Annotated in this window: 42 protein-coding genes, 3 pseudogenes and 2 riboswitches (2 of these 47 cut by a window edge); of the genes and pseudogenes, 28 read left to right on the forward strand and 17 right to left on the reverse strand. The window is 40.7% G+C overall.

What is annotated here, in order from left to right; translation table 11 throughout:
- The 7 genes from H6H03_RS02735 to H6H03_RS02765 all read left to right on the forward strand — a co-directional run.
- Positions 1 to 515 carry the 3' portion of an ABC transporter permease gene (locus tag H6H03_RS02735; RefSeq protein WP_190953613.1) on the forward strand. 412 nt of this gene lie to the left of the window's left edge, so 515 of the gene's 927 nt are visible here — the last part of the coding sequence; its start codon lies off the left edge, out of view; the stop codon is at positions 513 to 515.
- 92 nt (positions 516 to 607) lie between these two features.
- Positions 608 to 1,582: an XdhC family protein gene (locus H6H03_RS02740; RefSeq protein ID WP_190953614.1), complete on the forward strand. Its 975-nt coding sequence runs from the start codon at positions 608 to 610 to the stop codon at positions 1,580 to 1,582.
- A gap of 755 nt (positions 1,583 to 2,337) precedes the next feature.
- A complete protein-coding gene (locus tag H6H03_RS02745; protein ID WP_190953615.1) occupies positions 2,338 to 2,754 on the forward strand; it encodes a hypothetical protein in 417 nt (138 codons plus the stop codon).
- Between the two features lie 254 nt (positions 2,755 to 3,008).
- Entirely contained in the window at positions 3,009 to 3,536 is a 528-nt protein-coding gene (locus H6H03_RS02750) for a hypothetical protein (protein WP_190953616.1), read from the forward strand.
- Positions 3,526 to 5,820, forward strand: a complete 2,295-nt coding sequence (locus H6H03_RS02755; RefSeq protein WP_190953617.1) for a M48 family metalloprotease — start codon at positions 3,526 to 3,528, stop codon at positions 5,818 to 5,820. Before H6H03_RS02750 ends, H6H03_RS02755 begins: the two co-directional genes overlap by 11 nt.
- Before the next feature lie 107 nt (positions 5,821 to 5,927).
- Entirely contained in the window at positions 5,928 to 6,521 is a 594-nt protein-coding gene (locus tag H6H03_RS02760) for a nucleotidyltransferase family protein (protein WP_190953618.1), read from the forward strand.
- A gap of 179 nt (positions 6,522 to 6,700) precedes the next feature.
- A complete protein-coding gene (locus H6H03_RS02765) occupies positions 6,701 to 7,144 on the forward strand; it encodes a hypothetical protein (protein WP_190953619.1) in 444 nt (147 codons plus the stop codon).
- A 74-nt stretch (positions 7,145 to 7,218) separates the two neighbouring features.
- Here the strand turns inward: H6H03_RS02765 and H6H03_RS02770 are convergent, their stop codons facing one another.
- Entirely contained in the window at positions 7,219 to 9,165 is a 1,947-nt protein-coding gene (locus H6H03_RS02770; protein WP_190953620.1) for an APC family permease, read from the reverse strand.
- A 513-nt stretch (positions 9,166 to 9,678) separates the two neighbouring features.
- Here H6H03_RS02770 and H6H03_RS40065 point away from each other — a divergent pair.
- The 5 genes and pseudogenes from H6H03_RS40065 to H6H03_RS02790 form a co-directional block, all read left to right on the forward strand.
- Positions 9,679 to 9,774, forward strand: a pseudogene (locus H6H03_RS40065) (DUF433 domain-containing protein); the annotation flags it as partial.
- Positions 9,755 to 9,799, forward strand: coding sequence for an LEPR-XLL domain-containing protein (locus tag H6H03_RS41945; RefSeq protein WP_390841746.1), 45 nt, complete (start codon positions 9,755 to 9,757; stop codon positions 9,797 to 9,799). The pseudogene H6H03_RS40065 and the gene H6H03_RS41945, both read left to right, overlap by 20 nt.
- 531 nt (positions 9,800 to 10,330) lie before the next feature.
- Positions 10,331 to 11,344 carry an alpha/beta hydrolase gene (locus H6H03_RS02780; RefSeq protein ID WP_190953621.1) on the forward strand — a complete coding sequence of 338 codons (1,014 nt, stop codon included), beginning with the start codon at positions 10,331 to 10,333 and terminating at the stop codon, positions 11,342 to 11,344.
- Between the two features lie 179 nt (positions 11,345 to 11,523).
- Positions 11,524 to 11,620, forward strand: a riboswitch (TPP riboswitch).
- Positions 11,621 to 11,626: 6 nt separating this feature from the next.
- Positions 11,627 to 13,000, forward strand: coding sequence for a phosphomethylpyrimidine synthase (gene thiC / locus H6H03_RS02785; protein WP_190953622.1), 1,374 nt, complete (start codon positions 11,627 to 11,629; stop codon positions 12,998 to 13,000).
- Positions 13,001 to 13,307: 307 nt separating this feature from the next.
- The gene (locus tag H6H03_RS02790; RefSeq protein WP_199338698.1) at positions 13,308 to 13,937 is read left to right on the forward strand and encodes a chloramphenicol phosphotransferase CPT family protein; all 630 of its coding nucleotides are present in this window, start codon (positions 13,308 to 13,310) and stop codon (positions 13,935 to 13,937) included.
- Between the two features lie 80 nt (positions 13,938 to 14,017).
- Here H6H03_RS02790 and H6H03_RS02795 read toward each other — a convergent pair whose 3' ends face one another.
- The gene (locus H6H03_RS02795; RefSeq protein ID WP_190953624.1) at positions 14,018 to 16,006 is read right to left on the reverse strand and encodes a S8 family serine peptidase; all 1,989 of its coding nucleotides are present in this window, start codon (positions 16,004 to 16,006) and stop codon (positions 14,018 to 14,020) included.
- A 401-nt stretch (positions 16,007 to 16,407) separates the two neighbouring features.
- Between H6H03_RS02795 and H6H03_RS02800 the strand changes: the two genes are divergently transcribed.
- Positions 16,408 to 16,992, forward strand: a complete 585-nt coding sequence (locus H6H03_RS02800; protein WP_190953625.1) for a hypothetical protein — start codon at positions 16,408 to 16,410, stop codon at positions 16,990 to 16,992.
- 34 nt (positions 16,993 to 17,026) lie between these two features.
- A complete protein-coding gene (locus H6H03_RS02805; protein WP_190953626.1) occupies positions 17,027 to 17,188 on the forward strand; it encodes a hypothetical protein in 162 nt (53 codons plus the stop codon).
- A gap of 376 nt (positions 17,189 to 17,564) precedes the next feature.
- On the opposite strand, the gene H6H03_RS02810 is transcribed toward H6H03_RS02805, so the two are convergent.
- On the reverse strand, positions 17,565 to 17,951 hold the full coding sequence (locus tag H6H03_RS02810) for a hypothetical protein (protein WP_190953627.1): 387 nt from the start codon (positions 17,949 to 17,951) through the stop codon (positions 17,565 to 17,567).
- An 898-nt stretch (positions 17,952 to 18,849) separates the two neighbouring features.
- On the opposite strand from H6H03_RS02810, the gene H6H03_RS02815 reads away from it, so the two are divergent.
- A complete protein-coding gene (locus tag H6H03_RS02815; RefSeq protein ID WP_190953628.1) occupies positions 18,850 to 19,632 on the forward strand; it encodes a superoxide dismutase in 783 nt (260 codons plus the stop codon).
- Positions 19,633 to 19,830: 198 nt separating this feature from the next.
- Here H6H03_RS02815 and H6H03_RS02820 read toward each other — a convergent pair whose 3' ends face one another.
- Positions 19,831 to 20,625: an aspartyl/asparaginyl beta-hydroxylase domain-containing protein gene (locus H6H03_RS02820; protein ID WP_190953815.1), complete on the reverse strand. Its 795-nt coding sequence runs from the start codon at positions 20,623 to 20,625 to the stop codon at positions 19,831 to 19,833.
- A 117-nt stretch (positions 20,626 to 20,742) separates the two neighbouring features.
- On the opposite strand from H6H03_RS02820, the gene H6H03_RS02825 reads away from it, so the two are divergent.
- Positions 20,743 to 22,230 (forward strand): amidohydrolase family protein, encoded by a 1,488-nt coding sequence (locus H6H03_RS02825; RefSeq protein ID WP_190953629.1) that lies wholly within the window; start codon positions 20,743 to 20,745, stop codon positions 22,228 to 22,230.
- Positions 22,231 to 22,318: 88 nt separating this feature from the next.
- Here H6H03_RS02825 and H6H03_RS02830 read toward each other — a convergent pair.
- From H6H03_RS02830 to glsA, 4 genes and pseudogenes are all read right to left on the reverse strand, one after another.
- A pseudogene (locus H6H03_RS02830) lies at positions 22,319 to 23,067 on the reverse strand (DUF4437 domain-containing protein); the annotation flags it as partial.
- A 41-nt stretch (positions 23,068 to 23,108) separates the two neighbouring features.
- A complete protein-coding gene (locus tag H6H03_RS02835; protein ID WP_190953630.1) occupies positions 23,109 to 23,408 on the reverse strand; it encodes a protealysin inhibitor emfourin in 300 nt (99 codons plus the stop codon).
- 227 nt (positions 23,409 to 23,635) lie between these two features.
- Entirely contained in the window at positions 23,636 to 24,715 is a 1,080-nt protein-coding gene (locus tag H6H03_RS02840; protein ID WP_190953631.1) for a M4 family metallopeptidase, read from the reverse strand.
- An 844-nt stretch (positions 24,716 to 25,559) separates the two neighbouring features.
- On the reverse strand, positions 25,560 to 26,540 hold the full coding sequence (glsA, locus tag H6H03_RS02845; protein WP_190953816.1) for a glutaminase A: 981 nt from the start codon (positions 26,538 to 26,540) through the stop codon (positions 25,560 to 25,562).
- 920 nt (positions 26,541 to 27,460) lie between these two features.
- On the opposite strand from glsA, the gene H6H03_RS02850 reads away from it, so the two are divergent.
- The 8 genes and pseudogenes from H6H03_RS02850 to H6H03_RS02885 all read left to right on the forward strand — a co-directional run bounded on the left by H6H03_RS02850 (position 27,461) and on the right by H6H03_RS02885 (position 38,057).
- Positions 27,461 to 28,570, forward strand: coding sequence for a septal ring lytic transglycosylase RlpA family protein (locus H6H03_RS02850; RefSeq protein WP_190953632.1), 1,110 nt, complete (start codon positions 27,461 to 27,463; stop codon positions 28,568 to 28,570).
- 191 nt (positions 28,571 to 28,761) lie between these two features.
- The gene (locus H6H03_RS02855) at positions 28,762 to 30,366 is read left to right on the forward strand and encodes a bifunctional pantoate--beta-alanine ligase/(d)CMP kinase (RefSeq protein ID WP_190953633.1); all 1,605 of its coding nucleotides are present in this window, start codon (positions 28,762 to 28,764) and stop codon (positions 30,364 to 30,366) included.
- Between the two features lie 1,092 nt (positions 30,367 to 31,458).
- Positions 31,459 to 32,061: a superoxide dismutase [Fe] gene (locus H6H03_RS02860; protein ID WP_190953634.1), complete on the forward strand. Its 603-nt coding sequence runs from the start codon at positions 31,459 to 31,461 to the stop codon at positions 32,059 to 32,061.
- A 469-nt stretch (positions 32,062 to 32,530) separates the two neighbouring features.
- Positions 32,531 to 32,959 (forward strand): annotated as a pseudogene (locus tag H6H03_RS40070) (GNAT family N-acetyltransferase); the annotation flags it as partial.
- Between the two features lie 399 nt (positions 32,960 to 33,358).
- Positions 33,359 to 35,428 (forward strand): cytochrome-c peroxidase, encoded by a 2,070-nt coding sequence (locus H6H03_RS02870; RefSeq protein ID WP_190953635.1) that lies wholly within the window; start codon positions 33,359 to 33,361, stop codon positions 35,426 to 35,428.
- Positions 35,429 to 35,642: 214 nt separating this feature from the next.
- The gene (locus H6H03_RS02875) at positions 35,643 to 35,849 is read left to right on the forward strand and encodes a hypothetical protein (RefSeq protein ID WP_190953636.1); all 207 of its coding nucleotides are present in this window, start codon (positions 35,643 to 35,645) and stop codon (positions 35,847 to 35,849) included.
- A 156-nt stretch (positions 35,850 to 36,005) separates the two neighbouring features.
- Positions 36,006 to 37,034 (forward strand): phosphoribosylformylglycinamidine cyclo-ligase, encoded by a 1,029-nt coding sequence (gene purM, locus H6H03_RS02880; protein WP_190953637.1) that lies wholly within the window; start codon positions 36,006 to 36,008, stop codon positions 37,032 to 37,034.
- A 336-nt stretch (positions 37,035 to 37,370) separates the two neighbouring features.
- The gene (locus H6H03_RS02885) at positions 37,371 to 38,057 is read left to right on the forward strand and encodes a PHP domain-containing protein (protein ID WP_190953638.1); all 687 of its coding nucleotides are present in this window, start codon (positions 37,371 to 37,373) and stop codon (positions 38,055 to 38,057) included.
- A gap of 127 nt (positions 38,058 to 38,184) precedes the next feature.
- Here the strand turns inward: H6H03_RS02885 and H6H03_RS41700 are convergent, their stop codons facing one another.
- The 3 genes from H6H03_RS41700 to H6H03_RS40085 all read right to left on the reverse strand — a co-directional run bounded on the left by H6H03_RS41700 (position 38,185) and on the right by H6H03_RS40085 (position 43,777).
- Positions 38,185 to 39,873, reverse strand: a complete 1,689-nt coding sequence (locus tag H6H03_RS41700) for a B12-binding domain-containing radical SAM protein (protein WP_190953639.1) — start codon at positions 39,871 to 39,873, stop codon at positions 38,185 to 38,187.
- Between the two features lie 284 nt (positions 39,874 to 40,157).
- Positions 40,158 to 42,419, reverse strand: a complete 2,262-nt coding sequence (locus H6H03_RS40080; RefSeq protein WP_242057749.1) for a WD40 repeat domain-containing protein — start codon at positions 42,417 to 42,419, stop codon at positions 40,158 to 40,160.
- Positions 42,392 to 43,777 (reverse strand): NB-ARC domain-containing protein, encoded by a 1,386-nt coding sequence (locus tag H6H03_RS40085; protein WP_242057748.1) that lies wholly within the window; start codon positions 43,775 to 43,777, stop codon positions 42,392 to 42,394. The genes H6H03_RS40080 and H6H03_RS40085 overlap by 28 nt, the downstream gene beginning before the upstream one ends.
- A gap of 484 nt (positions 43,778 to 44,261) precedes the next feature.
- Here H6H03_RS40085 and H6H03_RS02900 point away from each other — a divergent pair, with 484 nt between their 5' ends.
- The 3 genes from H6H03_RS02900 to H6H03_RS02910 all read left to right on the forward strand — a co-directional run bounded on the left by H6H03_RS02900 (position 44,262) and on the right by H6H03_RS02910 (position 45,418).
- Positions 44,262 to 44,663: a hypothetical protein gene (locus H6H03_RS02900; protein WP_190953640.1), complete on the forward strand. Its 402-nt coding sequence runs from the start codon at positions 44,262 to 44,264 to the stop codon at positions 44,661 to 44,663.
- A 179-nt stretch (positions 44,664 to 44,842) separates the two neighbouring features.
- Positions 44,843 to 45,148, forward strand: a complete 306-nt coding sequence (locus tag H6H03_RS02905) for a hypothetical protein (protein WP_242057747.1) — start codon at positions 44,843 to 44,845, stop codon at positions 45,146 to 45,148.
- A gap of 84 nt (positions 45,149 to 45,232) precedes the next feature.
- Positions 45,233 to 45,418 (forward strand): hypothetical protein, encoded by a 186-nt coding sequence (locus H6H03_RS02910; protein WP_190953641.1) that lies wholly within the window; start codon positions 45,233 to 45,235, stop codon positions 45,416 to 45,418.
- Positions 45,419 to 45,555: 137 nt separating this feature from the next.
- Here the strand turns inward: H6H03_RS02910 and H6H03_RS02915 are convergent, their stop codons facing one another.
- From H6H03_RS02915 to cobG, 3 genes are all read right to left on the reverse strand, one after another.
- Positions 45,556 to 46,260 carry a precorrin-2 C(20)-methyltransferase gene (locus H6H03_RS02915; RefSeq protein ID WP_190953642.1) on the reverse strand — a complete coding sequence of 235 codons (705 nt, stop codon included), beginning with the start codon at positions 46,258 to 46,260 and terminating at the stop codon, positions 45,556 to 45,558.
- Positions 46,260 to 46,886 (reverse strand): precorrin-8X methylmutase, encoded by a 627-nt coding sequence (locus H6H03_RS02920; protein WP_190953643.1) that lies wholly within the window; start codon positions 46,884 to 46,886, stop codon positions 46,260 to 46,262. The genes H6H03_RS02915 and H6H03_RS02920 overlap by 1 nt, the downstream gene beginning before the upstream one ends.
- A gap of 194 nt (positions 46,887 to 47,080) precedes the next feature.
- A complete protein-coding gene (cobG, locus tag H6H03_RS02925) occupies positions 47,081 to 48,469 on the reverse strand; it encodes a precorrin-3B synthase (protein ID WP_242057746.1) in 1,389 nt (462 codons plus the stop codon).
- A 62-nt stretch (positions 48,470 to 48,531) separates the two neighbouring features.
- A riboswitch (adenosylcobalamin-variant (AdoCbl-variant) riboswitch) is annotated at positions 48,532 to 48,624 on the reverse strand.
- A gap of 538 nt (positions 48,625 to 49,162) precedes the next feature.
- Between cobG and H6H03_RS02930 the strand changes: the two genes are divergently transcribed.
- Entirely contained in the window at positions 49,163 to 49,414 is a 252-nt protein-coding gene (locus H6H03_RS02930; RefSeq protein ID WP_190953644.1) for a hypothetical protein, read from the forward strand.
- A 204-nt stretch (positions 49,415 to 49,618) separates the two neighbouring features.
- Here H6H03_RS02930 and H6H03_RS02935 read toward each other — a convergent pair whose 3' ends face one another.
- The 3 genes from H6H03_RS02935 to H6H03_RS02945 all read right to left on the reverse strand — a co-directional run.
- Positions 49,619 to 50,752: a trypsin-like peptidase domain-containing protein gene (locus H6H03_RS02935; RefSeq protein ID WP_190953645.1), complete on the reverse strand. Its 1,134-nt coding sequence runs from the start codon at positions 50,750 to 50,752 to the stop codon at positions 49,619 to 49,621.
- A 216-nt stretch (positions 50,753 to 50,968) separates the two neighbouring features.
- A complete protein-coding gene (locus H6H03_RS02940; protein ID WP_190953646.1) occupies positions 50,969 to 54,604 on the reverse strand; it encodes a serine protease in 3,636 nt (1,211 codons plus the stop codon).
- 55 nt (positions 54,605 to 54,659) lie between these two features.
- Positions 54,660 to 57,671: the 3' portion of a tetratricopeptide repeat-containing S1 family peptidase gene (locus tag H6H03_RS02945; RefSeq protein ID WP_190953647.1), read on the reverse strand. Its footprint extends 57 nt past the window's final position; 3,012 of the gene's 3,069 nt are visible here — the last part of the coding sequence; its start codon lies beyond the right edge, outside the window; it ends in the stop codon at positions 54,660 to 54,662.

A 57,671-nucleotide genomic window follows, 5' to 3' on the forward strand; every position in this document is an offset into this window, starting at 1 on the left:
TATTTCATCAAGATATTTTGGTGTATGCCTCACTTGTCTTAGCGATCCTGGTGTGGTGGTTTTTGCGAAGTACGCGGGCGGGTTTAGTGTTGCGAAGTATTGGCGAGTCACCTGATGCTGCTGATGCCTTGGGTTTACCTGTTAGCAGAGTTCGTTATTTAGCGGTAATGTTTGGTGGGGCGATGGCTGGGTTGGCGGGTGGTTATCTCTCCCTTGCATATACGCCGCTATGGGCGGAAAATATGACTGGTGGACGAGGATGGATTGCGATCGCATTAGTTGTGTTTGCTACATGGAAACCTGAAAGAATCCTTCTTGGTGCATACTTATTTGGCGGCGTTGGTGCCATACAATTGATATTTCAAGGATTGGGAGTTAATATTTCTCCTTATATTTTGTCTTCTTTACCTTACTTAGCTACTATCTTAGTATTAGTGTTTATCTCACGAGATAATACACGCATTAAACTTGAGACACCTGCATCATTAGGACAACCTTTTAGATCTAGTCATTAGTCATTTAGAGTTAGCTGAATTATCTTGACTTGCGGTAAATGATAACAGTGATTCAACCTTATTTAAATAGTTAATCAAAGATTGGCGATCGCGTGCTTGAGTTCTACCAACAACTAGCAAAAACTTTAAAAAATAGTGCCGCAGTTTTAGCCACCGTCACCAGCATCAAAGGTTCCACACCCAGAGAAGTCGGCGCGAAAATGTTTATTAGTGCCGATGGTAAAACAGTAGGAACAATTGGCGGCGGTGCTGGGGAAGCAAAAGTTTATCACCAAGCTTTGCAATTACTGAAAACAGGTAAAAAGCAATTTGTAGAAATCGATTTGTCTGGCGTACCTCAACGAGAAACTCAAGGTGTTTGTGGTGGTACAATGCAGGTATTATTAGAGCTATGGTCAGGCTCTGAAAGCTTAAATTTAGTCAATCAAATTATAGATGCCTTAACATCTGGACAGTCAGCAACAATTATCACCCCGTTTAACAGAGATGAAAAGCCTTACTTGAGCCAACAAACAGAAGTAATTGCATCCTTATACAGCACAGCATTAATTGAACCTTTACTACCACCGCCAAGACTTTTAATTATAGGTGGAGGACATATTGCAATTTCCCTAGTGCAGATAGCCAAAATAGCAGGTTTTCAAGTTATTGTACAAGACGATCGCCCTGATTACGCCACAAAAGAAAGATTTCCCGATGCATCGCTAGTGCTAGCAGAACCCATCACCTCAATTCAAGAAATATTAAATAAAAATAGTAATTTACACGTTGCTTTAGTTACTAGAGGTTATCTGCAAGATTTAGCGGCTTTAAGGCTATTATCTAATTATGAACTGCCATATATTGGTATGATTGGCAGTAATAAGCGAGTCAACACCGTATATAAAATACTGCAAGCTGAAGGTTGTCCAACTGAATTTTTAAATCAAATATATGCACCAATTGGTTTAGATATTGGTGCTTTGACACCAGAAGAAATTGCAGTTAGTATCTGTGCTGAATTAATTAAAGTTCGGCGTGGTGGAACCGGAAATTCTTTCTCTGATACCATTTCACGAAATACCTGATACAGATATATATGTAGGGGCGTACAGCTGTACGCCCCTAGAGTAGATTTATGTATTGCAAAGATTTTTAGAAATGGTATGAGAAATTATAAGTTGAGTATTGTTATAAGAGGGTCAAGCAGTTTGTATGATTTTTGACCGAAGCAAAAAATCATACATAGCTAATAAATTTATTGATGGAGATTATAATTTTTAGTTTTTAATTTTTAATTTTTAATTTTTAATTACCCAAAAGTGTTGACTTTTCTCCGACTAATTTTTATTAAAATATCGATGACTAATTTCTAGCAAAGGTTAAACTAATAGTGCGATCGTAAATGTTGGATTTACTTGTAAGTCTCAAAGCATGAGACAGACCGCGTGAAATCTATTTGGAAACTAGTAAGACAATGCTTGTCCATGCCCAAGAACTAGTTTATACCTTGAAAGATTTGATGCCATTGGTTTGGTCAGGCTACTCTACTTGGAATGTATTGTTAGCTCATACTCTCTCTAATTACTTACCTCATAGCTCACTGAACAAAACTTTAAACTCAGCTATCTAATTTAAACGACTGGGGTGAGGCTGCACAAACAGCCCTTGAATATTTCTTTTTTCAAATACCTGTGTCTCTTATTTTACTCAACATCGAACGTTGAATTTTTCTTGCACGTAGTCAAGGTTTTGACATTAAAATTTCTAGGTGCAAGATATCAGCAAGCAAAGATTATATTGCGAAAATATCTATCTCTGAAATCAAGGTAGGTACTGTGATATGAAAAAACATCATTTAGGAGCATCCTTAAAAAAAATTATCTCACTTATTACCAGTGGTGGGTTATTAGCAACATTACTGGTAACTGCAAAAGCTGAAGCTCAAGTGAGTCAATATCGTTGCGAAGGCGATATTAATGGTGTCCCCTCACAAGCATTAGTTAGTGTTGAGAGTTTACCTTCAATGGATGGGCCTGGCCGTCACGTTACAGTGAGTGGTGAAATTAAAAACGATTATGCTGATTATACTTTTACTGGAGAGATGGGTGGATATGTAGATATAGTGAGTTTAACTGATGGACAACGATTTAGAGGTGCAATGAATATCACCAATAACGGTTTCGTCTTAGTATCAAATCCTGAATATGATGGATCAGGCCGTGGTTCTGGATATTATCCATTTATTTGTAGTGGATAACTAATTGGCGAAAAGTTTGTGCGATCGACATATAAATTAGTCGCGATCGCCAGCCACAGAAATATCGGTTGAATCCCTTATTATTTCCTCAATTCTCAAGGTTTTTCGAGCTACTGAAGTTCTAAAAAATATTCACAGCTAGCTTTAGTGAATTAGTTGTGTGAATTTTGCGCTTTCTAGCTTTTTTCATTGTCACTTTCTACATAATTTATCATGTTTAAAAATTAACATTTTGATAGTATTGGGAGAAAATCATGAACGAGCAAGCTCAAAATAATCTGATTACCGAGCTATCACGTAACGTAGTTATAAAGATAGCTCCAGAAGAACAACCGTCTTTCAATGCTATTAGTCAAGCATACTTCAAAAATCCTGAGAAAACGCTCAAGGGTGAGGGAGGAAAAGATGAACTAATGGGTTGGGGAGTTGCAGAGGTTACTATACTGGTAACACCCATAGTTCTAGAAATCGTTAAAGAGATACTCAAGGATCTTATTGGGGTTTACATTACGAAAAATCCTACTCTGTTCGATAAGTTCGCAAATTTTATCAAGCGACTTTTCAGAATTAATCCATCCCCACCACTACAACTGTTAGAACCTCAAACCAAAGAGCAATTAAAACCTCTAAGTACAGAGCAATTAGAAGAGGTTCGTCAACGTGCTTATATCAAAGCTATACAGTTGGGACTCGCCTCTGACAAAGCAACTCTATTAGCAGACTCCGTTGTTGGTAGTTTTAAATTGACACCTAGCCTTCTGGTAGCTCCTTATGGCAACTGATACTAAAGCAGAGGTGTATCAACCTCGCCTGAATCCATTTGTGTTTCCTTCAGAAACAACTATCAGATTTGTCTTGCTGATTGTCTCGGTTATCGGTGCCAGCTTATTCATCTATTCGGTTCTCTACTTGAGGTATTTAGAGAAACAAGGGGAGTTAGAGTTACTTTTTAACCAAGCTAAAGAATGCTTGAGTTTGAGTTTTCCTACTCCATCAATCCAGAATTTAGAAAAATTACAGGTCGCTAGCAACGCTTTTGAACAATGCAAACAACCAGTGGAGAGGGAATTCCTCAAAGCAGCTTGGTTAGCAGTTGGGGGTGTAGGGATAGTGTTATCTCTCGCTACTATCATCTACAGCCTTTTTCCCTTTTTTATGATTCGGCTAGAAGGGATGGCGGCTTTTGACAAGCAATCTGCCATAGAAGTCCATCTAAAGAAGCTCTGTACGGAAATGGGTATTGCTCCTCCCCCAATATTTTTACAGAAGCCTATAAGTCGAGCGCTTGGCGGTAGGGCATTTGGCTCATTAGGTCAGTACTATGTAGTTTTGCCCGCAGGACTGATTAAATGGTTTTCTCAAGACCGAGAGGCCTTTAATGCTGTCTTGCTTCACGAACTCTCTCACTTGCGGAACAAGGATGTAGATAAGACTTATTTCTCTGTTGCTGCTGGTTGTGCTTTTGTCATCGCTGCTTTGATTCCTTTTGCGTTTAGCTTACTCAGCAATTCTGGTGCTGAACTTTTCAATGCCAGTTGGCGGGTCATTGTCTTGGTTTTGCTCGTTTATCTGACTGTAGCTGCTGTTGTCCGCTCCCGCGAGTTTTACGCAGATGTTCGTGCATCTACACATCCAGGCTCAACTGCTCTCAATCGCGTGCTAATAACTTTCTTGAAGCCTAAACACCCTGGTTGGCAGACTGCTTTAATTTCCTTACTGGAACATTTGCCATTTGTCAGACATAATCACTGGCAATTCGCTTTTCAATTCCATCCCGAACCATCTGAACGCTGCTCTAAACTACAAAAAACGGATGGTTTGTTTCAGATTGATTTTTGGATAGCATTTGGTACGGGTATTGCTGTCACCGTTGCTTATGACGGTATTGCCAGTTTGATAATCAGCATTTTAAGAACTGCTTTAACACACACCGATGCATGGTTAGAATCATTAGTTGCAGGGTTAGTTTTTGCACCTCTGGTAGTCGGGATTGTAGGAATAGGGGTGTGGCGTGAAACGTTCGCATCACTAATACACAAAACTCATTCTGTAAAAGCAGGTAAGCTGGGCATTGGACTTGGGTTAGGATTAATTCTCGGTCAATTTTTGTCTTTCGAGAACATAACTTCAAGTTGGCAAGCTTTGGGGATGGAGCAACTCAACCCAGCAATTCAATTAACCTCTCTTGCTTTCAATCTACTTTGGAGTTTCCTGTTATTGGTCAGCCTTTACTGCTTCTTCAAGTGGGTTGCTGCTTCTGCTGCTGCCTGGTTAAGTGTTGCAATATCTTCTGGTTTCTCTCGTTCTTTATATATAGGAGGTTTAATAGTTGCAGGAATATGGTTATCGCTGTGGTTTGGAGTGATTTTTCTCATTCAGAATGCCCGTGTGCTGCTACTTACTGCAAATAGTGTTGAGATGTTCTTCAGCCTAATTCTAGTCTTACCTGTTGCGATCGCTTATATTGCCCTACAACCTCTCACACTCATTGCTCTCATTACTCTGTGGGCATTTCCCCTCAGTGCTTGGTTGCGACCCCATCGCCTACACTTAACATATGCAACCTCTTTACCAAGTTGGGTATTTTTAGAACAGACATCTCATCAGATCGATTTACCTACCCAGAATCAGCCACAGCTTCGTTCTACATTTATAACTGGTCTAATAAACGGCTTGACATACTGCGGCTTATTGCTGGTCATCCGTTTGATACTGCGCGTTATAATTCCTGAATCAGTGAGAGATGCTGATTGGTTTAAATTAATTCTCTATTTCATCGGCTACATTGGATTTCCAGCATTGATGCAAACAGTAGTAGCTGTGAGAATTGCCAGACGAGTTAAATATCTCAATTTCATTCACGGTCTGTTTGCAGCATTTACCGCAGGTTGTACTATGACTTTAGGAGTATTACTTGTCAATCTTTTATTTGGTGGCACAATCAACTTTCAGTTTGCTTGGAACATTTTTAGTCAGATAGTCAACTGGGGAGCATTGCTGGCTCTCCTCGCAATGTTGATAGTTACTTCAACATTGCGCAAAATAGATCTAATTAGGTCGTTGTGAATATTTATTATTGGGATAAGGCAGGAGGAAATAGGGTTTAAGCCTATTTCATTTTTCTTTACATAGTTTGGTTTTTTTTACTCGTTCTACTTAGGTCTATTAAATTTGTGAACTTTGGTATTGTTCTCGCAGCGGGAAAATCTACCCGCATGGGTACTTGTAAAACTTCACTACCTTGGGGTGTAGGTAAAACATTATTAACTTATCAACTAGAACAGTGGTTAAGTTTAGGTTTTACTCCTGTGGTAGTGCTAGGTTTACACAATAGCCACAAACAAAAAGATTGTCTTCCTGGGAGTTTAATTGTAATTAATCCTCATAGCAATGCAGGGAAAACAACCTCTCTGTTGACAGGATTGCAACATGTTCCTCAAGACTTTGAAGTATTGGCAATTTCCGCAGTTGACCAACCGAGAAAATTAGAGATTTATCAAAAATTAATTACAGCACACCAAGATAATTGTGCATTGATTACTGCACCAATATATAAAGGCAAAATGGGGCATCCATTGTTATTTAATAATCAAATGCGATCGCACTTACAAAATATCCGTGACGAAACTCTTGGTTTACGCCAAATTATCCAAGAATTTTACCCTGTAATTTACAAAGTAGAGTTTAACGATACTTCTGTATTATTAGATATTAACACGCCAGAAATTTATAAATTCAATTACATATTCAATGACAACAAACTATAGCATAAGGTTGAAATCTCCTCTTACCAACTTTAGGCTTAACTAAGTACGATTTCAATCTATTAAAAGAGCGAATTTTTTTAATAACTTTCGATGAGAAAACCTCTACCTGGGGAGTGATTTGGCTCATGATCCAAATGAAGTAAATATTAAAGTACAAAAGCAAACGGACATTGTGTTCTATGAAACTGAATTATTTTACAAAAGGGCTTTCCATTGTAGGACGTTGGATAGCTACAACATTGTTTTGTGTATCAGCGATCGCTTTTATTTGGCATGGTGCATTTATTGTAAACACCTCAGCAATGGCGAATCCTGCAACAAACTTAATTGCATCTGTTGATGCCGATGATGCAAAAAGCAAAGCTAGTGAAGATGCTAGAAACACCAAGGGTTTCGTCCGAGAAACACGAGACAAACTAAAAGAAGCAGCAAACAGCAATGCCAATAAAGTAGACGAGGCAACAGATAACGGTAGCTTTATTGGACGCAAAGCACAAAGAGATGCGGCTCGAATCGAGAAAAGAGCAGACGAAGACGCAGCTCGCACACAGAAAGCGATAGACGATACCAAAAATGTTGTTGAACGCACTGTTGACAATATCAAGGATGCTTTTACTAAATAGGCAATAGAGAATGGGCAATGGGCAATAGGAAAAGGTATTAGTTGCCTTTTGCCTGTTGCCTGTTGCCTGTTGCCTCATCCGCCAACGTGGATACCAGGACGCATTTCGGGATTTTTTTCAGCGCGACGCACTACTTCACGGGTAAGGACGGCAATATCACCTTCACCAAATAGAATAAAACGCAGTAGATATTGTATGGGGTTTCCCTCGACCCAACCGAAGTAAGCATGGGGGATCTTACCTGTTCGATCGCGAATATACAATAATAAAGCGGCGATCGCATTGGGTACTGCTGCACTCTGGGCACGTAGGATGCGGTAATCTCCAACTTGCACCCCTTTGACTTTAATCACCTCAGCAAATTCTGAAGCATCTGACACCATAATTTCTAAAAAGAGAATCGGATCGTCAGCTGGAATATGATTGTCTTCACGCACCTCTTTCTCTTTAAAAGAATACTCTTCGACATCGCCTGTATTCAAGCGATTAGCAATTATTCGTATTGCTCCCTGGCTTTCTTCGGCAATGAATTGCTGAGCAATATCATCAATTTCAATTCGCTCAACTCGCAATTCAGTTGAACGCCAAACGCGAGAAATTAAGGAAGTGAAAATGATTGCACCGATAAAACATCCAGCAATCCGAATCCCTTCTGGTCTTTCGATGATATTAACTACAGTGGTATACACAAATAACACTGTAATTATTCCAAAGATGAAGGTTGCGTGTTTCTCTCTGTGGCGGTGGGCTGATAAACTGACGGCAAAAGCGGCTGAGGTAATCAACACTAGCACGCCAGTTGCGTAAGCCCCGCCTTGGGCTTCGACATTTGCTCGAAAGATAATTGTGACAACAAAAGCGATCGCTGTATACACTAACACTAAAGGTCGGCTGACTCGTGCCCAATTGGGTGCCATGCCATAGCGTGGCAAGTAACGAGGCACAATATTTAATAGCCCTGCCATTGCCGATGCACCAGCAAACCACAAAATGGAAATCGTGCTTAAATCGTAAATTGTGCCAAAGCTATTGCCTAAATAAAGATGCGCCAAATAAGCTAAGGCACGTCCGTTGGCTTTGCCTCCCTGTGCAAATTCTGGGGCGGGAATCAGGAGACTAGTTATAAAACTGGTAGTGAGCAAAAAGAAGCTCATAATCACAGCAGCAGTAGTCAGCAGCTTGCGTGTATTCTGAATTCTGGCTTTGGGATACTGATGAGTGTCGTTGCTGCTACCTTTGACGAGGGGCATAACGGTAACGCCAGTTTCAAAGCCTGATAATCCCAGGGCTAACTTAGGGAATACCAAAAGAGCTAAACCGATGAGTAGTAAAGGATTAGAATTGCGCGCAAATAAGGCAGTTTGCCACTGTGCGATCGCTTCTGGGTGAGTTAGAATCTGATACGCACCAACGCTAACCACAATAAAGTTAAGCAGCAGATAAACTCCCACCAAAAACACTGCAATGCCGATGGCTTCTTTGAAACCTCTCAAGAAAACTGCGCCTAATAATGCGATTAATATCAGAGTAATACCTATGGTTTGATGGTGAAGCCAATCTCCAGCTAGGGGATTTTCGATAATATGGGCTGTAGCATCAGCGGCCGATAGGGTAATTGTGATAATAAAATCTGTTGCTACAAAGCCTAGTAAGCACAGTACAAGTAATTTGCCTTGCCACCAAGAGAGCAAACGCTCTAACATAGCGATCGACCCTTCCCCATGAGAGCTTTCGGCAGCAATGCGGCGATAGATGGGCAATGCGCCAAACAGCGTCAGCAAAACCAAAATTAGCGTCGCCACAGGAGAAAGAGCGCCAGCTGCCAGTGCTGCAATTCCAGGTTGATAGCCAAGGGTTGAGAAATAATCTACACCAGTCAAGCACATCACCTGCCACCAAGGATGCTGACGATGTGATTCTTGCTTGGGGAAAGGCCCTTGCCGCTTTCGTCTATCTTCTTCCAGCAACCAGCGGATGAACTGTTTGCTGAGCCGTTTTGTTGAAATAATTGATTTAGCCATCAAATACGCTTGTGTTGCAGAAGTCAAAGTAACTGATAGAATCTTTGCTTTTCTCTGTACGCGCTCTGTTTTGCAAGAGTGCTGAGTAGAGACCCGATTATACTCTTACGAGAAGCCGCTCTTTAAGCGTCTACGCGCCTCTACAAGAGTTAGGAGTTATTATTCTCCTCCTTATCTTCCCACTGTCTGAAGAATTCTTTGCCAACAATTTTACCTACATTGGTATGGCTAAGTCCATCATAAAATCTAGCAGAAACTAACAACCAAGCCAAACACCTCAAATCAAGGTTATTGTCAATAATAAAAATGCGATCGCCTATATCTTAAGTTAGATTGTTGCGATATTTGAAATAATTCACAATATACAGGAGTTTTCTTTTGCATGAAGTACAAAGTCACTGGTTTTGAGGCAGGAGGCAGAAGGCAGGAGGGAGAAGAATAATTTGATTTGTGAATCCTTGGTTCTGTACCTCATTTAGTTGCAAACTGCTGTAACTCTTACTAAAAGAGATCGTGTTAATCCCTATCATCAAAGAACACATCGAAATTACTTCTGGTGTATGTGGAGGTAAACCCAGGATTGCAGCACATCGCATTAGAGCCCAGGATATTGTTATCTGGCACAAATAAATGAGAATGTCACCTGATGCAAGCGATCGTCTCTACACGGATCGCCATACTTAGTTACTTCATCAAAAACATAAATTACAGTCAAATTAAATAAAGAAAATACTTAATTGCTTTTTCATTTTCTGAAAATGCTTTCTCAAATTCCAGTTTGCTTTCTGATTTTAGTGCTTTTCTTAAGTAAAAATAACTTTTGCTTTCTCAAATTCCAGTTTGCTTTCTGATTTTAGTGCTTTTCTTAGGTAAAATTAACTTTTGCTTTGTGATTTTAGTGTTTTTTTAAGTAAGATTAACTTTTGCTTTCTGATTTTAGTGTTTTTCTTAAGTAAGATTAACTTTTGCTTTCTCATTTGGGTAAATTGTTTACTAATTTAAGTAATTAACGCACTTAAAACAACCATCCCCTTTGAACTCGTGAGTGCTAAATTATCCGAAATAACCGAGACTTTCATTTACCTTGCTATGATGAACATTTGACCAGACTTTTTAATTTCTGCGCTGGTTGCGTTGTTTACAAAAGTTTGTGGTTTAGCGATAAATGAAAATTGGCATTCAAAAAACAGTAGAAATCTTGGAGCAAGTTCACCAATTAGAATCGACAGTGGGTCTCAAAAATGAAGCCTGCCGTTCTAAATTTTTGATTCACCCCGATTTCACATCAAAAGTTTTTTTGTTTTTGCATGGTTTTACAGCAGGCCCTTACCAGTTTGAGCCGCTTGGTAAAGCCTTCTTTAACAAAGGATATAACGTTTTAATTCCTTTACAACCCGGTCATGGGCGTTCAGGCAACTGGAGCCGTCAAAATCCTCCACCGCTACCAACAGATATTCAGATATATCAACAATTTCTCCTCGAATGGTTGCAGATTGCAAAAACATTAGGAGAACAAGTTGTAATTGGTGGATTATCATCAGGTGGGACTTTAGCTGCTTGGTTAGGTTTAGAGCATCCTCTAGAAATTGACCGTACTTTATTGTTCGCGCCTTTTTTCGGTAGCCGTTACTCGCTATTCGATCGACTTATCAAAATCCTGCCAATTTACTTTGAATGGTTCAACAAAGACGCACCTGGCAATTTTGGTTATAAAGGTTTTCGTCTAAAGGCGTTACGGATATTTCTTCAATTGGGAGAGGAGGTTTTAGAAAAGGCTCAAAGCTGTGTTTGTGCCCCTGTTTTAATGGTATGTAGTGAAGCGGATACTGCTGTTAGTCGCTCCAAACATCAAGAATTTTTCCGAAGGGTAGTTAAGCAGCAACCGAAATCCTGGTATTACTGTTTCGATGATTCGCTTCACATTGAACACCGAATGATGACAAAAATGGAAGACAATGATTATGAAGAACTGGTAATTACCCTTGCCAAAGCATTTGTTGAGAGTGATTTGACTTGGCTACAGTTTGAGGAAATGGCAAAGCGGATAGCCCAAGGACAAGCCTATGAACAAATTCTGCGAGAATTAAACCTTGAGAGTCAAGTTTCTCAACAGCTATCTGCAATGATGACTCAAGGTTTTGGCTGTGAGGATCTTAAATGCATCAATCCATATTATTAAATCTGGTTTTTACCTCCTGCTCCCTGCCCCCTGCCTCCTGCCCCCTGCCTCCTGCCCCCTGCCTCCTGCCCCCTGCCTCCTGCCCCCTGCCTCCTGCCCCCTGCCCCCTGCCTCCTACTTATCACCTCAGGAAATGTTAACGCGTTAGATCCCAACCATAACCAAGGTGCTACAATCAACAACCATGCTAGGGGTGCCTACATCATCAGGCTGAGATTACACCCTTAACACCTGAGTCTGGGTAATACCAGCGGAGGGAAGCTGTTTACTGAGGAATTCAATATGAGAACAGAATGGGTTGCTAAGCGGCGTGGGCAAAGTAATGTATCTCAAATGCATTATGCACGCCAAGGTGTTATCACCGAAGAAATGCACTACGTCGCCCAACGGGAAAATCTGCCTGCTGACCTCATTCGTGAGGAAGTAGCGCGGGGAAGAATGATTATCCCAGCTAACATTAATCACACTAACCTAGAGCCGATGTGTATCGGCATCGCTTCTAAATGTAAGGTAAATGCTAATATCGGCGCTTCACCTAATTCTTCCAATCTTCAAGAAGAAGTGGATAAGCTGAATCTATCGGTGAAGTACGGTGCTGATACTGTGATGGACTTGTCTACAGGTGGCGGAAATTTGGATGAAATTCGCACCGCCATTATCAAAGCTTCCCCGGTTCCCATTGGTACGGTGCCAGTTTACCAAGCTTTAGAAAGTGTCCACGGCACAATTGAAAAGCTGACTGCTGATGACTTTCTTCATGTCATCGAAAAACATGCCCAGCAAGGAGTAGACTACCAAACCATCCACGCTGGGATTTTGATTGAACATTTGCCTTTGGTAAGAGACAGGATCACTGGTATTGTTTCTCGCGGTGGCGGTATCTTAGCACGGTGGATGTTACATCACCACAAACAAAACCCACTTTACACCCATTTCCGAGACATCATTGAGATTTTCAAAAAATACGATGTCTCCTTCAGTTTAGGAGATTCCCTGCGTCCTGGCTGCACCCATGATGCCTCGGATGCAGCACAATTAGCTGAATTGAAAACCTTGGGACAGCTAACCCGCAAAGCCTGGGAACATGATGTACAGGTGATGGTGGAAGGGCCTGGACACGTACCAATGGATCAAATTGAATTCAACGTCCGCAAACAAATGGAAGAGTGTTCTGAAGCACCTTTCTATGTGTTGGGGCCATTGGTAACAGATATTGCTCCTGGCTATGACCATATTACCTCAGCGATCGGCGCTGCGATGGCGGGGTGGTACGGTACAGCAATGTTGTGCTATGTAACACCAAAAGAACATTTGGGATTACCAAATGCTGAAGATGTGCGGAATGGGTTGATTGCCTACAAGATAGCAGCTCACGCAGCCGATATTGCTAGACATCGCCCTGGTGCAAGGGACAGAGACGATGAACTTTCCAAAGCCCGTTACAACTTCGATTGGAACCGTCAGTTTGAATTAGCACTCGACCCCGAAAGAGCTAAGGAATATCATGATGAAACTCTGCCAGCAGACATTTATAAAACTGCTGAGTTTTGTTCCATGTGCGGCCCGAAATTCTGCCCAATGCAAACTAAAGTTGATGCTGATGCGTTGACAGAATTAGAGAAGTTTTTGGCGAAGGAGACTGTTACCCAAAGTTAATTCATGCTGGGTATGGGGCATGGGGCAAAAAGTGAGTGTGGGAGGTGTGGGAGGTGTGGGAGGTGTGGGAGGATGGTGAAAAAATCTTTCCCCCCTCTCTCCCCACACTCCCCCATCCCCCTCTCTCCCCTCTCTCTCCACACTCCCCACACTTCCCCATCTCCCCCTGCCCCTTAGCCCTTCTTCGCCCCATCTCCTCATTTCCCCACTCCCCACTCCTCATTTTTCTTGAGTTATTGTTGGGTAGAAGAAAACTTTTTTAATTACTGGCAATTAAACATACTAGAAAAGGATGCGAGGAGCGATCGTGGGACAAACACAGGAGCTAGGACAGATTATTATCTTGAATGGTACACCGCGATCGGGGAAGTCAAGCATTGTCGAAGCGATCCAAGAAATGTTTGATGGTGTATGGATGAACTTGGGTGTCGATAGATTTATGCAAATGACTCCCGCGCGATATCTGCCAGGAATCGGTCTGCGGCCAGGGGGAGAACGCCAAGACATCGAACCCCTAGTTCCGATTCTGTACAGCGCTATGTATGAATCCATCGCCGCCCACAGTCGCTTGGGATTGAATGTTGTGGTTGATGTGGGACACCATGACGGATATGCAATCAAGCGGGGCATTTTGACCGATAGTGCCCAACGTTTAAAGGGCTTGCCTGTCTTGTTTGTAGGCGTTCGCTGCCCCATTGAGATAATTATCGAAAGGCGACAAAACACCGGGTGGAAGGCGGTAAATGCAGCCGACTCTCTAGGGCCAAATGCGGTTGAGTTATGGCAACGTGAAGTCCACATCCCCGGCATCTATGACCTTGAAGTCGATACTTCGTTGTTAAGTCCTGGTGAGTGTGCTGAGGTGATACGCCAGCACTTGCTCAATAGTCCAGCACCATCGGCATTTCAACGACTCGCTGCACTGTCTGGCAACTAAATAATCTTGAAGACGCGATAAATCGCGTCTCTACATGAGGGTTTTGGGCTTAGAATTATCCTTAACCCAAGCGTATTGGCTTAAAATGCAATTTCTATGGTGAAGCTGCGAATTTTTCCTGTATCTAGGTTGGCTTTATCTTGTACTTCCAGCGTCCAAGTTCCTTGGGGATTTTTACCTTTAAAGGCGGCAAGTTTGGGGGTGTTCACTTCGTCATAGGTTGTTTTGATGTTATCTGAAGATCCACCCAGGCGATCGTGGAGAATTATCGGAGATACGCTTGTTTGGGCTGGGGGATTGAGAGTAACTATGAGGTCAGCGATGTAAGTATGCTCGATGTCTACGGTAACTTTGATAGATTTGATGAGGTTGGTATTTGCGATCGCCAATGGTAATTTTGATGTTTGCAAGTCGGCAATTGGTACATCTTGCACTGCTTGGAATATGCCCACCGGTGATGGTTGATTTGGCTTGGCTAATTCCACAGCTTTGAGAGCATTGATTCGACCGTAACCGTACAAGGGACTGCGACCGTTGGCATCATATTTACCTCCGACTTGATCGATGCGATCGCAAGAGCGTTTAATGATGTCTCGTACTTCATCCCAACGCAGATTTGGGTTTCTGGCAATGATTAAGGCTGCTACACCTGCTGCACCCGGACAAGCGCTAGAAGTTCCACCGAATTCATTTGTGTAGTGGCCTGCGGTGTCACCCAAATTTACGTTACCAGAGTTATAGCCAACTGCACCAGAGCGATCGGTTGTCCAAATTCCGGGAGTTTGAGAAGCATCACCGTTATTGCTAGGGAAGGCGCACCAGATTGCTTTACCAAAGTCGCTATAAGCACTTTTTGTGCCGTAATCGTTACAAGCTGCCACAGCAATCACATTTTGGTAGCTGGCGTAGCCGTCGTTATCCACGCTTTCGTTACCATTACCAGCAGCAAACAAAACTACACAGCCTTTGCCGTTACGTCCTTTATTAATTGCAAAATCGATCGCTAGTCTTGTAGAGTCAGGTAGAGGCACTTTTTGGTTGTGTAAAGGATCGTTTGGTTCAAACCAAACACCGTCTGCTGGCCCCCAGCTACAAGAAATCACATCGGCACCATTTTGAGCTGCCCAAACAAAGCCATCAGCTTCGTTTTGCGAACCCAATGCTGAAGCTAAACGAATCGGCATCAGTTTTGCACCAGGGGCGACACCAGATGCACCAAAGTTACCGTTTGCACAAGCTACTCCAGCACAAGATGTGCCGTGGTTATCATCGTTTCCTGGTCTGGGATCGTTAGTTTTACGTGTGACATCACGCGGGGCCACAATTTTTCCAGAAGAACGGAATTCTTCATGATCGAGATCCACACCATCGTCGATAATTGCAATAATTGTTCCTGTGCCATCGCTCAATTTCCAAGCTGCCTCAACGTTGGCATGGGCATCGATCGCTTTACCATTAATTGTTGTTTGTTTAAGATGCCACTGCTGGGGGAAAGCTTGACGTGGGCGTAATTCACGCACTAGTTCGGGATGACACAACTCAACTGATTGCTCGTTTAGAAGCCTCTCGGCAATGTCAAAGATGGCTAAACCAGTATTGGCAGGTGCGCTGACAAAATAAGCATTGCGGGCATACTCAAGTTTGCGTTTGATTGTTAAGTTATAACGTCCTAAAACTTCCTCACACGCCGCTGAATCTTGGCGATTATCGAATTTAACGAAGAGGTTTTCGGTATAGATTACAGGTTCTTGGGATCTGGGATCGACGAGAACGCGCCCTGCAAATTCAACTTTAGGTTCTTCATTCAGAATAGCCCTGGCGCGATCGCGCAGAGCTACCCCTTGAGTCGGAACTTTTGCACGCAGAATTTCTACACCCGCTTGTCGAAACCGGGCTGTTAACTCGAATTGATTAAGGATGCTACGAGCTGCAATAGATACAGGTGCAACTTCAAAGGGTCTTTGACCTATCAAAGGGCTGCGGTTTTCGGTACGAACTACAATGTGTTCATCACTAATAGCAAGTTCATAACGTTGACCATTTTCACCACCATAACGAACTTCAACCATAATTTAATCTCCTACTATTTATTGGGCATGGGGCATGGGGCATGGGGCATTGGAGGCAGAAGTTTTTTAATGCAAGAATTTTGAGTTTTGCGGAAAGTCTGAGCGCTGGAAGCCGGCGCTCAGACTTTCCAAGAGAGAATTTTGAATTGATTTGTCTCCCTCACTCCCTCATCTTTCTTATCGATTTCATGTGTTATATCTGGATTAAGGCAAAAAAAGATATAGCTTAAACAGAATTTAATTTCTCTAAGTTCATACAAATCTTGAATTCCTCTTTCCAGAAAAGAAGGGATGGAAACTCAGGTTTATTTACGAATCTTCACTATATTTGTGCAGCTGTAGGAAAGATTTGTATTTTATGCCACTAAAAAACGCTATAACATCATTAGAACTTAAGAAAAATGATTTATTTTCCCGCCGAGTATTTTTTGACAATATATTCTCTACCCCCGATTGCTGAAGTGAGATTCCAAAAAGATTACTTTTCTGAGTATCCCCAACAAATTTACGTTGGTAGCAATCGCTCTGCTGTATCCTACACTCGTCACCCTGGGTACTATGCAATACGCTACAATCAACCCGACAAGGTGGCTCCAGGAGCAATTTTACAACTTAATGAAGGAGCGATATCTACGACGGGCTACGCCTACGCAATTTTTTCCGGCGAACCCAATCAATCTGAAAAAAATCCATTGAGTCCAGTTTATACACTAGAACCCAATGGTTCCCTCGCTGTGCCAACTGGGCTGGTTTTCATTCGTTTTGCTGAAGGTGTTGATGTGGAATCTCAGCACGAAGCCATCAATCGAGCAGGTTACGAGATAGAGCAAAGTCTCGCCTATGCGCCCCAGGCTGCCTGGTTGCGTCCCAAATCTGGTAATATTGCCGATGCGATCGCTGGAATTTCTCGCTTAGAAGCGATACCAAATGTTGAAAATGTCGAACTTCAAATGCTGATGGAAAGGGGTTTGAAGCTAGGGAGGTAAACCCGGATTTCTCACAAGTGAGAAATCCGGGGGTGTGGGAGGTGTGGGAGGTGTGGGAGGATGGGGAAGCATTAATTCTCTTTCTCCCCACACTCCCCGCACTCCCCACACTCCCCACACTCCCCACACCCCCCACACTCCCCACACCCCCCACACTCCCCGCACTCCCCACCTATGCATGAGAAATTCGGGGTAAAGGGATTAGGGGCTGGGGAAAATAACTAATACCAAAATAATGTGTACCTTCACATTATTTTGATCCCTCCCAACCTCCCCTTAGTAAAGGGAGATGCCGCAGGCGGTGGGTTTTTTTCTATGCATCTTCATAAATAATTGCTATAAACTGAGTTCGGGTTAAGCATTTTGGGGTAAAGCTCAATCTAAATCGAGTAAAGCCTTCTTTGGTTGATGACAATAAACAATCATTCCACACAGAATATTGATACCAAAATAAATAATAGTGGCTTGAAACCATACATTTGGGACTAATTCTTCTCCTTGTTGACTGCGCTGCACCGAGTTTCGGCTGCGTTCACCTACAGCTTATGTACATTTAATGAATATTCTTACACTCACAGAAATTTCTTGGAACCAAATCTCTTGTTAATTGGTGAATATTCCGAGCAATTCATCGCTTCTGGCGTTAGAACGATAGAAGGTTTTACTGCACATTTGATATAATTATTATTTGAATAAAATCGACAGTTTTTACAAGGAAGTTTGTGTGAAGTATTAGTGGGAAAAACCATCTTAGGATCTAAAAACGATCTAATTTTTTGCAACACTAGCAAAAAAACTACCCAACCGATGATAAAACCAAGGGGCGATAAAGATATAGCTATATCAGGAATAGTCAATTGATTCGTTGGTTTTTGCTCGTTTCTAACTTCACTCTGGATTACGCCATCTAAATTTGTATTGGGTGCTACAGTTATTTGCAGGATTTTACTATCATACATATTATTTACCTGTTGCTCTCGTCTTTAATGCTTAACTTTTAGAAAGTCTGACTTATAAAGTCTTGGTGCAAAAATCCTCTATGTTGTCTATGTTCAAAGATTTACATATTAAAAAATTAAGTAACTAAGTGTGTTGACGGGCTAAATTTATATCTTGTGTTTTAGTTAACTTAAAACTCTGTAATCGTTTTAAGTACATCAGATAAATGTAAAAACGCAAGATTTACAAGGTTTTAATTATAGGTTTACCAAAATAAAATTTTACCTATATCTGCCAGGAGTTTTGCTTATAATTTACAGCTATATATCCAAGGGAATAAATTATACAATAGACGTAAAATGTAAATACTTTTATGGTAAAATTTGCATAATAATTTTCTAAAACTCTGCTGGACATTACACTAAGTTAATTTGTGGTTATAAATATTACTTAAGCTGATTTGAGGGTGAACTGATCCAGTCATCCAAATAATTGGAGAAGTAATCTATGTTTGACATTATCCTCACTTGGTTAATTATAAATATCAGCTTTTTGATTGTTTCTAGATTACCTTTGGCTATAAAAATTGATGGTTTTAAAACAGTAATTTTGAATAAACAAATAAATTAAATAATTAAAATTAACCATCTTTTATCTTGTTGGGTAAAAAAAAGACGGTGATTTTACTATCAGGTTAGGTTAAAGAGTTATCGTTGCAAGTGGCGCAAGGATAGAGAGAGTTTTGAATAGTAAGTGATTATCGTAACTTGATATAAGATGTGCAGATAAAAAGAGCTTTTTTGCTCAGTAATTAAGCAGATTTATGATATAAGACATATATCTAGATTGATTGGGCTGTAAAACAAGACTCAATCATTAGATGACAAATTACTAATATTTATTTTGAGGTAATAACTTATGATAAGATTTTGGCGAGAAACAATAATTTGTGTTCTCACAACAATTGTGCTGCCAATTCTGCTAAACTCTTACAATCCAGTACCCATAGCTGAAGCCCAACCTACAACACCAACAACAACTGATAGATCGCTTCTTTCTGTAGCTTATCCTAATAGAGCATTGAGCGCTTATCCAGCAAAATTACCACCATTACCTTATGCTTATGGCGCGCTAACAAAAGCTATTGATGCTGAGACAATGAAATTGCATCATAGCGCCCATCATGCTAGCTATGTCAACAACTTAAATGATGCATTGAAGCAGTATCCAAACTTGCAAAAAAGGAGTGTTGAAAGTTTACTATTAGATTTGAACAGCGTACCTGAAAATATTCGGACAAAAGTGCGTAATAATGCTGGTGGTCACCTCAATCATACAATTTTTTGGCAACTAATGAGTCCCCAAGGTGGAGGACAACCAACAGGAGCGATCGCTCAAGAAATTAACAAAACTTTTGGCAGTTTTGATGCCTTTAAGAAAGAGTTTAACGCGGCTGGTGCAGCTCGTTTCGGTAGTGGTTGGGTTTGGCTAGTACGTAACCCACAAAATCAACTGCAAATTGTGACTACAGCCAATCAAGATAATCCAATTATGGATGGTTTCTATCCGATTATGGGCAATGATGTATGGGAACACGCTTATTATTTGAAATATCGCAACCGTCGTGCTGACTATTTAAATAATTGGTGGAACGTGGTGAATTGGCCACAAATTAACAGGCGATCGCAATCATTACAGTAAGATTATTTAGAAGCGATCGCTACGCATATTCAGCAAGATAACTCCAAGAGATAAATTCCTATAATTTGTAGGATAAGCTTTCTAGCCCGCCCAATTATTCGGACGGGCTAGACGCCCATCCTACAAGAAATAGTTTATAGCAATTTAAGCAAAGTATTACACTTCAACATTGCCTATTGCCTTTCCTCTGCTATAGCATTATAAAGCTTTATCCCACTCTAATTGATGAGCTAAACCATACTTGATAAAATCTTCTACTTCAGCTTTATCGCTTTTACCAAAGACACCCAAGCTGTAAGGATTATCTTCCATGCGTTGTGTAACTTGCTCTTTTTCAAATTGCATCACTTCTTCTCTCGGTCGATCCGGTTTAAAAAAGTCTATAACCAAAACAGTGCGATCGTAATCAGTGTAATTATGCGGACAGTGTGGATAGCTATGATCTAAAACCATAATTTTTCCTTCATGCCAATAAAGCTGTTCGTGGCAGATTTTCATAGCCACATCTCCCTCTGGTACAATTAGTCCTAAATAGCCACGATTCATGTGAGGATTATAGTTCACATGTAGCTTGATATCTAAGCCTGGATGAAATGTACCAAAATACGCATTTCTGATAATTTCATCATGATCAAGGTTAATTTTTTCTATTACCTGAGCCAAATTTGGAAAATATTTTTCTCTTAATAGCAGTGCTTTTGCTGATGCCTCCTCTGACGCGAAATCAGGATATTGGATTTGATGCATTTTGATATATTTTTCAATAAAAAGACCTTGAAAGAAAATACCAAAAGCACTGTATTTAGAATTACCCTTGGTTTTAATAGTTTTATTTTTAGGGCCGAGAACATCGTAAGTAAATTTTAATTCTTCGTCAGATGCATTTTTAATAAAGTATTTCAATTCATCTCTAATTATTTGCCAGTTGTCTTGGAAACTTTTGAGGAAAGTAAATTGCTCTGGATCTAAATGATATTCATTAAAACTTTCCATTGTCTTTACTCCTGAAGATGATTTCATAAAAAACTGTTACATCTTGATGGGATTTAGTCTGCGTCCCGCTACGATGTGGAAATTCCTAACTAAACTCATTTTAGTGTGAGGTCTACTGTGTCTGAAGCTTCTCTATTAGATAGAGTTATCAAAAATGTGCGGGTAGTTCGTCCCCATGATGATGCTATCAAATTACTTGATTTAGGAATTAAAGATGGGAAATTTGCTCAGATTGTTTCTCATATTAGCCCAGACACTGCTAAAGAAGTCTTTGATGCCAAAAACTTGCTGGGCTTTCCTGGGGTCGTGGATGCCCACATGCACATCGGAATTTATCAACCCCTCGACAAAGATGCTGTAACTGAAAGCAAAGCAGCAGCGATGGGAGGCGTGACTACTAGCTTAAATTACATTCGTACAGGGCAATATTATCTCAATAAAGGCGGTTCTTATCAAGATTTTTTCCCAGAAGTTTTAGCGTTATCCGCAGGCAATTTCTTTGTTGATTACAGCTATCACATTGCACCTATAGCTAGGCAGCATATTGATGAAATACCTTTATTGTTTGAAGAACATGGTATATCTTCGTTTAAAATCTTCATGTTTTATGGCGGCTATGGGTTGCATGGTTTGTCAGACCAGCAAAATTTGTTTTTGATGATTAATAAAGAAGAACGCTACGATTTCGCCCATTTTGAATTTATTATGCGCGGTCTAACTCGTTTGATGGAAAAACATCCACAAGCGCGAGATACTATTAGTTTAAGTTTGCATTGCGAAGTTGCAGAAATTCTTAATGCTTATACCAAAATAGTTGAAAATGACTCTAGTCTTAGCGGACTACACGCTTACAGTGCAGCGCGTCCTCCCCATTCTGAGGGTTTAGCAATTTGCATTGCTTCTTATTTGGCCCATGAAACTAATTGTGTAAATATTAATTTATTGCACCTGAGTTCGCGTAAGGCAATGGAAGCAGCTTTGACTATGCAAACTGCTTTTCCTCACATCAATTTTCGCCGAGAAGTTACTGCGGGACATTTGCTATTAGATGTTGATACTCCTAATACAATTTGGGCAAAAGTAAACCCACCAATTCGTCCCCGTGCCGATGTAGAATACTTATGGGAATCAGTACTTAACAATCAAGTAGATTGGATAGTTAGCGACCACGCTTGTTGTTCCGCCGAACAAAAAATAAGTGCTAAAAATCCGAATAATATTTGGTTAGCAAAATCTGGTTTTGGCGGTACAGAATATTTACTTTCTGGTGTCTTTAGTGAAGGTAGTAAGCGGGGAATGTCTTACAACCAAATGGCTAAGTTGCTATCTTGGAACCCATCGCGGCGCTTTGGTTTATTAGAAAAAGGCGACATCGCTATTGGCTATGATGCTGATTTGGTATTGCTAGACCAAAATGAAAGTTTTGTGGTAAATGCAGCGGAGTCAGAATCACAGCAAGGTTATACACCTTTTGAAGGGATGGAGTTAACTGGAAGGGTAAAAAGTACCTTTTTGCGGGGAAATTTGATTTACAACAATGGAGAGGTTCTAGGTTCACCCATTGGACGGTATTTAAAAAGATATTCTAGTGGTTCATCGCGTTAATTTTGAGGGTTTTAAGGAACGAACCGCAAAGTACGCAAAGTACGCAAAGAAAGAAAAAAGAGGAATTAAAAACGGGTTGAATTGATTTTTATTGGTGTGGATATGATAATACTGTTCCAAGCTTTGACAAATCCCTATCAACTCGGATAAAGAATAAGCAACCGTCATCTGTTCTGTGCCAAGGAGCAGTTGTAAAGGTAGGAACATAGCCAAACCAATGCTTTACAAATCGAAAATCTCCTATATCGCAGTATCCAGCCAAGCAATATGCTTCTTCATTATAAGATTGAATCATTGGATATCTGCCATCATAATGTGGCAAGATAGCAACCATACTCCACCGCCGTTACTATCTTTTCTGAGGTACTTTTTTTTAGACACCTCAAATTGAACTGTATCTGTCTTGCTCCACGGTGGTAATTTGCTATCCAATGCTGGAATAAAATCCTTTACTTTAGCAAGCGGATGATTATTGAATACATTTTTATACTCTAATTTGACTGGGCCATTCTCCATCCATAAAATTTCAACTTCTTCATTGCCTACCACTTTCCAAGGCCCAATTTTCACACCTGCGGGAATAAAAGAGTAGCCATGCTTGTTTAATTGCCACTCACCTAATTGAATTGCACCCCTCAATACAAAAATTTCTAAATCAGCAGTAAAGAAGCCAGAAGGTGCCTCAAACTGAGGTGGTAAAACTACTTTTGAAGTGGATGCACCACAGTCATGCCAGGTTAGCGATCGCCTACTTCCAAATGCTACATCATCTGGCATTCCAATTACTCGCCAATCCTGTTTTTCTGGTACAGTATTTGTATCAAAAAATTGGTACTGACTGGATTTTTTACTAAAAATTCACTTGCTAATTGAGCAAATTACCTTTTTTGTGCTATTGTTTGTAACCATTCAATCAGGGGTCTTAAAGTTCCTGGCAATGCTGCTTCGCTAACAGTCACCGTATGCTGCTTACCGTTATCTTCCACTGTTAATTTATATTGAAAGCGATCGCTCTGGGGATTAGGCGAGGTAATTCGTTCTGGTAACCTAAATAAATCAGCAGCTTCTACTAGTTGGAGAAGGGTTTTAGCTTCGTTTGCTGGAAGTTCGGCCGTATCAACCGTTGTTTTCTTCGTAATTCCAGCAAAGCCGCCCGTGCGTTCAAACGATATCCGCATTTTTTCGCTCTCCGTTGTGCTACTGAGTGGGAGAAATGCAAAGACTGGAAGATGAGAATTCTCACCTCCCAGTTTAGCAACAACAAAAAGTTAGAAGTTAAGAGTTAAGAGTTAGGAGTTAAGAGTTTGGAGTTAAGAGTTAGGAGTTTGGAGTTAACAGGTAAGGGTTAGGAGTTGCAAATTGTGAGTTTTTTCAACTCCTCACTCCTCACTCTTAACTCCTAACTCTAGATAACCCCTACCTTTTGCCAAGCGTTCTGCACGGCTTTCTGCTCGTGACTGTCATTACCGTAGAGTTCGCCAGCAATTTGAATGGTGACGTTGGCAGCTTTTTTAAAATCTGCTTTGGCACGCAGGCGATCGCGTAAAGCTATGTACCAAATTTTACCAGCGCTTTCCCAAGCATAGCCGCCAATTTCAACAGCCGCTAGATAAAAGGCCCGGTTAGGAATTCCTGAGTTGATATGCACCCCAGCGTTATCTTCAACGCCAGTATATTTATCTTTCATATGCCCTGGTTGGGGGTCTTTACCTAGTACTGGGTCATCGTATGCGGTTCCCGGTGCTTTCATGGAACGGATACCAACACCTTTGACAGTGGGTACTAAAAGACCTTCGCCAATAATCCAATCTGCTTCTTGTGCAGTTTGATTTTTAGTCTTTTGTTTCACTAAGGCACCAAAGACATCAGAAAACGATTCATTCAGTGCCCCTGGTTCGCCATAATACTGTAAACCCGCTTCATACTGAGTTACACCATGAGCTAACTCATGCCCAATCACATCAATTGAGATTGTAAAGCGTTGAAACAGTTCTCCGTCACCGTCACCATAAACCATTTGGTCGCCGTTCCAAAAGGCGTTATCGTATTTGACGCCATAATGCACAGTGGAGTCTAAACGCAGACCCTTGTCATCAATGGAATTGCGATCGAATATCTCATAAAACAAGTCATAAGTAGCACCAGCAGCATCATAGGCTTCATTCACTGCTGCATCGCTGCTAGGAGGATCGCCTTCACCACGCACCAGCGTACCAGGAAGTTGTTGCCCAGTTTTGGCATCGTAAATAGTGCGGCGCTTCTCACCAGGAGAAGGCGCAAAGGAAACACTACCTATAACGTCCCGCCGTCCGCGAAGCTGTGCCGAAAGATTTAATGTACGGAAAGCCCAATTCCTTTGCTCAGGGTTCCCATTCACCACGACATTTTCTAGCATGTGCGGTGGGACAATACAACAAATTGGGCATCTAGAGTAAAGTGGATGCTCATGCTTAAACCTAGCTGATTTCTTTTTATTTCGAGCCATCCAAGATATTCTCCTTTTGAAACTAAGTGATGGCAAACAGTAGCTTAAACTCCAATGATTGAAAAAAGCAGAAAAACCAATCTAATCCTGTGTCCCTGGTGTCTTTTCGCAAGAAAATTTTCTACTCTCTATTTTCACTTTAGTCTGTGGAGTATGCACAGTACCCTCATGGGGTACTTTTACTAAACAAACAAGTTCCTTGTTCAATCCTCTAACTAAAGTTAGGAGGTTCCACTCAGCACTCAGAACTCGAAATTCAGCACTCCTTCTAGACTAATGCGTTTATATAATAGTTGTTCTCAAGGCAAATAATATTATTTATTGCCATTTTGTTACTATTGGACTCCTCTTTGATTTTTGCGAAGCCAGCTACAACTTAAAAAGCTTTATTGATTATTGCCTACCTACAGAAATAATTTGAAAACTCAAAGGTAATCCTAAATTATTACTTAATTAGGACTTACGCAAAAAAACTCTCTAACTCTTATTCCTCTGTGTTCTCTGTGTTCTCTGTGGTAGCCTGCGGCAAGCCGCTCCGCGTCTACGTTTTCCGTGACCTATGCGTAAGTCCTGTTGATAATTTATCAATAATAAAATTCCCGACTTATTTGAAAAGTAGCGAATCTGAACCTTTTCTCGATGCTAAACCCGGACATCCGAAAGATGCTTATAGTGAAACAATCAAAAAATATATTGCTAACCAAAAGACAAGATAGACTGCGCCTTTAGGCGCTACACATTCATCTCACCGCTAAAGGACGTTAAACCTTGAAATTTTTTAGGAATTTCAAGGTTTAGCTGGTGGGCTTTCTGCTTTAAAACCTAAAAACTCAAGCCGAAGCTGCTAGTCTTTTCCTTGGCATTCAAATAGATGTAGCCCTAAGCGTTGGGAAAGTTCTTCACATACTTTTACCCCCCGTACACTATTACCACGCACATCCAGCGGTGGTGAAAAAACTCCAATGCCCATCTGATTGGGTACAACGGCGATAATGCCGCCACAAATTCCGCTTTTTGCCGGAATACCAATTTTGTAAGCCCACTCACCGGCAAAGTTGTACATCCCGCAGGTGTACATCACACTGAGAATATCTTTGATATAAGGCTTATCTACTGCCCGTTCTTTGGTGATGGGGTTAATACCTTTGTTAGCTAGAGTGGCCGCCATCACTGCTAAATCTTGGCAATTCACCAGCACAGCACACTGCTGAAAATAAAGATCCAACGCTTGTTCAATGTTTTGGTCTATCATCCCAAAGTTGAGCATTAAGTGTGCCATTGCGCGGTTGCGATGTCCGGTACTGCGTTCTGAGGTAAAAACTGACATGTCAACGAACACATCGCGACCAATATATCGTCGGAACATCTCCAGCATCCGGTTGAGGCGTTCGGTGGGGCCAGATCCTTTGATTAAGCTAGTAGTGGCGATCGCTCCAGCGTTTACCATTGGGTTATAAGGTCGCTTCGATTGCTCATCCAAAATAATCGCGTTGAATGCATCCCCCGTCGGTTCGACGCCAACTCTTGTCAATATGTAATCCCGCCCATGATCTTCTAAGGCAAGTCCATAAGCAAATACTTTAGAAATCGACTGAATGGTAAAGAACTGCTCCCAGTCCCCAACTTTGTGAATTTGACCATCTACCGTAGCAATGCAAATACTAAACAAGTCCGGGTTTACCTTTGCCAGTTCCGGAATGTACTTCGCTACTGCACCCTCGCCCAATGACTTGTACTGGGAATGCAAGTCGTTGAGAACAGTTAATAATGATGACGAGTCTATTTCTAAATCTCCTAAATTTACTTGGTTTGCTACGAAGCTGATAGCATTTTACGAAATACTTGCTACACATATAGCAATTTAGGCTGATTGCGCGAAAAAATAATGTATACCTTAAGGTAGAGGTAATTAATCTTTCTCTACTGCCCATTGCCTACTCCTTATTCTAGAAACATACTTAGACCTCAAAATATCAATTGTGCTTTTTATTACAATCAAAAATATATCTAGAAGCGATCGCTAAACTTTTCTAATTTTTTTATCATTAAACGCAAAAAAGGTTCGCTTGCGTATTATCCTTTTTTTTATACACAGTAATACTGCTACAGTAAGTTATATAAATTACTAAGTTTAACCTAGTTATGAATAATACAAATCATGGTTAATTAAGCTAGAAAATACTTCAAAAAAAAGATAATACACTTCAACTGATTTCCACGATGGTTTTATCTCTAACTCCCACAACAGAGTATTTCTAGGAAAATCTTAAGATTTAATTAAATAAGAATTTTTGAGTATTTATACCGATGCCTTTTAATTAAACTTATATTAGATATGTAAGGAAAAACGTACAAAATGATGTGATATAAAATACACACATGAATGTGAGCCTTAGAAACTTATGTGGACAAGGTGCTATGAGTTGAGCAACCAAAAAATGTAAAGTTTTATTAAGAAAATTTTGGCTTGTCGGAAAAAACGTTACATAGTCAAAATCCGCATTCGAGCAAGGTTTCACCTTGAAAATACCAATTTGTTTTGGATAAACTTGTCAAGAATTACGGTAAAACCCTGATCCCCAAGCCAAAAGGTTCATGCTAGTCTGTTGCAGTTACAAAATAAAAAGTGAAAGCGGAACGAGTTCGAGTTTTTAGGAAGGGAATTCACGTATTTACTAGTGAAAATCCCAGGAATTATAAGACTTAAGTTCTCTTAAGTTCTACAGTCGCTTTAAAATTGGACGCATGAATCAAAGACATTTCTGGACAATTGTTGCTCTGTCTCTGACTGTTTTGGGAATACCTTCAGTCGGTTGTACTCAAACCACCAAGGGAAATGCGCTAGCTTCCCCAAGATTGCCTGCATCTGATGTGGTGAAAGTGGGAGAGTACAAATCAGGAGCAGGGGAGCAAACCTCGGATGCTGTGATTACACGAATTCATCCTTACAACATTGGAGGACGTAAGGCGGCAACTCTTTATATCAAAAATATTCCCGTTCTCACCTTTTTGAGTTCTGTATCAGATACAAGTGTTGAGACTAAAAAAGTTGGTGCAATAAACGAAGCAGAGGGCGTACAATCATACGCCCTTATTGCTAGCAACTCACCTTCATCGGCGAGTATTGGAAATGCAGCCGGAGCAAATAATCAGATTAATTCTGTTGACAACGATCCGGTTGAGATAGCTGGTGTAATAGCAGCTAAAATTAACCAGCTGAACCGGGAAAATGTAGACGCGAGTCAGATTACTGTAAGTTGGAAAGCAGCGGGGGAATCTAAAGTTGCAAATCTTCCCCAAAGCAAGAGCCTGCCTGTAGAACCGGGATCTGGCGATCGCTATACAATCAAAGTTAACGGCGAAGAATTAGTAGAAATCAATCAAGGCACGCGGCTAGCAGATAGCACCAACAATCTAGCGCAAGATGCATTGCAAGCAACCAATCGCTTGCGGAGACTACTAGGCAATGCATCACCCTTAAGCGAAGTTGCAAACATGCCAGCGCGTCAGCCAGTATCAATACGCAAGCTACCGCAGGAGATTGCGGTCGGCGGAGTCCGAGCTGCCTTCAGAGGCATAGCTTCTTATTACGGCTATGACGGTTCCGGCAACCGTACTGCTAGCGGCCAGAGGTTCAACCCAGAAGGAATGACTGCCGCCCATCGTAGCTTACCTTTTGGTACACAAGTCCGTGTGACCAACACCCGCAATGGTCGTTCTGTAGTGGTGCGGATTAATGACCGAGGCCCCTATATTCGGGGTCGAATCATTGACTTGTCCGCTGGTGCCGCTCGAATTTTGGGAATGATGGGTAGTGGCGTTGCACCAGTGCATGTTGAGGTCTTAGGGAGATAAAGGCAATAGGCAATAGGCAATAGGGGCTGGAAAAAAAGTTTTTCTATCCCCAATGCCCAATGCCCAATGCCCAATGCCCAATGCCCAATGCCCAATGCCCAATGCCCATACTTAATTCCTCTAGTTCAACCATCTCCTCTATTTCAGATATAAACTAACGGGGGAGGGATGAGAGAACTAGGGGTATTTTTGTGCGCCTGTTGACAACAGTTGCGGCTTTACGCTGCTATTTAACTAAACCCTGCTTGGAAAACAAGCTGATTGCGATTCCAGAAAATCTGGCACTAGATGAGATAAGTGGCTGGCATCAGACGGCAGTCGGTCTGGTGCCGACAATGGGGAATTTGCATCAAGGCCATTTAAGCTTGATTCAACGGGCGCGGCAAGAAAATTCCAGGGTGATTGTCAGTATTTTCGTCAATCCCTTGCAATTTGGCCCCAATGAGGATTACGAACGTTATCCGCGGACTTTAGAGCAAGATCGACAGCTTTGCGAACAAGCTGGGGTAGATGCAATTTTCGCGCCAACTCCGGAAGAGATGGCAGTACCCCAGAAAAGTATACAAGAATCAAAGGTTACACAAGTTATCCCCCCATCTGCTATGATAACAGGCTTGTGTGGTCGTTCTCGGCTGGGTCACTTTCAGGGTGTCGCTACGATTGTGACCAAGCTTTTCAACTTGGTACAGCCTGACCGAGCCTACTTCGGCCAAAAGGATGGTCAGCAACTGGCAATTATTAAGGGGCTAGTAGCTGATTTAAATTTGCCAGTGGAAATTGTTGCTTGTCCAACAGTACGGGAAGCATCGGGTCTTGCCTTGAGTTCTCGTAATCATTATTTGACTGCAACAGAAAAAGAGCAAGCAGCGGTGCTGTATCGTGGCTTGCAAAAAGCTGAAGCTGCATTTCGCCAAGGACTTCGCGATGGCAGCAAGTTGATAGCTATAGTACAGCAAGAACTGACAATGGTCAGCACGCTTTCAGTGGAATATATTGAATTGGTTGAACCGACTACGTTGATGTCTTTAGATAAAGTTCAGGAGGAAGGAATGCTGGCGATCGCAGCACGTTTGGGTTCTACACGTTTGATTGATAATATTATTTTGCGCGATCGTCAACCCATCATCGCCATTGATGGCCCAGCCGGTGCTGGAAAATCTACAGTGGCGCGTCAAGTAGCAGCAAAGCTGAATTTAGTGTATTTGGATTCAGGAGCAATGTACCGCGCTGTGACTTGGTTGGTACTGCAAAAGGGTATTGCGATTAATGATGAGTGTGCCATCGCCGAATTAGCTAGCCGATGTCAAATTCAACTTACTCCCACCCAGGATTTACAATTTCCCGTGCGGGTTTGGATTAACGGTATTGATGTGACCCAAGCAATTCGCACAGTTGAGGTCACCTCTCAAGTATCTGCGATCGCTGCACAAAGCGCTGTACGTCAAGCACTGGTTAAACAACAGCAAAGCTGGGGTAAAAAAGGCGGTTTAGTAGCTGAAGGCCGGGACATTGGTACTCATGTGTTCCCCGATGCGGAAGTGAAAATTTTCTTAACCGCTTCTGTTAGCGAACGCGCACGTCGTCGCCAGCAAGATTTTCAAAAACTTGGTCAAGCGCAAGTGAGTTTAGAACAGCTCGAACGGGACATTGCCGAACGCGACTGGAAAGATAGTACGCGTAAAATTTCTCCTTTGCAAAAAGCGGCAGATGCGATCGAAGTTCAAACTGATGGTCTAGACGTATCTCAAGTCACCGCACAAATCGTTAACTACTACCACCAACGCTTATCTGACTGAGTGCTAGCTACTGAAGAAGGCAAAGAGCCAAGGAGCAACCTTGAAGAAATTCCTCTGGTTATTAACTTGCCTTCTTCTCTACTTGTTCAGAAAATTCCTGTAGGGTATGTTAAGAACTTCCAAATAAAAAAATATCCAATTAACTTTTATGGGGCGGGTGAGACACCCACCCCACAACAACATTGAAGAATTTATTTCTTGGAGTTCCCTTAAGAACTTCTAAATAAAAAATATCACACTGTTTACAGTCAACGGTCAACAGCCAAGATTAAAGCCCTTAACACTTTTAGGACTTACGCACACTCTACGAATCCTTGGCGTTCTTCTCTTCTCTAAGAGACGCTAAGAGCGAACGAGACGCTTCTCGTAGAGAAGGCGTCTGTCTTGGCGGTAGCCTACCCTTCGGGAACGCCAAGGGCGAACGGCAAGCCGCAAAGCGTCTACGATAAATAAAGCTTTTTGGCGATTTTTGCGTAAGTCCTGACTTTCACGATCACGATGCTTTAAGGCTTTAGCCTTGACACGCCATTACCTAAGATTTACTGGACTTAAAGGCAGCCCATAAATCAAAATATTAAATAATTTTATTATTGGTTGTCTTGGTTTAATTTAAGCAAAAAGTTATTGTAGGCAAGATATTATTTTATATTTAAAATCATCTAGCTTAAGACTGATTTTTTACATATTAATTAATCTCACTAAAGATAGAAGTTTCAAAGCTTTAATTACTAAATGCTAATTACTGAATCCACTACTCAATTATTATTGGCGAACAAAAAAATCTGCGACTTGTTACATAACTTGGAAATCTAATCCTTCTGAGTTCATGTCTTTCAAATCAGATTGGAACATTGTATTTTGCTATGAAATATTAGCCATTTTTATTTATAGCCATTATTCCCTAGCGGTTTGACTTATTTTACTTATTAGAGGAGTACTTTGTTTTTCTCTTCACTTTGGTAGTAGAATGACGATGTTAAGTTTTATGTTTCATCATAAAAGACATAAAACTGCCAAAAATAAAAGCTGCTAATTTTCTAAGCTTCTGTAATAGCTTAAAACTGGAAACCGCTAAAGAGAGGATTTCACACAATGGCATTTGTACAGCCCCCCCTACCCTTCGAGATTAATGCTCTAGAGCCATACGGCATGAAAGCTGAAACTTTCGAGTATCACTATGGCAAGCATCACAAAGCCTATGTAGATAACCTCAACAAGCTGACTGAAGGTACAGAACTTGCTGATAAGTCTCTAGAAGAGGTGATCAAAATTTCCTTCAAAGACTCCTCTAAAACCGGAATCTTTAACAACGCTGCCCAAGTTTGGAACCATACCTTCTTTTGGAATTCCTTAAAACCAGCAGGTGGTGGCACACCTACCGGTGACCTCGCAACCAAGATTGAGAAAGATTTCGGTAGCTTCGACAAATTCAAAGAAGAGTTCTCTAACGCAGCCGCAACTCAATTCGGTAGTGGATGGTCTTGGCTGATTGATGATGGTGGTACCCTGAAGGTGATTAAGACACCAAATGCTGAGAACCCTCTAGCTCATGGTCAAAAAGCACTCTTAACCTTGGATGTTTGGGAACATGCGTACTACATTGACTACAGAAACGCCCGTCCGGCCTTCATCAAGAATTTCCTAGATAACTTAGTCAACTGGGACTTCGCTGCTGAAAACTTTGCTAAAGCATAGTCAACAACCAGTTTTTAACTGGCGGTGAAGGTGGCTTTTAACAGTTATCAATAAATACTAACAGTCACGATCTTGTATCGTGGCTGTTTTTGATTTGCTGGGTGAGGGGGAATGTTGACGGTTGACTTTTGATTGTTAACTGCTATACATAGCAGTTCTATTTGGAGTAGGTTTGAAAAAGATGCCAAAAAAGCTGAGACTGAAATCGAGAGCAAAAACTTTCTTATCAACTATAGCAATCCTATTTGAGATGTTAACAGTCAACAGCCTAAATGTAAAATTTCACAAATCATCTGTAACTCCTATAGCTGTGTCTATCTCATTTACTAATATGGAAAACTTCAGTACTGCTTTCAACAATTTTCCTGAACTAACAACTGAAAATTTAATTTTGCGGGAAACAAAGCTAGCTGATGTGCCAGCAGTTTTTCAGATTTTTGCAAATGATTAAGTCACAAAGTATCATGACTTAGAAACTGTCACTAGTTTAGAGCAAATTCAGTTTATAATTGAGCGTCGTGCAGAGCGATTTAGAAATAAACAAGGTATTCGCTGGGGAATAGCTAAAAAAGAAGATAATGTAATTATTGGTTCCTGTGGTTATAGTATTAAAAACCGTTTCCAGGCAGAAATTGGATACGAACTTGCAAGAGAATATTGGAAAAAGGGCATAATGACAGAAGCCTTAAGAGCTATCATTCACTGGGGTTTTCACCAGTTGGATCTAAATCGCATTGAAGCATTTGTTATACCAGAGAATACTGCCTCTATCAAATTGTTAGGTAATTTGCAATTTGTGGAGGAAGGGCTTTTAAGACAATATGGATTTTGGAAAGGACAATTCCATGATTTGAGGATTTTTTCTCTATTAAAAAGAGACTATAGAACTTTTATTTGATTTGTTTAAAAAAATTAGTACGACTTTATTCATTATTTATTTTTTCCTGTTTCTCATTTTGTGGTAGGGACTGCCAAAGGTTCCCGGAGTTATATATACATGTACTACTTGGGTAGAATCGGACGTTTCCAAATTTAATTGCTATGAGAAAGTGGGTGTAAATAATTGAAGGTTTGCATTGATTGTTTTAGTCAAAAAAATAGGGCTAAAATCCTCAGTATAAGCCGATTTAAATTTTTTATATTTTGTAACATAGTTTGATTTATTCTTACCTACTTACTTTAGTATAAAAAAGCTGATATTTTAAAGTTTGTGTGTAAGAAAGTACAACAAAATTTCAGATTTGAGAGTGGAGTAGTAATGCTTCAACTCTTGATAAAATTAACCTTCATATAAAACATGAGGAAAATCCAATTTGGAGCCACTTATGTGGCTGGTGCGCTAGCCAGACTTACCAATCTGGTGTCAAGGTTATCTAGGAAAATCAAAAGCGCTACCACGATCGCACTATTGGTTGCGATCGCCGTTTTAGCCGGACATACTGTATCAGCGCAAGTATCACCGCCAACTATAGCTTCCCTAAAGACGGTGACGGTTCCAGAGCCTGATAATCTCGGACAATTCGTTAAAGATAAGACCGCTGCGATCGCTTTGGGAAAGGCTTTTTTTTGGGATATGCAGGTTGGTAGTGATGGCATCACCTCCTGTGCCAGTTGCCACTTCCATGCCGGTGCAGATAACAGAGCTAAAAACCAGCTTAGTCCGGGGATTTTGCGAGTGAATGCAGATAAAACTCCGAATCCCGATAATACTTTCAGCATCGGTCAGCCAAACTCCACACTCAAGCCAGAAGATTACCCATTCCACAAACTGGCAGACCCAAATAACCGTTTTTCTGCCATTCTCTCGGACAGTAATGATGTCACCTCCTCCCAAGGAGTTTTTAATTCCAAGTTTGTTAATACCGATCCTGGTATTCCTGTGGACGATCCGGTATTCAATGTGGGAGGTATCGAAACCCGTCGCGTGGAGCCGCGCAACACGCCAACTGTGATTAATGCGGCGTTCAACTTCCGCAACTTTTGGGACGGACGCGCACAGAACGTCTTCAATGGGGTTAATCCCTTTGGGACGAGAGACCCCAATGCCAAGCTCTATAAAGCATCAAGCATCTTAAGTCCACTACAACCAGTCAGCGTTCAACTTAAAAATGCATCTCTAGCTTCCCAAGCAGTGGGGCCGCCACTCAGTTCCTTTGAGATGTCGGCAGATGGGCGCACTTTTGAGGAGATTGGTGACAAATTTGGGTTTGGGTTGCTCGACAAGATATTCGATATTGTCAAGAGCAAGAAGCTGCTTCTTCCTAGAGAACTCGCTCAACAGTTACTTCCCTTAAGACCGCTTGGAAAGCAGATTGTCCATCCTGATGACAGTGTACTAGGTCAGTACAGCAGAGCACCTCAAAAGGGTCTGACGACGCTGACTTACAGCCAAATGATCCAAGCAGCCTTCAAACCAGAGTGGTGGCAATCTACCCAGTTAATCCAGGTTGATAAAGCCAACGGTAATACCCGGAAAGTCGTACTGCTGCCAGATCTCTCAAGCACTACTGAAGAGTATACGCAAATGGAGTACAACTTTTCGCTGTTCTTCGGGCTAGCGGTTCAACTGTATGAGTCCACATTAGTATCTAACAATGCGCCCATTGACCAGTTCTTAGAAGGAAACACTAACGCCCTAACTCCTCAGCAGCAACAGGGTAAAGCTATTTTTGAGAACCCTGCTAATGCTTGTATATTTTGTCATAGCGGAGCAGAATTCACTGCTGCTTCAGTGAGAAATGTCCACAACAGTGGGCGACTCACACGCTCACCAGCGCCTGGAAATCCTATCGAAGACACAGGTTTCTTCAAGATTGGGGTCAGACCAGAGCTTGAAGATCTGGGTGTGGGGGCTGATGATGGGCTACCTGTATCGCGACCCTTATCCGAAGCACGTTTAGCTCAACAAGGAAAGTTCCAGGAGGTCTTTGGTGAAGCACCTAATATTACACCTGGCCCTGTGGAAGCAGATGGACTCTTTAAAGCTCCTACACTCCGCAATGTGGAACTGACTGCTCCCTATATGCACAATGGTGGAATGTTGACCCTGCGGCAAGTGGTCGATTTCTACAGTCGGGGCGCTGGGGACGACAATGCAAATGTACCCCGCCTTCCTGTGTTGAATCTGAGCGACGAAAACAAAGAGGCACTTGTAGCTTTCTTGAAGTCGCTAACTGACAATCGAGTTCGTTACGAAAAAGCACCCTTCGATCATCCGCAGTTGTTTATCCCAAATGGACATCCAGGAAACGAAATCTCCGTCACCAACGACGGTACCGGAAAAGCGACAGATGCCTTGATAGAAATCCCATCTGTTGGTCGTAATGGTCGTAGCACTCCCCCTGCTAACTTCCTTGCGACTCCGTAAACCTGGAGACTGGGGATTGGGTATTGGGAAAACTCTTCCCTAATTCCCAGTCCCTAGTGATCTGCCAAAACAACTTTGCATGGTGGTAGGCTCTTGAGGCAGGGAGCAGGGGGCAAGGGGGAGAGTCTGGAACAGAGCTTGAACTCCGCCCCAGACGAGCGCCCTAGAAGGGTGCTGCCTCCTGTATCTTAAAAATAGTAAAATTTTAAAATATATGGATAGTAAAGAATTAGCACAATACATCGAAGCAACGAATAGTATCAGTAAACCTTGGCTATTGGTTCAACTACGCCTCAAAAAACTCCAAGAGCGTCGAGCTACGTTAACAGACGATGTTTACAACAAAGAATTAGAAGATATTTTCCAAGACTTGATGAATCTGGGGGAATGGTGGCGGGGTATTGAAGATGAAGTATTTTAGAGTTAGGAGTTGGGAGTTTTTTTATAGCAGGCAATAGGTAATAGGCAAAGAAAGTCTGTTGATGTTGGGGTTTTACGATCGCTTTATGTCTTAAAGTATGCTTCAACTGCTATAATTCTTCACTTCTAACTGAAATTAATAAGGGTGTAGTCAGGAATGGATTATCGGGATGCAGGGGTTGATGTTGAAGCTGGCCGAGGTTTTGTAAATCAAATTCGCAACTTGGTTCACAGTACTTTCAGGCCGGAAGTAATTGGTGGATTAGGTGGCTTCGGTGGCTGCTTTCAACTACCAGGGGGTTTTAAGGAACCAGTTTTGGTTTCTGGGACAGATGGTGTGGGAACAAAGCTGAAAATCGCTCACATTCTCAACCGCCATGATACTGTTGGCATTGATTTGGTGGCGATGTGCGTTAATGATGTGCTGACATCGGGTGCAGAACCGCTGTTTTTTTTAGATTATGTAGCAACTGGGAAGTTGGACAAAGAGCAATTAACTGATGTGGTTGCGGGTATCACTTCTGGATGTAAGCAAGCTGGTTGCGCTTTATTGGGGGGAGAAACGGCAGAAATGCCTGGTTTTTACCAGGTGGGTGAGTATGACTTGGCTGGGTTTTGCGTGGGAATTGTCGAAAAAAGTCAGATGTTGGACGGTTCTCAAGTAAAAGTAGGAGATGTAGCGATCGCCCTTGCTAGTACAGGTGTACACAGTAATGGGTTTAGTTTAGTACGAAAGATTATTAGCGATGGCAACTTTGCTTGGAGCGATACTCCAGAATTGTTAGGCGGTGAAACTATCGGCGAAACTTTCCTCAAACCCACGCGCATTTATGTCAAACCGGTTTTAGCAGCACTCAAAGCAGGTTTGTCAATTCATGGTATGGCTCACATCACAGGTGGTGGTTTGCCAGAAAATTTGCCTAGATGTTTGAAAGAAGGTCAAGCAATCAAAATTGATAGCAGCAGTTGGAATGTTCCCCCTGTATTTCAGTGGCTAGCTCAAGCTGGAGAAGTCAGTCCCCAAGCCATGTACAACACGTTCAACATGGGAATTGGATTTGTATTGCTGGTGTCACCTGATGAAGTTGAGCAGACAATTAGCCATTTTCGATCGCATGAAATTCCAGCTTTGGCCATCGGTGAAGTCATTACTGGTTCAGGAGAATTAGTAGGATTATCATTATGATAGAGATTTTTTATACATAATATAAAATTTGTTTTTAGCTTAGTAAAGTTACTTTCTCTACTAATGAATTACTTTCTAAAGTACTTAGTACTGCTTGTTTAGGCATACGTTCAAATTTAATCTGCAATATTTATTACTACTGAATTTTTGAGGTAATTCAAACTAATCATGACTACTGACGTTGAGATTTGCTAACGTAGTCTTAACATATCGAAAAATTTGCTCATAAAGCTGAGAAATCAGCTGTCAGCACTAATTTACAGTTCTGAGTATTTCTCATCTGTAGGTGTGGCGTTTTAGTGTGTTAGGAATATATATTTTTGTTTAGAGGGGGTTATGGTTATAAATTTGGCCCGCACTACTGCTTCCACAGAACTGTTGAGGCAAGTATTCCAGAACATTGATGCACATAGTTGTCCCACGTTATTCAACTTCCACATGCACACTGTCCATTCGGATGGCAGGTTGCAGCCAAGTGGATTGATGGAACAGGCGATCGCGATTGGGTTAAAAGGGTTGGCGATTACCGATCACCATAGTATTGGCGGCTATCAAGCAGCACAAGCTTGGTTAGAGGATTGGAAGTGGAATAATCCTGGTGCAAGCACTCCTCTATTGTGGAGTGGTGTGGAAATCAATGCCAACCTTTTAGACATAGAAGTTCACATTTTGGGTTACGCTTTCGAGCTAGAACACCCCAGCATCAAACCTTATCTGCAAAGAAGACCAACTACAGGCAAAGAATATCAAGCAAATAACGTCATTACTGCTATTCATCAAGCTGGAGGATTGGCAGTTTTAGCTCATCCTGCGCGTTACAAGCGATCGCTTTTTGATTTAATTCCAGCTGCGGCCGAAAAGGGTATCGATGGTGTAGAAGCTTTCTATGCCTACAATAATCCCAATCCCTGGAAACCGAGCGCTTTGGAATCAGAACAAGTGCAAAAGTTGGCTAATGAATATCTTCTTTTTAATACCTGCGGTACTGATACCCACGGGTTGAATTTGCTACAACGCTTGTAAAAATGATTTATGTTTGTGAACTACCCACACTGAGCTGACGGTAAAGTGTGGGCTTACAACTTCACTCAGAAATGCTGCATTTTGGAGTTTCCTCCGTGCGCCAATGAATTTAATTTTGCTCAACTACTTAAATATTGGCAAAATCTTCTAGAGGTGCGATTGTATATTTTCCCTGTTCGTCTTGACTAACTAAACCTAAAGCTAGTAAGTCCCTATCAATAAACAACTTTGTGGCTTTATCACCTCTATCAATCTTAGTATTAATCAACTGCATAGCGTAGCAGATAGTATCATAAACCCGTTGGGGATTCATGGCAGTTGTAATAGGTTGATATTTCCTAACTGATTCACAGAGTCGGTAAACACCGTGTTTTTGAGACTGGGGGTAGCCATAATGCTTGACAGCTCGTGGTAAGAAGTATCCAGCAGTAATTGGCTGTTTTCCTGATGGACGTACACAGGAGTAGCTGCGATCGCCGACTGTATCAGCAGCTTTACTCCCAGGCATAAATCGTAAAACATTGAAATTTAAAAAATCTGGGTTACACTTTTCGATACCAAAGCGAATTGCCTCCATATCGTCTGCAAAAGTTGTCGGTTCATAACCGATAATCTCAGTTTTTTCATCGTTTAGTTTGGCTTTCGGTAATCCCAAAATCAAAAAATAACTACTAGGTAATCCAGCTTTATTCATATCTTCAAAAACTTTTGCAATCTTGGCTGGATAATCAAATGCTTGCTTAATTTGACTTGCAACAGAGCCATTAAATTTGTGGCTAGCTAATGAGACTTCTGGTAAGGTATGCTCAACGCCAAAAAACATATATACACAGTTATGTGCTACTAGATAACACATCTGTTCGTAGTTTATTCGATCGATTCTAGTATTTGAACCCCAAATAAATCCTTCTTCTTTCAGAATCTCTGCTTCCCTTTTTGCAGCTTTATCGTGGACTGTAAAAGTATCGACATCTAAATAAACTGCTTCATAATTACGTTCCTTTAATTGCTTTAATTGCCTGCGGAATGAGGCTTCGCTTAATCTCACGACATGATTACTTTCGCTACTTTTATTACAGAAATCACATCCCCAAGCACATCCTCGCTGGGTAAAGAGTTGGGCTGTTTTTAATTGTCTTTTATCTGAAGATTTAAAAATATCCATATCATGTACTTGTGGTACATGGATGAAACCAAAATTTTGGTCAATATCATCAAAGTTATTAACTCTTGGTGCAATCGTATGATGAAAAACGGCATTTCTACTATCATCAGGAGTAACGCGATGAAATTTACCGTCTTCATTCATAAAACACAATCCCGGCAAGTATTTCATCTCTTCATAGAAAGCGCCTCTGGCAATGGTATGAGCAATTTCTACAATTGATTCTTCCCCTTCACCATCACAAAAAGCTGTAATCCAAGGTGTAATACGGGCAATATCTTCAACACTTTTAGTTGCATAGCCACCAACTAAAATTGGCACATTTTCTCTGCCATGTTTCTGAAGCTGTACAAAAATTTTGCTACTATGCTCGTCAATTTCTGGCCATTGAGTTGTCAGACAACCAGCAAATATAATTAAATCAGCATTTATGATTTCATTTAAAACATCATTAATAGTTAAATCAAGACGTTCTAAATCCAGTTGTATAACTTGACTAAATCCAGCATTAACTAAACTAGAAGCTAGAACTGGCAAGGCTTTGTTTGCACCATTAAAGCTTCTGTGTTTAATAAATTCACCAATTAATACAATTTTTACTGAATTAACATGAATCGATGTTTTTTGAATTCTAGTTTCAGATAATAACACTGCTATACACCTAAAATTACTGTTTTTTGATGACGTAATATCCTGGTAATTGAAAAACAATATTAGATTGGATGAAATGAGAGCAAAACCCAATAAAGTCTTGATAGTGTTAAATTTAATTACATTAACCTAATGTCGGTGTAAAAAGAAAAAAAGATTCAATAAATGAATAGAAAAACAGAATGATGTACTTGTATTCATATATCCTCCGAAGGATTTTAGAAACAAAATTTCATCATCAATGTATTCACTTTTGAGAAACCTACTGCCTGCAAGCTCAGAGTTTATTCAACAGCACCCAACATTTTTAAAGAAGCTCTTTCGGCATCGGTCAAGCCTGTAGTACCGCTAATATTCATGCGTTCGTACAGGCGATCGGGTTTAAGCGATCGCCATCGGCTACAAGTTTGCATATCCCACAGCTGAATCTTCTCGTCTTCACCACCACTAGCCAATAACTTGCCATCAAGACTAAAAGCTAAAGAACGAATCGCTGCTGTATGCCCCAATTTCAGGATTTCTAGACACTCACCTGTACTAACTTGCCAGAGAATGACCGTAGTATCGGCACCAGCACTAGCTAAAATCTGCCCATTGAGGCTAAATGCCACTGAGTGGACTTGTTTATCGTGCCCTGTCAAGGTTTGAATACATTCCCCTGTGCTAAGATTCCATAACTTCACAGTTTGATCTTCGCTAGCACTGGCTAAAAGTTGTCCATCTGGACTGAATGCTACTGACCAAATCATGTCTTTATGGTCTGTGAAAGTTTGGATACATTCTCCGGTGGCGACATCCCAAAGCTTAATTTGACTGTCAGCGCTACCACTGGCTAGAGTATCGCCATTAGGATGAAACGCAACTGTCCACACCCAATGGCTATGTCCTTTAATTTTTTTCAGGCACTCACCACTAGAGATGTCCCAAATGCGAATGCTGCGGTCTTCGCTACTACTGGCTAGGGTTTGCCCATCGGGACTAAAAGCAACTGTCCACACCCAGTTACCATGTCCTGTGAGGGTTTGAATGCATTTGCTGTGGCGAATATCTGTGATGTCCCAAAGTTTAATAGTATTGTCAGCACTACCACTAGCGAGTATTTGCCCGTTGGGATGAAAAGCTACAGAACGAATCCGTCCTTGATGTTCTCTAAGAATGTGGCATTCTCCTGTTTGTAAGTTCCACAGACTAATGGTGTAGTCATCCCTGCCACTGGCAAGGATTTGACTATTGGGACTAAATTTGACCGAATAGACATCACGGGTATACCCTTGCAATACATTGAGGCAATTACCTGTATTTACATCCCACAGCCTTGCTGTTTGATCGTCGCTGCAACTGATCAGGGTACGACCATCTGGACTAAAGGCGATCGCCCATACCTGGCTATAATGACCTTGTAACGTTTTCAAACATTCAGCCCGTTGGATATCCCAGAGTTTAATAGTTCTGTCTTCACTACCACTGGCCAGGGTTTGCCCATCGGGGCTAAATCGTACAGAATAAACTTTTTTAGTATGTTCCTTCAATATTTGCACGCATTTACCTGTATTTACGTTCCACAGTCTGAGGGTGAGGTCTCTGCTACCACTGGCTAGTGTTCGCCCATCAGGACTGAAGGCTACAGAATGAACATCACTGCTATGACCATTCAGGGTTTTCAAGCATCTGCCTGTGTTGATATCCCACAGCTTAATTCTGTTGTCGGCACTGCCACTGGCAAGTAAAGGAGTTTTGTTAGTACTTGTAGACGAGCCAAAGCTAAGCGACCACACCCAACCATCATGACCAAGGAGTGTTTGCTGGCAAATTCTTGTGGCAATATCCCAGATTTTAATAGTTTGGTCTTCACCACAACTAGCTAAAAAAGCACCATCTCGACTGAAGGCTACTGAGTAAACTTTATTGGTGTGTTCTTTGAGTGTGTCCAAACATTCTCCGGTTTGTACATCCCAGAGTTTAATTGTGTAATCAGCACTACCACTGGCGAGGATTTTACTATCTGAGCTAAAGGCAAAAGCCCAAACCCAGGCAGTATGCCCAGTATAAATGCGTATTTGTTTTGTATCATAAGTCCGCCATAGCCTAATTTCTCCAGTCATTAAGCCTGTAGCAAAAAATTTGCCATCAGGACTGAATCTTACAGAAACAACACTAGACATCGTTTCTGTGAATACGGAACCAGTTAAATCAGCATTGGCAAAGCTTGTGTCTTGTAAGTTGATACCTTTGAGATAAGCTTGCCAAATAGTCAGACCAGAAAAATCACGCCCGCTTAAATTAATCTCAGAATCATGCTGGGATTTATCTATCTGGAGTTGTCGTAATAGATTGATTAAGTTACCAGCTGCATAACCTTTGTTTGGGGGCGACTTCTGCTGTAAAGTCCTGAGCATTCGCCGTAAATAGGATTCTAGTTGTGTTGTTGTCACAAAAGCTTTGAGTAGCTTTTGTTTAACAGGTTCTAGTATCAGCCGTTCTTGTGTTTGCCGGATATAATCAAGCGATCGCGCCTGCATTAAAGGGTGGGCGTTAACAAACTCCAATTTTTTTTTTCGCTCAATTCATCAGTAAACTGTTCGATGTGGCGTTTACTGACATATTCCATAACCACAGATTGCTGGCGGAATCTGCTGGCGGTTGGTTCTTTTTCAATTAGCGATCGCCGTAATAATGACTCCACAACTTCCAGTATTTTCGACTCTGCGTCTGTGGTTCTGAAATCATTTTTCAGTTGTGTCAAAGAAACATATTCCCGATGAAGCGCCAACCGATACATCACTTGTTTTTCCAATTCCGACAAGCGGTTAAATTGCGTATCTAAAAGCGTGCGAATATCTCCATAGACAGCGCTTGCTTCCTGAATTTCTCTTAAAAATTCTGTAATGTTATTGCTAAATAAGTCATAAACTGTAGTGGCAACTATCTTTAATGCTAAAGGGTTGCCAGAATATCTTGTGACTAGTTCTTCCAATTGTTCGTCAGTACAATTGCATCCTTTATCCTGCAAAATTTCTCTAGCTTCTTCTAAATTCAAACTAGATAATTGTAAAACTTTGACTGGCAGTTTTTTACCTTCTAGGGCAGCTACTTCTTTTGGTTTTTCCCGACTAGTTAGTAATAAACAACTATTATGTGATGCTTCTGCCACCTTTTTAAAAAAGTAGCCATAGTTTTCATACTCAGGTTCATATTCACCAGCCCATTCTTGAGTTTTGCCTTCGCCACTACGTAGCACTGATTCAACATTATCTAAAATCACTAGGCATCGATGTTTTCTTAAAGTATCAATTAGTAAAAGTATTTTGTTATTTTCACTAGCTGTTAAGTAATCTTCTGAATCATTAGGTAAAAAACGTAAAAGTTGTGTGAGAATGTCATCTAATGGCGGAGTATTGCGGAGCGATCGCCAAATTAGATAATCAAACTCTCGCTGGATTTTTTTGGCAACTTTAGCCGCGATAACAGTCTTACCAATTCCACCCATTCCCAATACTGCTACTAACCGACACCGCAGTGAATCATTACCAACTATCCATTCCTCTAAATCTTGAATTTCTCCTTCTCGACCCCGAAAACCCTCTACATCAACTGCTTCACCCCAGTCTTCTTTTGAAGAAATCACATTTTCGTGAATACCTTGATACTGAGCATATAGCTTCTGTTTCAAGTCAGAAATTTTTTTATTACCGCTCCCTTCTATGCCTAATTTGCGGTAACTTTCTCCTAATCTTTTTCTCACCGCTGCTTGAGAAATCTCCAGTTTCTCGGCAATTTCCGCACCAGAACAATTTTTCAATGCTAAAAATAAGGCATCTAGTTCTGCTTTCGTCACACCATGTCTAGTGGCGACTCCTGTAATGAAATCATCAGGAACCAAAAGTATATCCGCTGCGCTGTTCATCTGATCTAAGCTCCACACAATCTCAGCTCCACACAATATATTTGAGTTATCAGTATGTGAGAATATTTTCTTATAGCATGACTCTCAAGTTTAGAAAAGAGCTTTATTTAGCATTTTGCTAGATTTTACAGTAACTACACAATTGCATTACTAGTTCCTAGTTATGCTATTTCAGTTTCTCTTCAGTATTTTTCTATATTTTTATACCAAGAAATAAAAATATAGTCTATTTTTGTCTGAGCGAACGATCTAATTAAAATCTTTTTTGTATAAAAATCTACTTATAGTATAACTTTTTATATCTATGTGAGACAAATTTAAGAAAAAACTATATATATATTTACAAACTCAGCTATTCACTAAAAAATATTCCTGATAAATACTTGCTTTTTTAATTTAGATATGGTTATCCTATATACTATATCTATATGTGAGGTATAGATATAGTCCTCAACTCAACAGCCAACATCAGGGGGCAACTAACATGACTAGCTTCTCACGACTCCCAGACTTTCTCAGGAGTTCTAACGCCATCAAAACCGTCTTGAAAATAGGAGGACAATCCCCAGAAACCTTACCGGCATTGAAACCACAAGAAAGAAGCAGCCCAGAAGTTTTAGTAAAACCCAAACATTTGTATGCAGTTGAGTTACCGGCAGTTTTTTCTCACATAAATATTTTGCTTATTGAAACCTTATCGGAAACTCAACATGGCCAGTTAACTATTTCTAGTAAAAAGGGAAAATATGAAACCATTGTAGAACTGGGCAGTCATATTAGCCACCGTCACAAGTTGAGTCAAGAAGAACTGCAAGAAATCCGACAATTACAAGAACATATTCTTGAAACCTGGATAGCTTGTAGGCATTTCCACAATCGGAAATAATGCGCTACATCGCCACAGCTATCCACAGTTAAGAAGACTGTTAGCTTGGTGAAGTCATTAAATTCAATATCTATTTTTCTGAAGACATTTGGCTTTTGATAAATGAGAAGTTTACAAGCCGGTGGTGTATTCTTACACCCCGGCTTTTTGCTTAGGTTTTTTATCCCGGAGTAAATTCTATGAACCCCAACAAACACAATGAAAGGTCTGTTGCTCAACTCCCATTTGAACAGAGGAAAGAAACTATGAAAACTGAGCGCACAAATAACCACAATCCACTTTTAATTTTGACTGGGAAAGGACTGAAGTATTTAGTGTTGGCTTTGGCTGGTTTTGCGATCGCTTTTATTGTATTTCATGTTTTCGGTGCATTTTCTCTAGCTCAAAGCTTGCTATCTGTTGAAGTCTGGATCTGGTTTGTACGGGTTGCAGTCTTATTATTCTGTTTGTTTGCCATCGCTATGATGTTTGAGTCTTGGCGTTGATCCAAATTTACGGTATTGCTTGCTGATAATGCCTTTGGCTTATTTCGATTCAGTCAATAGTTTCAAATTACAGGGGGTTATATTATGTCAGATAATGGCAACGGCATCAAAGGTGAAGTATTCTCACCAATTTTAGTAATCTTAGTTGCAGGATCGATATCTTTAGCAATTGTCAATAAAGATAATCATCCTGCTTATTTCGATCTCGTGAAAATAGCAATGGTCTACAGTTTTGGCTTTGACAAATCTAAAGGTAAACCAAAAGACTAAGCCAGAGGTAAAAGGGGACAAGGTAAAAGTTCCCCGTTGCCTTATTGTTGAGATGGACAAGTTTTTCTCAAGTCCTAGTAATTAACTAAAACTTGTCCTTTTTTCACCTGAGTTTTTCATCCAATCAAATGGGAGTCTTATAGTCGATTCTTAGTTGGGATTACAATCATTGCAAAATACGGTACTTGTGCGGCATCGACTTCATCTAAGGGTAGAATGCGTTGCTGTGTCATTGTTGCTCGCTCAATATATCTTGCCCGCGATGCCAGACCTAATTTATGCAGAACGTCCCGCACTTTGGTAAAATGACGACCTAGTTTCATAATTGCCGCTGCATCGGTCATTAACAATTGTGTGGTCAGTTCTTCTGCTGGCAGTGGGGCAGGCAGGACTGTGAGAATATCATTGTAGTAGGTGAAAGGTACACCCAAAGCTACTGGGCAAGCCATGAGTGAGGAAACTCCGGGGACAACTTCTGTTTGATACTCGTCACATAATCGGGTGAACAGGTACATGAAGGAGCCATAGAAAAAGGGGTCGCCCTCACACAGCACCACGACATCTCGACCGGCTGCTAAATGAGCGGCGATTGGTTCAACTTCTTTGTCGTAAATAGACTTGGCTTTTTCTGGTTCTAAGGCGCGGGGGAGGTGAAATAACACCTCGATTTGATCCCCGGTGAGATACTGCGCCACGATTCCCCTAGCAATACTCTCACGATCTGTAGCTGATTGATAGGCTACCACAGGAGCCGCACGTAATAGCCGCAGCGCCTTGAGGGTCAATAATTCTGGATCGCCCGGGCCGACACCAATTCCATAAAGACGACCTTTAGTATTCATTATTCTTCCTCCGTTGCCAAGGCGTTAACTGCGGCGGCGGCGATCGCACTACCGCCGCGCCGACCGTGTAATGTTAAAAATGGTACATTTCTGCTGTCTGCTGCCAATGCGGCTTTTGATTCGGCTGCACCGACAAAACCGACTGGAAAGCCTAATATTATAGCAGGCTTTGGCGCTCCTTCATCAAGCATTTCTAATAATCTGAATAGGGCGGTGGGGGCATTGCCAATTGCTACTACTGAGTTTTCGAGGTGCGATCGCCATAATTCTAAAGCTGCTGCTGACCTTGTAGTATCCAGACTTTTAGCAATATCTGGCACTTCCGGATAGTTGAGGGTACAGATAACTTGATTATTTGCAGATAAGCGCCGCCTGGTTACACCTTCAGCAACCATACGGCAATCGCAGAGAATGGTTGCTCCTGCGGCTAGCGCTGCCCTTGCAGATTGCACTGCTGTGGGTGAATATCCCAAATCAGTGACGATATCCGTCATTCCACAGGCATGGATGAGACGTACTGCAACTTTCGCTACATCTGGCGGGAGCACATCTAGGTTGGCTTCTGACCGGATGATGGCGAAGGAATTGCGGTAAATTTCGTTGGCGTCTCGGATGTAGTCGGGCATTCAATTTGGGATTTTAGATTTTGGATTTTGGATTTACTGGTGATAAATATTTTTTCACGCAGAGGAGCCAGTGCGTCCTTGCGGTTTCCGGACTTGTTCGCGAAGCGTCTCGTTCGCTCTTAGCGTCTCGTAGAGAAGAGAAGCATCTGGCGTCGCGCACAGAGAGTTAGAGATTTAAATGGGGTTGAGGTGGGTTAATGGGTTGGGGAACTTTGGCGCGATATTTTATACATTTCTAAGATTTGCTCTATTAATGGAGGTAGTTCGGGGAAGGTGACATATCGGTATAGTTCGCGGCCAAATTTATGGCTGCTGTTGGTGTCAGCTAGATAAACGTGATAGGCTTCAACTGTTTGATTGTCTGCCTCAAGGTTGACACCGAGTAGGGTGATGTCACCTTGGCTATGTTGGGCGCAGGATTTTTGGCAGCCAGTAAAATGGATATTAATTGGGTGTTCGAGACTGACGCGATTTTCAAGATATTCTGCCAAAGCCAATGCATGACTTTTGGTGTCGGTGGCAGAAGCGGCACAACCTTTGTTACCAGAACAAGCAATTAATGAACTCTTGATATTGGTGGCTGAGGAATCTAATCCTAAAAAAGTAATTTGATTTTGGACATCGGTAAGATTTTGCTGAGGAATATTTGTTAGGAGTAAATTCTGCCAAGGGGTTAACCTGATTTCACTGCCGTATTTTGCTGCTAAATCCGCTAAACCCCGCATTTGTCCGCTCTCTACTCGTCCAAGAGGTAAGACAACACCGATGTAAAATAATCCTTGCTGACGTTGGGGATGGATGCCAAGATGCTGATAGTTAGGATCTATTTTTTGTGGAACTGAGTATGTTTCACTGCGCGAAAGAGGAAAAGGTAGACGTTGCTGAACTTGCTGAAGATAATTTTCACAACTCAAAGTATTTAATAAATCTCTCAAACGTAGCCGACGCTGATTATTTATATCAGTATGATTTAGATAAACATCTGCTAAAGCTGCTAAGACGGGTAAACAATCATCTGGTGTTAACAAAATTTTCGTATCGCTTGGTGGTTGTCCCTTTGCGCCTGTACAAAGATGGAGGCGAAAGTAAACATTACCATCAATTAAGACAGCGGCAAATAGGATATCATTTAGGCGATCGCTCACTTTAACTATCCCACCACCATCAAAGCAAACGCTAAATTTTGCCGAAAGTGCTGATAACGCCGGATGTGCAGCAATATAGTTATCCCAAGCTCGAACAAAAGGACGAGTGTCAATTAATTCTTGGGGATCGATACCAGCTGTTGGGCTGGTCATAATATTTCGGATGTGGTCTACAACGCTATTGCGAGAACCGAGTCCTATATCCTGTAGGTGATTAAGAACTTCAGAATTGATAAGAGTGCGGATTTCGCGGATTTGCAGGTTAGCTCGATTAGTCACATCCACATAGCCGCCGCCATACTGTTCTGCTATATCTGCGATCGCGCGGCACTGTTCGCTATTGATAATCCCGCCTGGGATTCTTATGCGAGATAGTATACCATCTTCGGCGGGTGTAGGATAGAACAAGCCAGGACAAGTGGCAAAAAAAGAAAGCAAACTGAGAACTCCTTCCCCGTGCAACGCAGGGAGTAGATGGTGAGTTATGTCTTGAGGACACCTTGAGAGTTGGCATTCTGACTTAGGCGATCCCATCACAGTTGCGGCACAGTCCCAGAATTCCACCGGAGTTTCCCAACTTCAAGTTTTAGTAATTTAGCATGAGAAGGCAGTCAGTAAGTTGAAGACTTCATATTTTGCATCAACCTGATTTGTGTGGGTGGGGATACACCGGATGGGGAAGTAGTGGAGTTGCTCTCGATGATGTGGTGGTTTGCGGCTGTGAGAAATGGTAAATATTTTGTTTTGCTGTGCCTGTTCTAAATTTTGAAAGTTGAAAGCAGTGTTCTTTTAACTAGTTTATACACAATTAATACTGAATTTTTATTAACTGTCTTAACTGTCTCAATTAATTTGCTTAACTGTCTTAACTGTCCTTGTTATTTTGCTTAAATTTTAAGAATATGTATGAGTGTAGTCAATGTAGTAAAAAAGCTGTTTATTTACTAATAGCTGCTACCAGCAAAAGTCATGAAACAATACACTTTCTTTAAGAACGTTAATAGTATTAACTAACTTCAAGAATCAAGTTTAACAAGCATACCCAAAAGCTTGTTAAAAGGTAAATCTTTCTGCAAACAACTTTGTCATTGTTGGGTAACTAATTTTCTTATTTCAAATCAGGAGTGAAATATGCAATTATCAGATTTGGCTAACTTTTTGGCAATTCTTACAATTGTAGATTCTGATAGTAAAATCGCTGAATATACTGTAAAACTGGCACAAGCCGATACAGTAGCCAACACTGGAGACACAGATACTACAGTTCTAAAGGAAATCAAAAAGCATTTACCCGAATTGCAAAAAGAGCTAGATGCCGTTCAACAAAATAAATTGGAACTTAAAGAAAAAGTTATCAAGAAAATTTTGACCCCAGACAAATAGACTATTAACGAATTACTTTTCTCAGCTTGTCTATAAGAACAAGCTGAGGAACTGCTAATTAAAAAGATATAGCAAAAGCTAGCTATGCTGGAGGCAGTTCCCGTAAGCGTTGCCCCAGGCTAGGCGGAATATAAAACTATTGCTATTGCTAGCATTCACGCTTTGAAAAGCATTTTTGGCTTTGCTACTGAATTCTGCTGTAAATTACCTCTGAGATATAGCAGCTCGTAAGCTGTAAGTACCGGATTCTCCGGCTTCAAAAGTGTTAGCTAACAGATAATAGACACCATCTTCTGGTAAAGTGACAGTCAATCGAGCATTAAAATCCTTTGGGGAAATATCATCATTTGCGGCTATTAGCTTTTCTTTAGCGGGAAGCAGCAAGTACAAATGAGGGTCTATTTGCTGACTATCCATCTCAATAGTTATTTGTTGACCTGCTTTACCTTCAAATACATAAGTGTGAAAATAGCTGTTGTTTGGTAAAGTGCGATCGCCATTTTTTAAACTTGCTTCTAAAACTTGACCATTCAAAGGTAAATCTGTCTCTTGACTATTACGAGGTTGTTGACGCTCACTTGCTAACTGAGCATTACCTTTTTCTACAGCTACTAAAAAAGGCTGAATTAATTCTGTAGGTATTGCAAAACTAATACCAATAAATCTTTTAATTTCGGTATCATTAAAAATAGCACTATTCACACCAATTACTTGCCCATCAGAATTGAGCAGTGGCCCTCCGGAATTACCAGGATTTACAGCTGCATCATGTTGAATTAAACCCAATTTTGGATCGATGCGACTGATAATACCATAAGTCAAAGTATTTTGTAATTCGAGACTTAGGGGAGTACCAATAGCATAGACGGATTGACCGACTCGTGCTGAACCTGGTGAAGCCAAACGCAGGTATGGTAGATTTTTTTGATTGCGAATTTTGAGTGCAGCTAAATCTAAACCATCAGTTCCAAAACCAACCACATCAGCTACAACTTGTTTACCATCAGCCAGTACTATTGCAACAGTTTTAGAACTATCTTGGACAACGTGAGCATTAGTTAAAACCAGACCATCTGGGCTGACAATAAAACCACTACCATGTCCGAAACCAGTGGCGATCGCCACTACAGATTTACTAGCTTTTTCATATAGCTGAATCCGTTTTTGTTCTTCCGAATTGTCTGCTATAATTAGACTTGATTTTGTTTTTACAGTTTTTTCACCTAGCAAATTTTGCTTATTTATCTGATAGTTATCAGCAACAGCAGTTAGTTGATAACCAAATAAACTACTAACAAAAATTCCCGCGATCGCAGTTGTTAAAAATTTCCTCTTCATTTTCCAATCATCCTTAATAAATACAATAACCAGAGTAACAATACAAATCCGCTAATCTCTTCTTTGCGCCTCTGCGCCTCTGCGTGAGACATCAAATATTCAACTAATAAGCATCTTATTCTAATTCACCAAACCAACTGGGAATTTGAGAATAAATTCTTCAACATCAAAAAAATCGCCATTTAGGTGAAATTTTTCTCAACATAAGAACCCCTCCTACTGCTTGACGAAAGCCTGAATACTAGGACTTGCCAATAATTTTCGCGCCTCATCAACCAAGTGCGTCCCCCAAAGATTTTCTTTGAGAACTTCCACATCAGCCCAGCTTTTGTCTAAACGCAAGGCTGCTTGTGCTATGTTTAGGGCTTTTTGTTGCTCACCTTTAGCATATAAAGCAACTGCCAGTGCCATTTGTGGTTCTGGTAGTTCACCATTAATTTGCACTGCTTTTTCCCACTGTTGTATTGCTCCTTCAATATCTCCTGTTTCGTATTTGATGTAACCAATATTGATAATAGCTGCTGCTAATTTTTCATTTTGAGCAAGGGCTTGGTTGTAATCTGATAATGCAGCGCGATCGTTGCCTTGTTTTTGGTAGATAACACCCCGTCCAAAGTAGGCTTGTGGATTATTTGGCTGTAATTTTATCGCTTGATTAAAATTGGAAAGTGCTGCTGGATAATCTTTTAATTGAACGTAAACTTCACCTCGCAGTAAATAAGCCTCTGCATTGTTTGGCTGAATTTTGAGAACTAGAGTGTAATCAGAGAGCGCCCCTTGATAATCCTTCAATTGAGAGCGAAGACGACCCCGAAACGAGTATCCATTGAGATTATCTGGCTGAAGTTTTATTACTTGATTATAATCAGAAAGTGCCCCCTGATAATCCTTTAACTGAGCGCGAATATCACCCCGAACTGCATAGGTTGCTGCATAGAGTTTTGCATCTTCTGGATGAAGTTCAAGACCTTTACTAAGATCTATTAGCGCACCCTGAACGTCATTTAATTTATAGCGAACCCCACCGCGTAAGATATAAGCTTCGGCATTATCAGGTTGCAATTTAATTGCTTGATTTGCATCAGCCAGCGCCCCGTTAAGGTCATTTAACTTTAAATTTACATTCCCCTGAGATACGTAAGTTTTTGCATTATTAGGTTGGAGTTCAATGGCTTTAGTGTAGTCAGCCAGCGCCCCCTTGATGTCATTTAATTTATTACGTAAATCGCCCCGATAAGTGTAGGCTAAAGTCAATATTTCAAGCGTGGAATCAAGTTTAATAGCTCGATCGTAATCTGCCAATGCTCCCTGATAATCTTTCAATTCACTGCGGACACCAGCCCTACTTATGTAAGCAGGGGCATTGTTAGGGTCAAGTTTGATTGCTCGATCAAAATCTGGCAGCGCTCCCTGATAATCTTTAAAAACACTGCGTGCAGAACCTCTGTAAAAATAGTTCTGAGAATTGTCAGGTTCGAGTTTAATAGCTCGATCGTAATCTGCCAGCGCTGCTTGAAGATTGGGCAAACCTAAAGTACGAACAAAACCTCTACACATATAGCCTGTTGCATCTCCAGGGTCGATTTCAATTGCTTGATTGCAATCAGCTAATGCTCCTTGATAATCTTTTAAATGAAAGCGAACCGAACTCCGAAAATCGTAATTTAGTACATAGGCAGGTTGAAGTTGAATGACTTTATTTATATCAACTAGTGCCTGATGATAATCTTGTAATTGAAAGTGGACAAGGTACTTATTAGAATATGCATGAACATAATCAGGTTGAAGTTCAATCACTTGATTTGCATCAGCTAATGCCCCCTGATAATCTTTTAACCGAATGCGGAGAAAACTCCGCCAACTGTAGTAATTGTACAGAGGTTTTATCTGGATAGCTTTATTTATTGGTGCTAATGCTTCTGAGTAGCGTTTCAAGTCATCTAGTCTCATACTGCGTGTAACATAATAGTTAAGATTACCATCGTTATATTCAATTGCCTTATCAATTGCTGCTAGGGACTCTGAGTAGTTTTTTAAATATTTCAAAATGTCAGATTTTAATGACCAAGATTCATCATTCTCTGGTTGAATTTTGATTGCTTGCTCAATAGCTGCTAAAGCTTCTGGAAATTTATCCTCAGAATATAGTGATGCAGCCAGAGCATAATAAGCCTGATAAAAATCGGGTTTGAGCTTAATAGCTTGTTGCAAGGCTGCTACTGATTGTGTATATTTTTCTAGGCGCCACAATTGATTACCATAATTTAGCCAATCGTACTCACTAGCATTTTCTTGAGGCTTTTGGGCAATCAATAAAGGATGATTTTGCAGCAAATTAACCTGTGTTTCTGTTAGTCTTGGTGGGGCTTTAGTAGCTATTTTCAAAACTTCTGGCTTCAGTCCCGATTTTATGGCTATATCCAAAATACTATTGCTTGGCACACCTAAACCTAATCCGAGTTCAAATTCATGGCTGATCTTTCCTTCACTACCCGTGTTAATTCCAATTACTTGTCCCATTACATCTAATACTGGCCCCCCGCTCATTCCTGGTTGCGTCAGATTTGAGTAAGTCAGTTGGTAGCCAAGATCAATCACAAAATTTAAATAATCTAGGCTTTCTGCACGAGCAAATACTCTTTCTGGGTTGGAAAGTAAGCCTGCTGTAAATTTCGATTTTCCACCTAATTTTTCAGCAAATCCAGATATAAATATCCACCGTTTTTTGCTGTATGATGAATATAGGTTATACTTGGCAATAGTTGCGACTGAATAAGTTTGATTGCTAGTAAATTTGACAAGGGCTACATCTAATCCCTCTGCCTTAACAATGTTTTCGGCTTGCACTGCATATCCCTTGCCATCTGGGGTAGTAATTTTGTAATTATCTGGATTTTCTACCACATGACGCGCAGTGACTACATAGTATGTCTGCCCTTGTTTAGCAATAATAACTCCTGAACCATTACCGTGATTTTTTGAGTCAATTCGCACGGTAATTTGTTCAGCAATGTTATTAACTTTATCAACAAATGTATTCCCCACTGACGATTTTTGTGCTTGTTGCTGATTACGCCATTCTGGAGGAATAATTGCTAAGTTAGGTGCAACTTTTGCTAAAGTTTGAATAGGTACTGCAAAACTCAGTTGTATCAATTTTTTAAGTTGTTCAGCGCTGGGTTTAGTTCCATCTTGATAGTAATAAGCCTCATTTAAAATAGCATTATTCAGTAATCCATTTATCCCAATTAACTGTCCTGATAGATTTAATAATGCCCCTCCACTCATCCCTTGTTTAATCTCGTTGGTATAACCAATTTGATAACCTCCAACTAATGGTTGTTCAGATAATAGAGATATTTTGCCATCGGTTATAACTAATTCTTTGCTATCATCAGGGAAGCCAGCAGCCAATACTTCTTGATTTTCTACTAAATTAGAGTTGCTAGCTAAAGGTATGATTTGATAGTTTGCTTGAGATTGAAATTGTAATACAGCTAAATCATTACCTTTTAAAGAATTACCTTGAGTGATAACTGTAGCTGTATAGGTTTTACCGTCGGGTGTTTGAATACGGTAGGTTCCTTTACTACTGATAACATGGGCACTGGTGAGGATAGTGTAAATTTGCCCTTGTTTGCTTATTAATACTCCACTCCCACCTTTATTATTACTCAATACCTTTACAGTAACAGCTTGGCCTATTTGACGAATTTGTTCTAGGGATAGAGAGTTATTTGCCAATACAGAAGTAGCTTTATTAGGTACTGGCTGGGATTTCGCAACGTAGGCGGTAGGGAATATGAACAGGCTACTTAAAATGGCGATGATAATTTTTTGATAATGATTCATACTAAAAAGTAGATATTTAATCTCTAGTAAATTTTGAATTATTGCTCAATCTAAGTTACTGCTTGATGAAAGCTTGAATACTAGGAGTTGTCAAAAGTTTTCGCGCCTCGTCAACCAAGCGCGTCCCCCAAAGATTTTCTTGGAGAACCTCAACATCAGCAAAGCTTTTATCTAAACCCAAGGCTGCTTGTGCCATATTTAGGGCTTTTTGTCGTTCACCTTTGGCATATAAAGCAACTGCTAATGCCATTTGTGGTTCTGCTAATTTACCATTAATTTCCACTGCTTTTTGCCACTGCTGTATTGCCCCTTCTACATCTCCTTTTTCATATTTGATGTAGCCAATGTTGATAATAGCTGGTACAAATTTTTCATCTTTAGCAAAGGCTTGGTTGTAATCTGATAATGCGGCGTTATCATTTCCTTGTTTTTGGTAGACAACGCCCCGGTAAAAGTAGCCATCAGCATTATCAGGTTGAAGTTTTATTACTTGATTATAATCTGCTAGCGCTGCTGGGTAATCTTTTAACTGAACGTAAATATCACCACGATTTAAATAAACTATTACATCATTTAATCCGAGTTTCATCGCTTGATTATAATCTGATATTGCTCCTGAAAAATCTTTTAACTCAGAACGAACAATACCGCGTAAAAAGTAACTTCCTCCGTTGTTAGCCTGTTTAATAATTGCATTGAGATTATCAGGCAATTTTCCCTGATTATCTTTGATGAGAAAGCGAACACCAAGCCGAAAATCTGCTAAACCTCCATCAAAATCTTTTAAATTAAAGCGGACTTGAGACCGCGATAAGTAAGCTTGTCCATTATTAGGCTGAAGTTTAATCGCTTGATTATAATCTGAAAGCGCTTCCTGATAATCTTTCAATTCATAACGGAGAGAACCTCGCACTAAGTAGAGTTGTGGATTATTAGGTTCGAGTTTGAATGCTTGATTCATATCAGCTAGTCCGCCTTGAGTGTCTTTCAAAAAGGCGCGGCTAGCACCCCGTATACCGTAAGCAAAAGCAAAATCAGGCTGGAGTTTAATCACTTGATTAGCATCAGACAGTGCCCCTTGATAATCTTGCGAGACAAACCGTAGAGAACCTCGTAGTAAATAGCTAAAATAAAACGGCTGAATCTCAATCGCTTTATCAATTGTTGTCAGCGCCTCTGGATATCGTTGTAAGTTAAATAATATTGAAGTCCGTTGTAAATAAAGACCTAAATCGCTGTCATTGTACTCAATAGCTTTATCAATTGCTGCTAAAGCCAAGGAGTATTTTTTGAGTTCTATTAGTGCAAAACTTTTAAATTTCCAAGCTTCATAATAATCAGGTTTCAGCATAATTGCTTTATCAAAAGCAACTAAAGCTTTTTCCGGGTCTTTACCACCATCTCCTAGTACTAAACCAAGAGCATAGTAAGCTTGATAAAAGTTGGGATTACGCTTAATAGTTTCTTGTAAAATAGTTATAGCTTCAGAAAATTTTCTAATACGCCATACTTGATTTGCATATTTCAGCCAATCTAATTCATTAGCATTTGCTGATGGTTTTCGGATAGCAAATAAAGGATGATTCTGTAATAAATCAATTTCCGAATCATTGATACTTGGCGCTTTAGTACCACTGATTTTTAATGATTCTTTCTTTAATTCTGCTTGTGTAGCTAAGCTCAAAAAGCTACCACTGGGTACTCCATAGCCAAAACCTATTTGAATGTCGCTGATTTCTGGATTTTCAATTCCTGTATTAATTCCAATGACTTGCCCCATAACATCTAATACTGGCCCACCACTCATTCCAGGTAATGATAAATTTGAATATACCAGCCTATAACCTCGATTTAAGAACGCCTGCGATAACTCACTGCTTTCTGAACGTGCTACTAATGCTTCTCCTATAGAAAGGAATCCAGGAGTTAATTTTCGATTACCTCTATCGGTTTTAGGAAATCCAGATACAAATACCCACGGTCTTTTTATCTCAGTAAAGGCATCACTAAATGAAAGATTATATGTAGAAATCGTGGCGATTGAATAAGTTTGGTTACTAGTAAACTTAACAATTGCTGCGTCTAATTCCTTTGGCTTGAATATATTTTCTGGTTTGATTGCATATTGCTTGCCATCTGGAGTAACAATCTCGTAATTATCTGGATTTTCTACTACATGACGCGCAGTAGCTACATAGTATGTCTGCCCTTGTTTAGCAATAATAACTCCTGAACCATTACCGTGATTTTTTGAGTCAATTCGCACGGTAATTTGTCCAGCAATGTTATTAACTTTATCAACAAATGTATTCCCCACTGACGGTTTTTGTGCTTGTTGCTGATTGTGCCATTCTGGAGGAATAATTGCTAAGTTGGGTGCAACTTTCGCTAAAGTTTGAATGGGGACTGCAAAACTAAATTGCTTAAATTTTTGAATTTGTTCGGCACTGGGGCGAGTTCCATCTTGATAGCTATAAGCTTCGTTTAAAATAGCATTGTTTGTTAATCCATTTATCCCAATTAATTTACCTTCTTGATTTAATAGCGCTCCCCCACTCATTCCTTGCCTAATTTCGTTGGTATAACCAATTTGATAACCTCCAATTAATGGTTGTTCAGATAACAGAGATATTTTGCCATTGGTGATGACTAATTCTTTGCTATCATCAGGGAAGCCAGCAGCCAATACTTCTTGATTTTCTGATAAATTAGAGGTGCTTGCCAAAGAAACAATTTGGTAGTTTTCTTGAGATTCAAACTGCAATAAAGCTAAATCATTACCAGTTAAAGAATTCCCACGGCTAATAATTGTAGCTGTATGAGTTTTGCCATCAAATGTTTGAATGCTATGGGTTCGTTTGCTACTAATAACATGGGCGTTGGTGAGGATGGTGTAAGTTTTTCCTTGTTTGCTAATTAATACTCCACTTCCACCTTTGTTGCTACTTAATACTTTGACAGTGATAGCTTGGGCTATTTGACGAATTTTTTCTGGGGATAGAGAGTTATTTACCAATAGAGAAGTAGATTGATTAGCTACTTTGTGGAATGTTGCAGCGTAGACGTT

The organism is Nostoc paludosum FACHB-159, assembly GCF_014698835.1.
GTDB classification, from domain to species: domain Bacteria; phylum Cyanobacteriota; class Cyanobacteriia; order Cyanobacteriales; family Nostocaceae; genus Nostoc; species Nostoc paludosum.

Bases quoted from the DNA above. Each gene is read 5' to 3' on its own strand.
- H6H03_RS02920 (WP_190953643.1), bottom strand. From the start codon at position 46,886: ATGCCCGACTACATCCGAGACGCCAACGAAATTTACCGCAATTCCTTC.
- H6H03_RS02795 (WP_190953624.1), bottom strand. From the start codon at position 16,006: ATGGTTGAAGTTCGTTATGGTGGTGAAAATGGTCAACGTTATGAACTT.
- H6H03_RS02910 (WP_190953641.1), top strand. From the start codon at position 45,233: ATGTCAGATAATGGCAACGGCATCAAAGGTGAAGTATTCTCACCAATT.
- H6H03_RS02820 (WP_190953815.1), bottom strand. From the start codon at position 20,625: ATGGAAAGTTTTAATGAATATCATTTAGATCCAGAGCAATTTACTTTC.
- H6H03_RS02770 (WP_190953620.1), bottom strand. From the start codon at position 9,165: ATGGCTAAATCAATTATTTCAACAAAACGGCTCAGCAAACAGTTCATC.
- H6H03_RS02915 (WP_190953642.1), bottom strand. From the start codon at position 46,260: ATGAATACTAAAGGTCGTCTTTATGGAATTGGTGTCGGCCCGGGCGAT.
- H6H03_RS02860 (WP_190953634.1), top strand. From the start codon at position 31,459: ATGGCATTTGTACAGCCCCCCCTACCCTTCGAGATTAATGCTCTAGAG.
- H6H03_RS02840 (WP_190953631.1), bottom strand. From the start codon at position 24,715: ATGGCTCGAAATAAAAAGAAATCAGCTAGGTTTAAGCATGAGCATCCA.
- purM (WP_190953637.1), top strand. From the start codon at position 36,006: ATGGATTATCGGGATGCAGGGGTTGATGTTGAAGCTGGCCGAGGTTTT.
- H6H03_RS02930 (WP_190953644.1), top strand. From the start codon at position 49,163: ATGCAATTATCAGATTTGGCTAACTTTTTGGCAATTCTTACAATTGTA.
- H6H03_RS02850 (WP_190953632.1), top strand. From the start codon at position 27,461: ATGAATCAAAGACATTTCTGGACAATTGTTGCTCTGTCTCTGACTGTT.
- H6H03_RS02810 (WP_190953627.1), bottom strand. From the start codon at position 17,951: ATGTATGATAGTAAAATCCTGCAAATAACTGTAGCACCCAATACAAAT.
- H6H03_RS02780 (WP_190953621.1), top strand. From the start codon at position 10,331: ATGAAAATTGGCATTCAAAAAACAGTAGAAATCTTGGAGCAAGTTCAC.
- H6H03_RS02935 (WP_190953645.1), bottom strand. From the start codon at position 50,752: ATGAAGAGGAAATTTTTAACAACTGCGATCGCGGGAATTTTTGTTAGT.
- H6H03_RS02815 (WP_190953628.1), top strand. From the start codon at position 18,850: ATGATAAGATTTTGGCGAGAAACAATAATTTGTGTTCTCACAACAATT.
- H6H03_RS02885 (WP_190953638.1), top strand. From the start codon at position 37,371: ATGGTTATAAATTTGGCCCGCACTACTGCTTCCACAGAACTGTTGAGG.
- H6H03_RS02765 (WP_190953619.1), top strand. From the start codon at position 6,701: ATGAAACTGAATTATTTTACAAAAGGGCTTTCCATTGTAGGACGTTGG.
- H6H03_RS02900 (WP_190953640.1), top strand. From the start codon at position 44,262: ATGACTAGCTTCTCACGACTCCCAGACTTTCTCAGGAGTTCTAACGCC.
- H6H03_RS02835 (WP_190953630.1), bottom strand. From the start codon at position 23,408: ATGCGGATATCGTTTGAACGCACGGGCGGCTTTGCTGGAATTACGAAG.
- H6H03_RS02940 (WP_190953646.1), bottom strand. From the start codon at position 54,604: ATGAATCATTATCAAAAAATTATCATCGCCATTTTAAGTAGCCTGTTC.
- H6H03_RS40085 (WP_242057748.1), bottom strand. From the start codon at position 43,777: ATGAACAGCGCAGCGGATATACTTTTGGTTCCTGATGATTTCATTACA.
- H6H03_RS02905 (WP_242057747.1), top strand. From the start codon at position 44,843: ATGAACCCCAACAAACACAATGAAAGGTCTGTTGCTCAACTCCCATTT.
- thiC (WP_190953622.1), top strand. From the start codon at position 11,627: ATGAGAACAGAATGGGTTGCTAAGCGGCGTGGGCAAAGTAATGTATCT.
- H6H03_RS02870 (WP_190953635.1), top strand. From the start codon at position 33,359: ATGAGGAAAATCCAATTTGGAGCCACTTATGTGGCTGGTGCGCTAGCC.
- H6H03_RS02745 (WP_190953615.1), top strand. From the start codon at position 2,338: ATGAAAAAACATCATTTAGGAGCATCCTTAAAAAAAATTATCTCACTT.
- H6H03_RS02800 (WP_190953625.1), top strand. From the start codon at position 16,408: ATGATTTATTTTCCCGCCGAGTATTTTTTGACAATATATTCTCTACCC.
- H6H03_RS02750 (WP_190953616.1), top strand. From the start codon at position 3,009: ATGAACGAGCAAGCTCAAAATAATCTGATTACCGAGCTATCACGTAAC.
- H6H03_RS02875 (WP_190953636.1), top strand. From the start codon at position 35,643: ATGGATAGTAAAGAATTAGCACAATACATCGAAGCAACGAATAGTATC.
- H6H03_RS02755 (WP_190953617.1), top strand. From the start codon at position 3,526: ATGGCAACTGATACTAAAGCAGAGGTGTATCAACCTCGCCTGAATCCA.